This is a genomic window from Microtetraspora niveoalba (assembly GCF_001570405.1).
GTDB lineage: Bacteria > Actinomycetota > Actinomycetes > Streptosporangiales > Streptosporangiaceae > Microtetraspora > Microtetraspora niveoalba.
This window is the reverse complement of record NZ_BBYM01000004.1, coordinates 111,741-165,553: the sequence shown is the minus strand read 5'-3', so window position 1 is coordinate 165,553 and position 53,813 is coordinate 111,741. Positions and strand designations below refer to the sequence as shown.

Sequence of the window (53,813 nt, the reverse complement as noted above, 5' to 3'; positions counted from 1 at the left end):
TTTCCCGGCCAGGCGCGGCCCGGAACCGCGACGCCGAAGCACAGCACGAACAACAGGTAGGAAACGGGCATGCCCCGACAGGTGGATCATGATGAGCGGCGGCGCCAGTTGACCGACGCCCTGCTGCGCATCGCCAGCACCCGTGGCCTTCAGGCTGTGTCGATGCGTGAGATCGCCGCCGAGGCCGGGGTCTCGCTGCGCGTCGTCCAGTACTACTTCACGAACAAGCAGGCCCTGCTCGAGTCGGGCCTCACCGAGCTGGGTGCCCGCATGGACCGCCGGGTCAAGCAGCGGGCCGCCGCTACCGCCGGCGAGCTGACACCGCGAGGCGTTTTCGCCGCCGTCCTCGGCGTGATCCTGCCCTCCGACGAGCAGAGCCGCCTGGACTCCATGGCCTGGACCGCCTACTACACCGCCGCCCTCACCGACCCGGCGCTCGCCGCGGTCGGGCTCACCCTGCCCAACGCGCTGGAGAACTTCCTCACCGCACGGCTTGCCGCCGCGCAACAGGCAGGGGACATCGCCCCCGATCGTGACCCGCGCACCGAAGTCGCCGGCCTCCTGGCTCTCGCCAACGGCCTGACCTCCAGTGTTCTCAGCCGACAGCGCAGCCACGAGGCCGCCATCGAGATCATCGACTACCACCTGGACCGCCTGTTCGGGCCGGCGTCCACGCTACGGCCGCCCCCGGGCTGAGCCGGTGGCCCGCGACATCCATTGCCGGGAGGGCACTAGTTCCAGCTAGCTTCCGGTGCTCTGGTAGTGCCGGAGCTGGCGCCGCCAGACCCGGTAGGCGAGGGCGAACAACGCGACGCCGAGCAGCGGGCTCCCGCACGCCACCGGCGCGGGCACGATCAGCTCGCCGGTCCGGTCCAGCAGCACGCTCGCCGGCACGTACGCCACGAAGGCCACGGGCAGCACGAACGTCAGCGCCCAGCGGGCGGCGCCGCCGAAGACGCCCATCGGGTACGAGCCGAACTTGCTGAACAGGTCGTCGGCGAACGCCCGCAACGCCAGCGTGTTCAGCGCGCGCAGCGACAGTGACGCCAGCGCGAGGGAGACCGCCGCCTCCACGAGCGCGCCGCCGACCACGGCGGCGAGACAGAAGAGGATCATGCCGGGGTTCAGCGGCGGCACCGCTATGACCAGCAGGACGACCCCCGCGAGCAGGTCGCCGACCTGGCCGACCCCCAGGCGTTTGGCCATGATCTGGACGAGCGGGTTGAGCGGGCGCAGCAGCACCCGGTCCAGCTCGCCCTCGCGGACCAGCCACTCCAGGCCGATGAGGCTGCTGAACGGCAGCACGTACAGCGCGTGCGCGGTCAGCCGCAGGCCGTACAGGAAGGCGACCTCGCGCAGGCTCCAGCCGCCCATGGACGGGAACGTGTGCATGACGACCCACACGAACGCGAAGCCGCTGCCCTGGTAGACCACCCCGGTGACGACGCCGATCAGCAGGTTCAGCCGGTACTGCAGCGCCCCGCGCGCGGCCGCCCGCTGCAGCCGCCCGTACAGGCGCAGTGTGCGCAGGACCTCAGCCACCCTGGATCACCACCCTGCGGTGGGCCCGCCGCCACACCGCCCACAGCAGCACCGCGAGCGCCGCGATCCAGGCCACCTCGACGGCGACCGCCCGGCCGATCTCCCCGCCCGAGATGTGTCCCACGTAGACCGCCGCCGGGACGTACCCCATGTACTTGAACGGCAGGGCGTCGGCCAGGACGCCGAGCGCCCCGGGGAAGAACGACAGCGGCACCATCGTCCCGGCGAAGAAGTGGCTGACCAGCCGGTACAGCAACGAGATCGCCCCCGTCTCCAGGGTCCAGAACCCGATCACGCAGATGAGCAGCGACATCATCAGCGAGATGACGTAGCCGAGCGCGAGCGTCGCCGCGTAGCCGACCGGATGCGCGGTGGGGGTGATCGTGCCGACCAGCAGGACCACCGGTACGGCCGGGGCGAGCATCAGCAGCCCTCCGGCGGTGTGCCCGGCCTGGAAGGCGGCCATCTGGGGCAGGTAGCCGGTCGGCCGGGACAGGTCGAAGAACACCGTGCCGGTGCGGATCCGGAAATGCGTGATCCTCGGGATGATCGGGCTGGTCGCGAACGCCTGGAGGTTGGCAAGGCTCAGATAGGCGAGCAGCGCCTCCAGGCTGAGGCCCCGGGTCTGCCCCTGGCCGCCGTACAGGGAGGTCCACACCATGCGCAGCAGGAACACCTGCGCGACCAGCGCGAGGACACTCATGATCACGTCGCTGCGGTACGCGAGCTGGAAGCGCAGGCCGATCCGGGCCATCCCGGCCAGTGGGCGGATCATCGCTCGCTCTCGGCGTAGATGCGCTTGATCACGCTCTCCAGGTCGGGCTCATGGATGGACAGGTCGCGGATCGTGTGCTCGGCCGACACCCGCGCGATCAGCTCGGGGATCGAGCTGCCGGCGGCGATCTCGAAGGCGCGGGTCTCGTCGTCGGCCAGCTCCACCACCAGCCGCCGGGGCGGGGCGTAGGCGGTGACGAGGTCGTCGATGCCGCCGTCGAACAGCACCCTCCCCTTGTCGATCAGGATGATGCGCCGGCACAGCGCCTCGACGTCGGCCAGGTCGTGCGTGGTCAGCACGACCGTGGTGCGGCCGATCCTGTTGGTCTCGGCGATGAACTCCCGCACCGCCTGCTTGGCCATGACGTCCAGGCCGACCGTGGGCTCGTCGAGGTAGAGGATCGGCGGGTCGTACAGCATCGCCGCCGCCAGGTCGCCGCGCATCCGCTGGCCGAGGCTGAGCTGGCGGACGGGGGTGTGCAGGAAGTCGTCGAGCCCGAGCAGGTCGCACATGCGGCGCAACGACCCGGTGAAGCGGGCGGCGGGCACGTCGTACAGATCGCCGACCAGGCGCAGCGAGTCGATCAGCGGCAGATCCCACCAGAGCTGGCTGCGCTGGCCGAAGACGACGCCGACGGCTCTGGCGTTGGCCTCCCTGTCGCGCCAGGGCACCCGGCCGCCCACCTCGATCAGGCCGTCCGTGGGGGTGAGGATGCCGGTGAGCATCTTCACCGTGGTGGACTTGCCCGCGCCGTTGGGCCCGAGATAGCCGACGATCTCTCCCTCGGGGATCTCGAAGCTGACGCCGTCCACGGCGGTCCGCTCGTCGTACCGGCGGGTCACGAGGGTGCGCAGGGGGCCGAGAGGGCCGGAAAAGGCGCGCGGGCGGCGGAAGACCTTCGTCAGCGACTCGACCCTGATCATGACGACATCCTTCACGGGAAGCGCATCGCCTGACAACCGTTTTCTTCCGACCGCCGCGCGGCAAGCGCGAGTACGGCATGGCCCCCGGCAAATACCGCCGCCTGGGCTGCCCGCCTTCAGGCCGAACCGGCCTTCGAGGAGGCTGAGTGCAGGAATCAGCGGTAGCGAGCTGTGGCTCCTTCACCCCACTTGTGGTCTGTGATGAGGGCGTCCAGGGCGGCGGGTCCATCGGCCTCGATTGGCAGGGCGTCAGGTTCGTGCGAGGAGTGCCGGGAGTTCGCGCATGTCGTCGAAGACTGTGGTGTTCGGCCCTTCGAGCCATTTCGCTGGTGTGAGTCCGCCGGCGTAGCCGAGAGCGCGCATGCCGGCTGCGCGGGCTGCCTGGATCCCGTATTTGCTGTCCTCGACCACGACGCAGGCCGAGGGATGGACGCCCATCCGCTCGGCGGCGTGCAGGAACAGGTCGGGGGCCGGTTTGCCGTGCGCGACCTCGCCGGCGCTGAAGATGCGGCCTTCGAAGTATGGGTAGATCCCGGTGCGGCCGAGGGTGTGGCGCATCGTCTCGTGGCTGCCGCCAGAGGCGACGCAGCTGGGAAGTGTGAGGGTGTCGAGGACTTCGAGGATGCCGTCGACCGGGGTGAGTTCGGCATCGACGGCCGTGCGGTGCAGTTGCTTGAATCTCTCCTGCCAGAGCGCGGCCCGGCTCGGCCCTACTCGGGCGGTGATCTGTTCTCCGTTGGAGAGGGGCGACCGGCCGATGAACTTTTCGATCACCTCGGCTTCGGTCAGCGGCCAGCCCAGCTCGGCGCCCACGGCGACGTGGAGGCGCACGGCTATGCGTTCGCTGTCGACGAGCACGCCGTCGCAGTCGAAAATGACGAGTTCAATCGGGGTGATCACCCGGAGAGCCTAATCCGAGCCTCAGCCCATCCGGTCGTTCCGTCGGGGGCGCGGCTAGCGGAGGCCGGACTTCATCAGGAAGAACGCACCGATGATCTTCACCAGCGCGATCGTGACGACGACGCAGAACACGATCAGCGCCGGGCGGTGCTCGAAGTGCTTGCCCTCCTTGAGCGGCGGACGCTGGGCGACCCGCTCAGCGATGCGCTCTTCGAGTGGTTTGCGGCGGAACATACCGTCCAGGCTAGTGGGCGTTCCCGCCGGTCTTCCCTCCGGCGTCGCGTCACGGACACCGGCCCGCTCGGCGATCAGGCGTCCTCCGGAGAGATCCGCATCTCCAGGATCTGACCGGGCCACTCGCCGACCCTGAACTCGACGGTCCGGGAGAACCCAACGCTCTCGTAGTACCTGACGAGCCGGCCGTCGTCGCCGGCGTAGCAGTCGACCCGCAGCAGGCCCACACCGCGCCGGGCCGCCTCATCGCGGGCCCAGCCGAGCAGGGCGGAGCCCACGCCCCGGCCGGAGAACCGGCGGTCGATCACCAGGCTCTGCACGTACAGCTCGGGCTCCGGCACCGGAGGCACGTACGGCATGGCGGCGCCCACCACGATGCTGCCGGCCGGCTCGCCGTCGATCTCGGCGATGCGCATGCCGCCCTCCGACGCCCGGCGGGTGACGCTCTCGATCCGGGCCGCGTCGGTGGAGAAGGGCGTGCTGCCCCACTGGCCGGTGCGCCCCTGCTCGGTCAGCCAGGCCACCGCGCTGTCGAACATGCCGAGCACGGCCGCAACGTCGGCCGGGCCGCCCTGCCTGATCTTCATCGTGCGATCCTAACAACGTCCCGGCGAACTCCACGATGTGCCCGACGCCGGACGGAACGGTGACCATCGGTCGAGCCCCGACTCCCGGTTTGATCTTCCGACACGGCGATCCGGACAATGGCGCATGGAGTTCTTCTGCTACCACCGGGACCGGCCCGGCTCGATGACGTTGCGCGACGAGTTGCTGCAAGAGCACTGGGCCTACATGGACCGGTACGCCGCGGAGATGATCGCCCGCGGCCCGACCCTCACCGACGACGGCGACACGGCCACCGGCAGCGTACACATCGTCGACCTGCCCGACCCCGCCGCCGCCCGCGCGTTCGCCTTCGACGAGCCCAACTACCAGGCCGGCGCGTACCGGGACGTGCTGCTGCGCCGGTGGCGCAACATGTTGGGGCGCACCATGTGGGACTTCCCCGGCGGCCGGACCGGCGGCAAGCGGTATCTGGTGCTCGGCCTCGGTCCGGGGCCGGCCGCCGACCTCGCCGTGCCGGCCGACCGGGACGAACTCATCGCGTACGGGCCGCTGCTGTCCGACGACGGCGAGACCTGGCTGGGTACGGCGGTGCTGGTCCGGGCGCCGGACGCGGACGCGGCACGCGCCGTCCTGACCCCCGACCGGTACGCCGACATCGAGGTGCACAACTGGCGGTTCGGCGGACGGTCCTGACATCCTCCCCCTCGTGAACGAGCGGGATTCCACCCGTCACCGGCCGGTCTTCCTGCTTCACCGCCGGCCGCCCGCCCTTCACCGCCGACCGCCGAGGAGGACTCCCCATGACGCCCGGCGGGACCGTCACACGCGGCCGTTCCAGGTCGACCGGTCGAGCGGGGTCGAGCCGCCCGGACTCAGCGGCGTCGTCAGGAACATCGGGATCTGCGACATGAACCGCGGCCGGGTCCCGCGATGCCGCTGGGCCGCGTGCACGAGGAGCGGGTGGCAGATGAAGGCGTCGCCCGGAAGGCCGGTCGCGAGCGCCTCCGGCCGGTGCGCGGTCGCCTCGTCCAGGATCGGCCCCGACTCGAAGAACGGCACCCCCTCCTCGCCGTACGGCTCCAGCACCCGCGCCGTGTCGCGGTGCGAGCCGACGCGGATGCGCGTCGGCGCGTCGTCCGGGCCCACCTCGGAGAACAGGAGCAGGAGCAGGAACGTGTGCGACCACCCGGTCGCGACGCCCCAGGCCCCATCCGGGCCGGGGCGGTTCTGGTCGATGTGCCAGCCGGTGTCGCCGGAGTCCTCCGGGTGGGGGAAACGTACGGGGGTCATCCCGATGAACGGGCGCGGCGCCCAGCCGCCCGGTCCGATGAGCAGGTCGAGCGCGGTCGTCAGACGGTCGCCGCGCGTCACCTCGCCGAGCGCCCCCTCCCCGCTCGGCTCCAGCCACACCACGGGGCGGGTCCACTCCTCGGGACGGTCCGGCGCCAGGCCGAGCCGCTTCCAGAGCAGGGCCTGTGCGCGTTCCCCCGTCTCACGCGGGAACGCCTCCTCGACCTTCAGGAAGCCGTCGGCGGCGAACCGCTCGGCGGCCGCGGCATCGAAGTCACTCATGCTCGGACCCTAGGGGCGTCCGGGCTTCGCGGGCCAGCGGTTTTCCCTCGCCACGGCCCTCCGGCGTCGGGCCGGAGGCGAGACGAGGGGTCCCGTCAGGTGTCGCCGGCTGACGGGGGCTCGGCGAAGGCTCCGACGGACGCGGCGAGGGCGGCGGTTCCGGCCGCGTGGTCGGGCAGGCGCGGGTCGGGCGGCAGGCGGAGAAGCACCAGTTGGTGGTACACCGGCGCGGTCGAGGCGATGAGCAGCCGCCGAGCGTCGGTGCGCGGCGCGAGTTCGCCGCGCCGGATCGCCCGGCTGACGATGATCTCGCACCGGGCGTAGCGGTCCTCCCAGAGCCGCTGTTGGGCACGGTCGGCCTTCTCGGAGCGGAATGACGCGGCGATCAGGGCTGCGACGACCGGCGGCCGCGCGGTCAGGGCCGTCTGGATCTCATGGTTCAGTGCCGCCAGGTCGCCTCTCAGCGAACCGGTGTCCGGGGGTCGCCAGTCGTCCTCGCCCGCGGCGTCGAGGACATCGGCGAGCAGGCCGCCGACGTCCCCCCAACGCCGGTACACCGTCGCGCGATGCACGCCCGCGCGCGCGGCGACCGCGTCCATGGTGAGCCCGTCATAACCGCGCTCGCCGAGCTCGGCGCGGACCGCGTCGAGGACCTGCGTACGAATACGCGCAGTGCGGCCACCGGGGCGGCGCCGGGCCGGCGGCGTCGGCCGGGCGTCCTCAGGTCGTGGTGCTGGAGGGGTCGTCACCGGTCATCCGGTTTGCTCAGTGGACGGTGCCATGGCAGCATCTTAACGCAGCAGTTGTCGCATTAGTGGGTTCACCGATGGTCTTCCGAAGTGTTCGCCCGCCGCGCATGCGACTCCGGCTTCCCCCGCCGAGGCCTGACGTCCTTCCGGCGCGCGGACAGCTTCAGGAAGGAAACGATTCGATGCCACCTGTTCCCGCCGACCCGACCGTGGTGCATCCCATGCCCGAGCAGCCGCGTGTGGTGCTGCTGAAGCCCCTGGTCACCTCGCCCCTGATCGAGGTCGGCGAGTTCTCCTACTACGACGATCCGGATGATCCGACCGCCTTCGAGACCCGCAACGTGCTGTACCACTACGGGCCGGAGAAACTGGTCATCGGGAAGTTCTGCGCGCTGGGCGAGGGCGTGCGGTTCATCATGAACGGCGCCAACCACCGCATGGACGGCCCCTCGACGTTCCCGTTCCCGATCATGGGCGGTTCCTGGGCCGAGCACTTCGACCTCATCACCGGCCTGCCCGGACGGGGCGACACCGTCGTGGGCAACGACGTCTGGCTCGGTTACCGGGCCATGGTGATGCCCGGCGTCCGCATCGGCCACGGAGCGATCGTCGCCTCCGGCTCCGTCGTCGTCGACGACGTCCCCGACTACGGCATCGTGGGCGGCAACCCGGCCCGGCTCATCCGCCGCCGCTACAGCGACGCGGACGTCGACCGCCTCCTCGCTCTGGCCTGGTGGGACTGGCCGCTCCAGCACATCACCGAACACATCCGCACGATCATGTCCGGCAGCCTCGACGACCTGGAGAACGCGGCGGCGGCCGCGCGGTAGAGGCACGTCAGGACCCGCCGCCCGGCAGGGCGGCGGGCCACAGACCCCGCGTGGAGACGGCGCGGTCAGCGGGGGCGGACGACGAAGACGCCCCACCCCAGGTACCGCCTGCCGTACTCCAGATGGGAGCGGCGGGAGCGCTCCAGGAAGGCGCGCACCTCCTCGACCTCCGGGTCCTCGGGGTTGGCCCGCAGCCAGTCGCCGAGCGCCCACCACTGCGGCGCCATGTAGCGGTCCCAGCTGTCGTGGTCGGCGAGCACCATCTCGATCAGCTCCATGCCGGCGGCCTCGAACCGGTCCAGGGTCTCGATGAGCGTCCCGAACGCGTCGGCCTCTACCTGGAGCGCCTCGCACGCCTCCGGCGGCGGAGCCGAGACCCAGTACGGCTCGCCGACGAGCAGCAGGCCCCCGTCGCGCAGGCCGGGCCGCATCAGGGCGAGAGTGCCCGCCAGGCCGCCGCCGATCCACGTCGCCCCGATGCAGGAGACGATGTCGAAGCCGCCCGGCTCGACGGTGTGGGCCCCCGCGTCGCCGCGCTCGAAGCGGACCCGGCCGGTCACGCCCAGCTCGCGGGCCCGCTCCGCGGCGGCGGCGAGGAAGACCTCGCTGATGTCGACGCCGATGCCCTCGGCTCCGTGTTCGGCCGCCCACCGGCACAACATCTCGCCCTTTCCGCAGGCCAGGTCGAGCTGGCGGACGCCTGGGGAGACGCCGCAGATCTCCGCGAGCAGGGCCAGCCTGTCCTCGGTGAGCGGGTTGAGTATCCGGTTGCGAGCCTCGGCGATCTCATGGAAACGCAATGACATGGCGGCCATCCTGAGCCCTGCCGTACCGTCCCGGCCACGGGTTTTCCACGCACGCGAGGCGCGGCGGGTCCGGGCCCGGGTCGAAGACGGCGAGACCCGCGCGTACCGGGCCGCCGCCGCGCCCCGTTCAGGCGGAGGACCGCCGTCCCCGGGACGACGGCCCTCGATCGCATACGGCTACCACCTCCAGTGCCGGTGCTGGTGCCAGCCCCAGTCCCAGTTGCGGTGGTGGTGCCAGCCCCAGTTCCAGTTGCGGTGGTGGTGGCGGTGCCAGCCCCAGTTCCAGTGACGGTGCCAGTGGCAACGACGGTGCCAGCAGGGTCCCCAGTTCGTGGCCGACGTCGTCGTCACCGTGCTGGACGCGGGCGCCGCCGCCGTGCTGGTGGCGACCGTCGCCGCGCCCGCCGGATGCGCGGGCATCGTCAGCGGGGCGACGAGAGCGGAGCCCGCCATCACCCCTGCCGCGAGAGCGTGCTTCAGCATGAGCGATCACTCCGTGTCGTGATGGTCTCGATTGCCAGACGGCGCTGGCTACGGAGCGTCGAATCGGTCCCGTGCGGGACGCCGAAACGGCGTGCTCATCACTTTCACGCTAGGCACCTGGGTCCGGAAGCGGTACCCCAGGGCAGGCAAAGGCCCCGTCGAGGCCGATCGCCCTCCGCCGGGCCGCCCGCGCCTCCCGTTCAGGCGAGCGTGAGCTGGCGGGCGGGGGAGCGGCGCCGCCGCCACCGGCGGTCGTCCCGGCCGATGCCGTACGCGTCGGCCAGGCTCCGCACCTGGGCGGCGATCCTCGCCCGGTAGCCCGCCTCCGCGACGGAGCCCCTGCCGTACAGGGCCTGGTAGCGCGGCAGCAGGCCCGGGTGTTCGCGCTCCAGCCAGGCCAGGTACCACTCGCGGGTGCCCGGGGGCAGCCGCAGCACGATCGGCGTCACGCTCACGGCGCCGGCCTCCGCCGCCCTGCGCACGGTGGAGCGCAGATGATCGGGGGAGTCGGTGATCAGGGGGAGCACCGGGGCCATCAGCACCCCGCACGGGATGCCCGCGTCGTTGAGCGCGGAGCACACCTCGAGGCGGCGCTGCGGGGTCGCGGCCCCCGGCTCCACCGCACGGCGCACCCGGTCGTCGACGAAGCCGACCGGAACGGCCGCGCGCACCGGGGCGACCGCCGCCGCCTGTCGCAGCAGGTCGAGGTCGCGCAGGACGAGCGGGCTCCCGGTCATCAGCGTGAACGGGTTTCCCGCGTCGGCGAGCGCCCGCAGGATGGACGGCATCAGCCGGTAGATCTCCTCCACCGGCTGGTAGCAGTCCCCGGTCGCGCCGAGCACGACGGGCGCGCCCTCCCACCTCGGCGACGCCAGCTCGCGCCGCAGCCGGTCGGCCAGCCCGGTCCGTACGACGACGGTGGAGGCCGCCCCGGCTCCCGCTCCACGGGCGCGGTCGCGACGGGCCGCGCAGTGCGCGCAGGCGCCCTCGCACCCCCGGTATGGGCTCACGCTCCATCGGAAGGGCAGCTCCGCCGCCTCCGGCACCCGTTCGACGGCCGTGCGCGCGCCCACCTCGTGACAGGTGACGCCGTCGAAGGTCCGGGTGACCGCCTGCCCCTCGGTCCGGGCCCGCCCGGCCGCCGGGGGCGCGGTCCCGGCGTCGAGGAGCGACTCCTGCACCGCTCGCATAAGGTTCAGTAGAACACGCATTCGACGGCTTCGCCAGGCGAATCGGCGGCTCCGGCCCCTACCGGCCCGACGCCGTCGCGTGCCGGCGGCGTCGGCCTCGGCCTCGGCCGATGAGGCGGGGCGCGTGACAAGGGATCGTCGAACATTCCGGCTCATTCCCCCGCTACGGGGGCCATGGAGATGTCCCAGAAGTCGGCGTAGCGGCCACCGCGGCGCAGCAGTTCGTCGTGGGTGCCCTCCTCCACGATCCGGCCGCCGTCCAGGAAGACGACACGATCGGCGCGCCGGACGGTCCGCATACGGTGCGCCACCATCACCACCGTCCGCCCCGCCATCAGGCGCTCGATGCCCTCGTGGACGGCCGCCTCGTTCACCGGGTCGAGTGCGGAGGTCACCTCGTCCAGCAGCACGATGGGCGCGTTCTTCAGCAGCGCCCGCGCGATCGAGACGCGCTGGCGTTCACCACCCGACAGCAGGGCGCCGCCCTCGCCGACGTTCGTCGCCCATCCGCCGGGCAGCCGCTCGATCACCTCGTCCAGCCGCGCCGCGGCCGCCGCCGCCCGCACGTCGGCCTGGTCGGCGTCGGGACGGCCGAGACGCACGTTCTCCTCGATCGTGCCGTCGAAGAGATAGACGTCCTGGAAGACGACGGCGATCCGCGCCGTCAACACCCGGGTGTCGATCGAGCGCACGTCCACGCCTCCCACGCGCACCGCTCCCGCGTCCACGTCGTAGAACCGCGCGAGCAACTGCAACAGGGTGCTCTTGCCCGCACCCGAGGGCCCGACGACGGCGAGCCGCCGTCCCTCGGGCACGGACAACGACACGTCGTCGAAGACCGTACGCTCGCCATGCCGGAAGGTGACGGACGCCAACTCCAGGTCATGGCGCACCGGCAGGATCGGGTCGGGAGCCTCCGGCAGCGGCTCGGTGCGCAAGACCGTGTCGAGCCTGTCCAGCTCCGCCCGCGCGCCGCGCAGTTTGCCGCCGATGTCCGTCAGCGACAGCAGCGGATCGGCGCAGCGGGCGGCGAGCACCAGGATCGTCAGAATCTCCGCCGCGCCGATGTTCCCGCCGAGCGCGAGGTGGGCGCCCGACACCAGCACCACGGTGAACATCGCCTGCACCGCGAGCGTCAGGCCCACCGCGCCGGGCAGCGTCGCCAGCACGGTGCGGCGGGAGGCGCGCTGGACCTCCCGCAGCGCGTCGTCGAGCGCCTGGAAACGTTCGACGGTCCGGCCGCCGGCGCGCAGCACCGGCTGGGCCTGGAGATATTCGATGACGCGCCCGGTGGCCTCCTTGTCGCGTTCGTGGCGCTCGGCGTCGGCGGCGGCCGTCGAGCGTGCCGTCCAGGCATGGATCGCGGCCACGACGGGTGCGGCGATCAGCGCGGCCAGCCCCAGCCGCCAATCGAAGGCGATCATCACGGCCACGATCGTCAGGGGAGTCACCAGGACGGAGATGAACGGCGCCAGCAGGTGCGCCGCCACCCCCATCGCCCGCAGGACGCCGCGGCTCGCCATGACGGACACCTCGCCGACCCGGTCGGCGTTGTACCAGCCGATGGGCAGCCGGGCCAGATGCTCACCGAGCCGGTGATACATGCCACGCAACATCGTGGTCCCGACCCGCATGCCGGACAAATCGCTGATGTAGCGCAGCACGGCGTAGACCGCGACCGCGGCCCCGAACGCGACCAGCCACGGCACGGCGTCTGCGGGCGTGCTCCCCAGCAGTGCCCGCAACACCGGAACCAGCAGCGCGTAGGACGCCCCCTCGGCCACCGCGGTGATCGTCATCAGCGCCACGGTGCGGCGCATCACCCGGGCGTACTCGTCTCCCAGCACGCGCAGCAGCAGTCGGATCATCGAGGTTCGTCTCCTTGCGGTACGCCACCACGGGTTTCGGTCCCGCCGGCGGTCGCCGACCGGTGCGACCGCCAGAACTCCGCGAACTTCCCGCCTCGCGCCAGCAGCTCGGCGGGACTGCCGCGCTCCACGATCGACCCGTCGTCCAGCACCACGACGATGTCGGCGTCGGCGACCGTCTCCAGCCGGTGGGCGATGACCAGAATCGTGCGGTCGCCCTCCAGCGTCGTCAGGGCCCGGCGCACCGCCTGCTCGGTCTGCGGGTCGGCGAAGGAGGTCGCCTCGTCGAGCACCAGAACGGGCGCGTCGGCCAGCAGCGCGCGTGCGATCGAGATCCGCTGAGCCTCGCCACCGGACAGCCGGGCGTCTTCACCGATCACCGTCTCGTACCCGAGCGGCAACTCGAGGATTCGATCGTGGATTCCGGCCAGCCGGGCGGCGCGGATCACCTCGTCGCGGCCGGCCCGCGGCACCGCCAGCGCGATATTGTCCGCGACCGACGCGCGCAGCAGGCGAACGTCCTGGAAGACGAAGGACACCAGCCGGTAGAGCTCCCGGCTGTCGATCTCGCGCAGATCGACGCCGCCCAGCACGACCGAACCGTGGGTCGGGTCGAAGAACCGCGGCAAGAGCTGGACCAGCGTGGACTTCCCGCTTCCCGACGGCCCGACGACCGCGGTGACCGTCCCCGGCTCGAGCACCAGGTCGATCCCTCGCAGCACCTCGCGATCGGTGTCGTAGCCGAATCGGACATCACGCAGTTCCACCCGGTGCCCCTGCGGCGCGACCGGGTGCGCGGGCTCCGGCAGCGGACGCACCGCGAGCACGTCCCTGATCCGGCCGACCGCGCGACCGGCCGCCTGCAGATCGTCGAAGCCATGGCCGAGGGCCGCCACCGGAGCGGTCAGGCCCAGTCCGAGCAGCAGGAAGGGCAGCAGGTCGGCCGGGGCCATGGAACCGGCCGTGATCAGAGCCGTGCCGCCGATCAGCACGACCAGCAGCACGAACGGCGGCGAGAGCGCCAGCTGCATCCCGGCGGCGACCACGGACATGCCGCGCACCCACCGGAGGAAGACGCCGACGAAGTCGTCCGCGGCCGACAGGAACGTGCGGTGGGCGCGCTGGGACCCGCCGAACGCCTTGACCACCGCGATCCCCTGCACGAACTCGACGACGGAGCTCGCGATCCGTCCCATGGCCGCGTCGAACTCCTCCTGCTCACGCAGCCGGGTCGGGGTCATCATCAGGGGGACCAGCGCTATCGCCAGCACCACCGGGCTCAGCGTGATCAGCGTGAGCCGCCAGTCGACGGTGAACAAGTAGACCAGCGACACCAGCGGCACCACGAACGCGGAGACGAGCTCGCCGGGGGTGTGGGCGATGACCGGGTGCAGGGCGCTCACGTCCTCGCCCACCACCTTCGCCAGCTCGCCGGTCCTGCGCCGGGAGAACCAGCCGATCGGAACGAGCCCCAGCCGCGCGGCCAGCAGCCGGCGAAACGACAGTTGCACCCGGCCGTCGAGAACATGCCCGATGCCGGACGACGCGGCCGTGAGGAGCAGCCGGACGAACAAGCCGGCCGCACCCGCGATCATGACGGTCCAGACACGACCGTGATCGACCGGGCCGGGCGACAACAACGTACGACCCAGTTCGACGACCGCCAGCAGCGGCGCCAGCCCCGCGAGAGCGCCGACGACCTGCAGGATCACGACGGCCGCGAAACTCCAGGCATGGGGGCGCAGCAGCCGTGCCGCGCTCCGTCCCATACGGGGGTCGGCATCCGGAGGCGGTGCGGGCCGCTCACTCGCGCGGGCGAGGTCGGTGGTGGTCGTCATCCGCCGACCACCGGTCGTCCCGTCGGAACGGTGGCGTGGATCGCGGCGAAGGCCAGGAGGGGGGCGGCGGTCCGCGCCGGGTCCTCCAGCATGGGCGAGTGCCCGACGCCGGGCAGCAACTCGACTCTCGCGCCTAGAACGGCGCGGTAGCCGGCGGTGGAGACCGAGCCGCCGGTGGAATGGCGCACGACGGCGCGCTCGACGCCGAGCCGGTCCAGCGCCTCGGCGACCCGGCGTCCCTGGTCCGGGATCCCGTAGCCGGGGCCGGCCGGTTTGGCCGACCGGCCGTGCCCGAGCAGGTCGATCCGGATGACACGGTGGGATCCGGTCAGCAGCGGAACCAGCGGGTCCCACGAGCGGGCCGAGGAGGCGGACCCGTGGATGAGGAGGAGTGCGGGGGCGTCGCGGGGGCCGTCCTGGCACACGTGGATGTCGCCGTCGTCCAGGGGCAGGGTCGAATCCTGAGTGGCTTCGGCGTCGCGTTCCACGCCGTCGGGAATGGTCATGAGCCCACTGTCGCCGCCGGTGGCCGCCGATGGATTGCACGAATGTTCCCCTCGGCCCGCTCGCCCGGTGAGTGCCGGCGACGCCCGGGCGAGGCCCCCGGATGGGCGCCTCGCACGGGCGGCGCGGCACCGTCCGGGCGCGCGCAGCGGGAAATACGCGATCTAGCATGGGAACCGTGCACGAACGTGACGGTCTGGCTCTTTGGGACGTCGCACGCCTGTCGCGGCCCAGCCGGGTGGCCGGTGTCACCATGGCCGGGTTTCGTGCCCATGAGACGTCCCCGGTCGCCCTCCGGCTGATCCCGCACCCGGCCGTGACGCTGGCTCTGGTGTTCGGCGCCGGCTCGGTGACCGTGGACGACGCCACCGGGCGGCGGCAGCGGGAAAGTCTCGTCGCCGGGCTCGGGTTCGGAGCGGTCCGGGTGCGGCGCGCGGAGAACTTCGAGTGCGTGCAGGTGCGCCTGTCCCCGGTGGTCGCGCGCGCGGTTCTGGGCGTGTGCCCGGCCGACCTGGACGGCGCCGTGGTGGCCCTGGACGACCTGTGGGGCCGGGAGGCGTCACGGATCGCCGAGCGACTCGCCGACGTCTCCTCCTGGGAGGAGCGCCTCGCGTTGACCGACACGCTGCTCACCCGCCGACGCGAGGCGGGGGCGCCGGTGGACCCGGAGGTGGCCTGGGCCTGGCGCCGGATCGTCGTCAGCCGCGGCCTGGTCCGCGTCGACCGGCTGGCGGCCGAACTCGGATGGAGCCGTAAACGCCTGTGGTCCCGGTTCCAGTCGCAGATCGGCCTGCCGCCCAAGCGCGCCGCGAAGCTGGTCCGCTTCGACCATGCCGCCCACCGCCTGGTCGCGGGGCAGGACGCGGCCGGAGTCGCGGCCGACGTCGGCTACACCGACCAGTCCCACCTCCATCGGGACGTCGTGGCGTTCACCGGATCGACCCCCGCCACCGTGGCCAACGAGCCGTTCCTGGCGATCGACGACGTCGCATGGCCCGCCCACGGCCACCGCGTCCGGCGCGGCACGGCGGAGCCGGAAGGACCACTCCGGCTCCGCCGCTGACGGTTCCTCGGGACAGCGGCCATACCGGGAGACCTGCCCGTCAAAGACTCTCCACCGCCGCCGGGACGCCGTCGGGCCCGGCCGCGGTCCCCGGGCGCGGGTGCCGTCGCGCCCACCGGACCGCCGGGCCCATCGCCGCGCCCGCCACCAGGAAGAGGCCGCCGAGCAGCAGCCAGCCCGGCGTGCCCCAGCCGACGACCAGCGTCGTCAGCAGCAGCGGGCCGAGCATCCGCGCGACCGACGTTCCGGTGCCGAAGAAGCCCTGGTACTGCCCCTGCCTGTCGGATGGGGCCAGGCCGAAGCCGATCTCCCACGCGCCCGCCGACAACGCCATCTCCCCGAGGACCTGCAGGGCCGCCCCGGCGAGCAGGACGGCCCCGGCCGCCCACGCCGACGTCCCGGCGGACGACAGCGCGAAGACCGCGCACGCGGCGAACATGGCGACGCCGGCGTGCCGTACGAACCGGGCGGCGGTTCGCAGGCCGTTCACCCCGCGGGCGATCCGCACCTGGAACAGCACCACACTCGCCGTGTTGACCACCATCAGCGCCGACACCGTCCAGTGCGGGGCCGCCGTCCGCCCCACGATCCAGAGCGGCAGCACCAGGCTGAGCAGCGGCATGTACAGCAGCATGACCATGTTGAGGAAGGTGACCAGCGCGTACGGCCGGTCCCGGAGCACGGCGAGCATCTCGCCCCGCCGAGGGCCGCCGTCCCGGGCGGCCGGGGCCGAGACGGGAACGGCGGGCAGGCGGCGCAGCACCAGGGCGGCCACGAGGAAGGCCGCCGCGTCCATGGCGAAGACCGCGGTGTACGCCCCGGGGTCGTCGAGGCGCAGGGCCACGCCGCCGAGGGCAGCGCCGACCGCCAGCCCTCCGTTGACGGCGGACTGCAGGTACGCCCGGACCTCGGTGCGCCGTTCCGGCTCCACCAGGCCGGCGAGCAGCGCCTGCCGGGCGGCGGCGAGGCCGCACTGGCAGCTCGCGTACAGGCAGGCCGCCACGGCGAAGGCCCAGGACGAGCCGACGAAAAGGAACGAGCCGACCGCGGCGGCGGTCGCCACCGCCAGCAGGATCGCGACGCCCCGGGCGCCCTTGCGGTCGGCGAGGTGCCCGAGCGGGACGCCCGCGAGGGAGCCCGCGGCCCAGCCGAGGGTCAGCCCGAAGCCGACCTGCGCCGGGGACAACCCCACGATCCGCGTGAAGAACACCGCGGAGCACACATAGAACGCGCCGTCGCCGACCGAGTTGGCGAGCTGCGCGAAGGCGAGGACGCGCGGCGCCCCGGGGGGCGGGAGGAATCGGCGGACCATCGGACGCGGCACCCCGGTCAGCCGACGACCGGCCGGGGACGGGCGCGCTTCAGCTCGGAGAACCCCTCCGTGCCCGCCGTCAGGAGCACGCCGTCCCAGAGCCGCCCGGCCGCCTCGCCTCGCGGGGTCGGCGTCACGACCGGCCCGAAGAACGCGATGACGCGGCCGTCCGGCCCCGGCACGTGGATCGCCGGTGTGCCGAGGTCCTCGCCGACCGGGTCCAGGCCCGCGCGGTGGCTGACCCGCAGCGCCTCGTCGTACTCGGTGGTGTCGGCGGCGTCGGCGAGCTCGGCGGGCAGGCCGACCTCGGCCAGCGCGGCGGTGTACAGGTCGCGGCCGATGGGCGCCTTCTCCAGGTGGATGCGGGTGCCGAGCGCGGTGTAGAGGTCGCGCAGCACCTCTTCGCCGAACTTCCGCTCGGCCGCGACCGCGACCCGCACCGGGCCCCAGGCGTCGCGCAGCCATTCGCGGTACCACTCCTCCAGGTCCTCGCGGCCGTCGTTCAGCAGCGCCAGGCTCATCACGTGGAAGCGCACCCGCACGTCGCGGACCCGCTCGACCTCCAGCAGCCAGCGCGACGCGATCCAGGCCCAGGGGCACTTGGGGTCGAACCACATGTCAGCGATCGTCACGTCGCCTTCTCCTCGTCGCGTATCCGTCATGTTCCGGACCCGGTGTTCCCGATGCGCCCCCGACCGGCCCACAACTACGGTAAAGGCGCGGCTTGGCCCGGTGCGAGAGCCAATTTCCAGCGAACTGGTTGGGCTAAATACGCTGTGGACCATGGACTTCCATGTCAGCCTGGCCGGTCGGGGCGATCTGACCGCCCGCATCTACCGGCAGTTCGTCGACGCGATCCTCGACGGGCGCCTGCGCCCCGGGGAGCGGCTGCCGCCGACCCGCGAGCTGGCCCGGCGGCTGGAGGTGTCCCGCAACACGGTCGCCCTGGCGTACGAGCGGCTGGCCTCCGAGGGCTTCCTGGAAGGCAGGGCGGGAGCGGGCACCTTCGTCACCGGCAAGGCGCTCCCCGGCGGGGCGGCCGGGGGCGGGACGGGGCGGAACGCGAAAGCGGCGACCGGCCGCCCGCGCCGGCGCACGGGGGCGGGCGGCGGCGTGGTGACGCCGCGCCGGCTGTGGCGGGAGCTCCCGGACCCCATCGCCAGGGAGGCCGGGCCCGCCCCCGCGTACGACTTCCGGGTCGGGACGCCCGACCCGCGGCTGTTCCCGCTCGCGACCTGGCGGCGGCTGGTGGCCGGAGAGCTGCGCCTCTCGGTCATCGAGGCCGGCTACGGCGATCCGTCCGGGAACGCCAGGCTGCGCACCGCCATCAGCCGATATTTCGGGATATCGCGGTCAATCCGGGCTGAGCCGGACGACGTGCTCGTCACCCAGGGGGCACAGCAGGCCCTCGACCTCCTCGCCCGGGTGCTGATCGAGCCGGGGGACCACGTGGCCGTCGAGGAGCCGGGCTACCCTCCCGCCCGGCTGCTGTTCCGTTCGCTGGGCGCGCGGGTGACCGGGGTTCCCGTCGACTCCGAGGGGCTGGACGTCGCGGCCATCCCCGCCACCGCCCGCCTGGTCTACGTGACGCCGTCCCACCAGTTCCCGCTGGGCACGCCGATGTCGCTCGAACGCCGCGCCGCGCTGCTCGCCTGGGCGGAACGGCGCGGCGCGACCGTGATCGAGGACGACTACGACAGCGAGTTCCGTTTCGGGGGACGGCCGCTCGAACCGCTGCAGAGCCTGGACCGCGCCGGGCGCGTCGTCTACGTCGGGTCGTTCTCCAAGACCCTGCTGCCGATGCTGCGCGTCGGTTTCCTGGTCGCCCCGCCGTCGCTGCTGCCCGCGCTCCGCAAGGCCAAGCGGCTCGCCGACTGGCACGGCGACCCCGTCACCCAGGCGGCGCTGGCCCGATTCATCGACGAGGGCCTGCTGGGACGGCAGGTCCGCAAGGCCACCCGGGAGTACGCGATCCGCCGCGACCTGATCCTCACCGCACTCAGGCGCGACTTCGCCGGACTGCTCCGGCCGGTGCCGTCGGCGGCGGGCCTGCACCTGTGCGCCAGGCTCGGGGACGCGCGTACGGAAGCGGATCTCGACGAGACGATCGCGCGGGCCAGGGAGGCGGGCGTCGCGGTGGAGAGCCTCGCCGCCTACTGCGGGGAGCCTCCCGCCCAACCGGGGATCGTCCTCGGGTACGGCCGGATCCCGGCCGAGCGCGTGGAGGAGGGCCTGCGCCGCCTGGCCGCCTGCGTCCCGCCAGGGGACGGGCCGGGCTGAGCCGTCGGCGCACACCCGCGCAACGGTAAATCACGATATTTCCATTAAAGTGGGACAAGCGTACCGCTTTTTGGAGGTTCCCCCATGGCATGGCTCCTGCTCGCCGCCGCGATCGCCTCGGAGGTCGTCGCGACCACCGCCCTCAAGTTCAGCGACGGGCTGAGCAACAAGGGCTGGAGCGCCGTGATGATCATCGGGTACATCGCCTCCTTCGTGTTCCTGGCCCGAGCCCTGAAGCTGCAGATGCCGCTCGGCGTCGCGTACGCGGTGTGGTCGGGCGTCGGCACCGCCGTGATCGCCGTGATCGGCATGGCGTTCATGGGCGAGAACATGAACCTCGCCAAGATCGGCGGAATCCTGCTGATCATCGGTGGTGTCGTGCTGCTGAACCTGGCGGGCGCCCATTGACCGGCCCGGCCCGGCGCGAGGAGGGCGGGAAGTCGCGGCGCGGAACCCAGGAACGGGCGCTGCGCCGCCGCGAGGCGCTGCTGGACGCGGCCGTCGACCTGCTCGGCGAGGGCGGCTTCACCGCGGTGACCCACCGCGCGGTCGCCGAGCGCGCCGGCATCCCGCTCGCCGCGACCAGCTACTACTTCTCGTCCCGCGACGAGCTGGTCGCGGACGCCTTCGCCCTGCTCGTCGAACGCGACCTGCTGCGGATGCGGGCCTCGGCGGCCGAGGCGGGCGCCGGCTCGCTCGTCGAGTCGGCGCGGACGATCCTGCGCACCTACGCGCCGGACCGGGGCCGCCAGCTCGGGCTCTGGGAGCTGTACCTGCAGGCGGGCCGCGAACCCGCGCTGCAGCACATCGCCCGGACCTGGACCGACGGGTGGCACGACATCGTGCGGACGCTGCTCGACCGGGCCGGACACCCCTGCGGTGACGACGAGGTCCGCTTCGTCGCGACGCTGGTCTCGGGCCTGTGGCTGGAGCTCCTCGTGGAGGACCGGCCCGGCTCGCCGGAGCGGGCGGGGGAGACGGTCGCCCGCGCCCTGCGCGCCATCACGGAATGCCGGTGACGACGGAAAACCCGCGTCTCGTCCTCGGCGACGTCGATGACCCGGTCGACGACGGCCGGGAATGCGCGCCATGGTTTCCCGCCCGTGGTTTCCGGCGAAAGACCACGATCGGCTGAGCGACGGCCGGTGGGATATCGGCCGTGCCGGAACAGCCGCGCCATGTTGACCTTCCCCTTGGGGGAAGCCGCAGCATCGTCGGCACCGGCCGCGGTGGCCGGGATGAGGAGGAGCGGTGCGGCAGCTGCTGACGATCGGGGCGTTCGCGCGGTCCGCACGACTGTCGCCGAAGGCCTTGCGTTTGTACGACGAACTCGGGTTGCTGCGGCCGGCCGCCGTCGACGGCGAGTCGGGGTACCGGTTCTACGATCCGGCGCAGTTGGAGCGGGCCCGTTTGATCGCCTGGCTGCGCCGGCTCGGGATGCCGTTGGCGCGCATCCGGCGGGTGTGCGACCTGCCGGCTCCGGCGGCGGCCGAAGAGATCGCCGGCTACTGGGAGCAGGTGCTCGCCGAGACCGCGGCCCGGGGGCAGCTGGCCACCTTCCTCGTCGACTATCTGTCGGGAAGGGGCAGCGCCATGGAAGAGGCGGCGACCATGCTCGGGATCCGTTACGCCGCACGGTCGGAGTCGGGGCCGGTGCGCACGAGCAACGAGGACACCGCGTACGCGGGGCCGCGGCTGCTGGCGGTGGCCGACGGAGCGCGCGGCCCGGGCGGGGACCTCGCGAGCGCGGCGGCCATCGACGCGCTCAAGCCGTTGGAGACCATGGCCGTGCCGGCCGAGGATCTCCTCGGCGCGCTCGCCGAGGCGGTCGACGACGCCGACAGGGCGATCGGGGACATCGCCGCGTCGACCCCGTCGGGTGAGGTGGTCACCACGTTGACCGCGCTGCTGTGGTCCGGATCCAGGCTGGCGCTGGTGCACATCGGTGACACCCGGGCGTACTTCGTGCGTGGCGGGGAGCTGTTCCAGATCACCCATGACCACACCTACGTGCGGTCGCTGGTCGACGAGGGGCGGCTGACCGAGGAGGAGGCGGCGTCGCATCCGCAACGCTCGCTGCTGGCTCGGGCGCTCACCGGTACGGGCGGGGCCCGGCCGGACCTGTCGGTACATGAGGCCGTGGCCGGCGACCGGTACCTGTTGTGCTCCGACGGGTTGTCCGCCGTCGTGCCGGCCGAGTCGCTGCGCGAGGCACTGACCGGGCAGGGCGGCCCCCAGCAGGTGCTCGACGAACTGGTCGCGCGGGCGTACGCCGCCGGCGCCCCCGACAACATCGCCTGCGTGGTCGCCGATGTGGTGAGGCTGGAGACACCGGCTGCCGACGACGCCCGCCGCGGCGGCGGCACCGGACGGTGAGCGCGTCGGCGGTCCGGGCTCCTCGTGCCTACACGGTCGACCGCCGCCCGCTGGCCGTCGCGGCGTACCGGCGGTTGTGGACGGCCTCGGCCGTCTGCGCGGTGGGCGGTTCGTTCAGCGTGGTCGCGGTGCCGACGCAGCTCTTCATGGTGACCGGCTCGTCGGCGGCCGTGGGGGCATCGGCCGGGGTGTCGTTCGTCGCATTGGTCGTCGCGGCGCTGTGGACCGGCGCCCTCGCCGACGTCAAGGACCGGCGGAAGGTTCTGCTGGCCGCGCACTGCGGCCTCGCGTCGACGTACGCGGCGTTGTGGGCCCAGGCGGCGCTGGGCGGCCGCTCGGTCCCCGTCTTGTTGGTGCTGGTGGCCTGCCAGGCGATGACCTTCGGGGCGATCATGACCACGATGGGCGCCGTGGTGCCCCGCCTCGTCCCGGCCGAGCTGCTGCCGGCGGCGAACAGCCTCAGCCACCTGGTGCGCTACGCCGGGACGATCCTGGGGCCGGTGCTGGCCGGTGCGATGATCCCGATCGTCGGGCTCGGCACGCTGTACCTCTTCGACGCCGTCGCGCTGCTGGCCGTCGTGTGGGCCGTCGTCAAGCTGCCGCCGCTGCCGCCCGGCCCTGACCCCACCGGATCTTCGAGCGATCAGGTGGCGCGGCACCGCCGGGGTCGCTCCCTGATCGGCCAGGTATCGGATGGTTTCCGGTACCTGGCGGCCAGCCGGCTGCTGGTGGCGGTCCTGGCGGTGGACCTCGCGGCGATGGTCTTCGGCATGCCCGTGGCGCTGTTCCCGGAGCTGGCCCAGCACACCTTCGGCGGCCCATCCGGCGGCGGCCTGGAGCTGGGACTGCTCTACGCCGCCTACCCCGCCGGGGTTTTCGCGGCCGGCCTGTTGTCGGGCACGTTCACCCGCGCCCGCCGCCACGGCGCCCTCATGGCGGCGGCGGCCGCGGCGTGGGGAGCCGCCGTCGTGCTCCTGGGACTGGCCGCACATCTGTGGATCGCGCTGGCGGCGCTCCTCCTCGGCGGCGCGGTGAACTTCGTCCTGAGCACTTTCCGCAACGCCATCTCACAGGCGCACACCGACGACGCCATGCGCGGCCGGATCCAGGGATCGCTCATCGTCGTTCTCACCGGCGGCCCGCAGATCGCGAACCTCCTGCACGGGGCCGCCGCAGAGATCTACGGCACCCGGACGGTGATCTGCGCCGGCGGGCTGCTGACCGCCGTGACCGTGGCGGCCATCACCTGGGCAGCCCCCCAGTTGCGGCGCTACACCGCTCGGCCCCACGGCCACTGACTCGCCGAAAGGTCCGTGCCCGCTGTGAGCCGGCGAACCCGGGAACCTCCCGCGATGGCCGGTCGGGCACTCCAGGCCGGAGGCGGCCGATCTTCCGGCCCCGCGACCGCCGGCCCTGGTCGGCGCCCTGAACCCGGGCCGGGAGCCCGTCGACGGGGGCCGAGGCCGGCGGCGCGGATCTCAGGCGAGTAGTGCGGGCGCGAGCTCCCGCCACACCTCCATGGGCAGAGCCCCCGGATGCGACGACAACACCTGTACGCACACGTGGTCGGCGCCCGCGTCGAGATGGTCGCGCACCCGATCGCGGAGCGTCCCGACGTCCCCGTACGCGACGATGGCGTCCACCAGCCGCCGACTCGGCCCGCCCTCGATGTCCTCGTCCCCGAAACCGAGCCGCCGCACGTTCGCCTGCTGATGGGGCGCCATCGAGACGTAGCCGGCGACGTGCGCAGTGGCGATCTCGCGCGCCCGGCCGAGGTCGGTGTCCAGCACGACCGCCTGCTCGACCCCGAGGAACGCGTCCGGCCCCATGATCTCGCGCGCCCGCGCCGTGTGCTCGACCGGCACGAAGTACGGGTGCGCCCCCCAGGTCCGCTCGGCGGCCAGGCCGAGTATCTTCGGGCCGAGCGCGGCCAGCACCCGGCGCGGCGCCGGGTCCGGCACGGGGGAGTGGCGGGGGACGGCGTCCATCGCGTCCAGGTAGGCCCGCATCGTGCTCACCGCCCTGCCGCGCGCCGGCACCGGATAGCCGTCCATCTCGCGGACGGTGTCGTCCACCCGGTGGCCGCCGAGTCCCAGCACGTACCGGCCGGGGAACGCCTCGCCGATCGTGCGTTCGGCGGTGGCCATCGCGATCGGGTCACGGAACAGGATGTTGGCGATGCCCGCCGCGGCGACGATCCGCCGGGTCGCCGACAGCAGCAGCCACGCCTGCCCCACCGTGTCCCGGCCGAACGCCTCCCCGAACCAGATCGCCCCGTATCCGAGCTCCTCGATCTCCGCGGCCGCCTCGCGCACCTTCCCGGCGGGTTGCCCGTCGAAGTCGAAGGTCCAGATCCCCACCCGGCCCAGCGCGCCGCGCGCGTCCTCACTCATCGCCACTCCCAATCTTTCCGGAGATGCTCTCCGTTTAGCAGGCACGAGCGTACGCAGAACCTCTCCGATTGGCTAGTCGAGGCACGTGCCCGGCACGACCGGCCGGCGACGCGCCCGATCCGGTTCGCCGATGAGGCGGCCGGACCGCGACCGCCGGTCGCGTTTGTCAGAGGCATACCCCGGGGGGTACATTGGCGCTCATGGAGTTGACCGAGGCCCTGGTCGGCGACGCGGTGACGCGTCTGCGGCGCGCGCACGGCCAGTTGGCCGGAGTGATCACCATGATCGAGGCGGGGGAGGACTGCGCGAAGGTGCTGACCCAGCTCGCGGCGGTGTCCAAGGCGCTCGACCGGGCCGGTTTCAAGCTGGTCGCGACCGGCCTGCGACACTGTCACGCCGCCCAGGAGCGCGGCGAGCAGGCCCCGATGAGCATGGCCGAACTCGAGAAGCTGTTCCTGGCGCTGGCGTAAGGGGCGCCACACGCAGGTACCCCTGGGCGTCTTTCGCCGTTCAACTTTCGCCGTTCAACGCGGCCATCCGGGCCGCCTTATGTGCTCAATATACCCCCCGGGGTATGAGCCGGAGAGTGAGACAAGCGATGACCATGAATGCCGCGTCCTCCCCCGTGGACGTGACCACGGCACGCGCGCTGATCGCGTCCGATCCCGACGTGGTCGTCGTCGACGTGCGGACTCCCGCGGAGTTCGAGACCGCGCACATCGACGGCGCCGTCAACCTGCCGCTCGAGCAGGTCGACGCCCACCTGCGCCGGATCGTCGCCGACGCGGGCGGGACGATGTTGCTGATCTGCCAGTCGGGCAACCGCGCCGACCAGGCACAGAAGAGGCTCTGTGACGCCGGGCTGCCCGGCACGGTCGTGCTGTCGGGCGGGATGAACTCCTGGATCGCCGCCGGCGCACCCGTTGTGCGCGGCAGGCAGAAGTGGAGCCTGGAGCGTCAGGTGCGCCTCGCCGCGGGCGGCATCGTCCTGGCGTCCATCGTGGCCGACCTCTGGCTGCCGGGCGTGCGGTTCGTCGGCGCCTTCGTCGGCGCGGGCCTCGTCTTCGCGGCCGTGAGCGACACCTGCGCCATGGGCACGCTGCTGTCCAAGCTGCCCTACAACCGCGGCAGGGCCGACGCCGCCGAGGCGCTCGCCTGCATCGTCAAGCCCGCCCGCTCCCGGGCCTGACCTCCGCTCCGCCGTGCGGTACGGCGGAGCCGTCTGTCTCCCCTATACCCCCCGGGGTATGAAGGAAAGGCGATGAAATGATCATCGTGACCCTTGTCGCCGCCGTGGTGGTCGGCCTGACTCTCGGGCTGTTCGGCGGCGGCGGGTCGATCCTCACCGTGCCGCTGCTCGTCTACGTCGCGGGTGTCCCGGCCAAGGAGGCGATCGCCATGTCCCTGTTCACGGTGGGAGTGACCAGCGCGGTCAGCGCCGTCGGGCATGCCCGCGCCGGGCGGATCAGATGGAAGACCGGGCTGGTCTTCGGCGCCGCGGGCATGGCCGGCGCCTACGGCGGCGGCCTGCTCGGGCCGCATCTGCCCGAGGCGCTGCTGATGGTCGCGTTCGCGGTGATGATGGCGGCCACCGCGATCGCGATGATCCGCGGCCGCAAGACGCCGTCGCATGATTCCGCCCGCACGGACCTGCCGGTCGCGCACGTCGTGGTCGAGGGCGTGGTGGTCGGCGTGGTCACCGGGCTGGTCGGGGCCGGCGGCGGGTTCCTGGTGGTCCCCGCGCTGGTGCTGCTCGGCGGCCTGCCGATGAGCGTCGCCGTCGGCACCTCGCTGATCGTCATCGCGATGAAGTCGTTCGCCGGTTTCGCCGGTTACCTGCAGAGCGTCCCCATCGACTGGTCGGCCGCGCTTTCCATCACCGCCGCCGCGGTCGTCGGAGGCCTCATCGGCGGGCGGCTCGCCGGACGGATCCAGGCGGACCGCCTGCGCGAGGCCTTCGGCTGGTTCGTGCTCGCGATGGGCGTCTTCGTGCTGAGCCGGCAGGTGCCGCCGTCGCTGCTCGACTCGGCGTGGGGCCTGGCCGTGCTGGTCGCCGCCGCCCTGTCGGCCGTGGCCGTCGCCGCGTACCTGCTCCTCGTACGCGGAGGACGGGACCGGGCGGGCCGGGCGACGCGGGCGACGCGACTGCCTCAGACCGACCGCCGCTGACCGGCGGCCTGCCGGCTGGAGGAAGCGGTCCTGGTCGTGGACCCGACCGAGGACGGCTGGAACGCGCCGGCGGAGGCCCTCCGCCGGCGCGGGGACGCGAGCGGGCCGGTGAACGGAATACGAACACAGCACAGGAGGAAATGAAATGATCTTCACGCAGTACTACCTGGACTGCCTGTCCCAGGCGTCGTACCTGATCGGCGACGAGACCAGCGGCCGCGCCGTGATCGTGGACCCCAGGCGCGACGTGTCGGAGTACGTCGCCGACGCCCAGGCGCAGGGCCTGCGGATCGAAGGGGTGATCAACACCCACTTCCACGCCGACTTCGTCGCCGGTCACCTGGAGCTGGCCGCCCGCACCGGCGCCTGGATCGGCTACGGCCGCCGCGCCGAGGCCGAGTACCCCATCCGCAGGCTCTCCGAAGGCGAGCGCATCAAGCTGGGCGAGGTCGTCCTGGAGATCCTCGAAACGCCGGGCCACACGCCCGAATCGATCAGCGTCCTGGTGTACGAGCACGCCGGCGACGCCGTGCCGTACGGGGTGCTGACCGGCGACGCGCTGTTCATCGGCGACGTGGGCCGCCCCGACCTGCTCGCCTCGGTCGGCGTCACCGCCGACGAGCTGGGCCGGATGCTCTACGACAGCGTCCAGCGCAAGCTGATGGCGCTCGACGACGAGGTGCGGGTCTTCCCGGCACACGGCGCGGGCTCGGCCTGCGGCAAGAACCTGTCCACCGACCTGTGGTCGACGATCGGACGGCAGCGCGTGGACAACTACGCCTGCGCGCCGATGAGCCTGGAGGACTTCCTGGCCATCGTCACCGAGGGCCAGCCGCCCGCGCCCGGCTACTTCGCCTTCGACGCCGAGCTCAACCGCAAGAACCGCGAGCTGCTCGACGCCGACGCGCACGCCCGTCCGCTGGCGGCGGCGGAGTTCCTGGCCGCGCGGGCCGCCGGCGCGGTCGTCGTCGACGCCAGAGACGCCCAGGAATTCGCGCTCGCGCACCTGCGGGGCTCGCTCAACGTCGCCGCCGACGGCCGCTTCGCCGAGCGGGTCGGCATGCTCGTCGAGCCCGGCAGCGAGATCGTCGTGGTCGCGCCGCAGGGCCGGGAGGACGAGGTCGTCACCCGGCTGGCCAGGATCGGCTTCGACACGGTCACCGGCTATCTGCGCGATCCGGAGGCCGCCTTCCTCGCCATGCCCGGCGAGGTCGCCCACTCCTCGAGGATCACCGTCGCGGAGCTGCGTGAGGCCCTGGGAGGGGACGAGCCCCCCGTGCTCCTCGACGTGCGCAACGCGGGGGAGGTCGACGAGGGCGCCGTCGAACCCTCGATCAACATCCCGCTGGCCGAGCTCGCCACGCGGCTGGCGGAGGTCCCGGACGACCGCCCGGTCGTGGTCTACTGCGCGGGCGGCGCGCGCTCGGCCATCGCGGCCAGCCTGCTCACGCACCACGGGCGCGCGCGGGTGTCCGACCTGCTCGGCGGGTACGGCGCCTGGCAGCGCGCGCTCACATCCGCCGAGGCGTAGGTCACCCGCTGCCAGGAATGCCCGAAGGGGATCGCCGGACGTCCCTCGCGGTGATCCATCTGGCTCCACCCCGGCCCTGGGGTGGAGCCAGTCCCGTTCCCGGCCTCCGGCGGCCTGCCGTGCCGCCCGGTCAGGATCGGCGGGCGGGCGCGAGGTCCGCACCACCTGGGCGGCGGACCTCCTCGACGGCGTCTTCATGACCGAGGCGCGGATTCGTTCGTCGGGGCGCGCGGCGGTCCGGTGGAAAACCCTTTTGCGGCCGGGGCGTCACCTGACAGGGTCGTGAGCCATGAGCAGCAGTTCCGCCATCAGCGAGGTTCCGACCGCGCCGGTGCCCGTCCCCGGCATCGTCGCGGCGCTCGCCGGCGACGCCGCCGTCACCCCCGTATGGCGCAACGAGCTCGGCGGTCTGACCTTCCGCCTCGACGGGGGGAGTGACGGCGCCAGATACGTCAAGTGGGTCGCCGCAGGCACTCCCGAGATCGATCTTCCCGGCGAAGCCGGGCGCCTGGCCTGGGCGCGGCGCTGGGCACACGTCCCGCTCGTCCTCGACCACGGCACCGACGCCGAGGGTGCGTGGCTGGTCACCGCGGCCGTCCCGGGCCGGTCGGCGGTGGAGCCCCGATGGAAGGCCGATCCCGCGACGGCGGCGGCCGCGATCGGCCATGGCCTGCGCCTGCTCCACGACGCCCTTCCGGCCGACCGGTGCCCGTTCGACTGGAGCGTCGAGCGGCGGCTCGTCCGCGCCGACGAGCGCATCGCCGACGGCGAAGGCCCGGCCGACTGGTCCCCCGAGCACCGGCATCTCGACCCGGCCGAGGCCCGGGCGCGGCTGGCCGAACCACCCGCGATCGACCGTCTCGTGGTCTGCCACGGTGACGCCTGCGCTCCCAACATCCTGCTGCACGACGACGGCTCCTTCGCCGCGCACGTCGACCTGGGGTCACTCGGCGTAGCCGACCGGTGGGCCGATCTGGCGGTCGCGACGTGGAGTCTCGAATGGAACTACGGCCCCGGCTTCGACGGCATCCTGTACGACGCGTACGGGATCGACCCCGACCCGGAGCGCCTCGCCTACTACCGGCTGCTCTACGACCTGGCGTGACCCGGCATGCCCGAGAATGGGACGATGACGACAGCGGACGGCACGATCACCGCGCGGCGGCGGCGCGCTGACGCGCGGAGGAACCACGACCTTCTCGTCGCCGTGGCGAGGGAGACGTTCGCCGAGTCGGGGCCCGACGCCTCGCTCAACGAGATCGCCCGCCGTGCCGGTGTGGGTCCGGGCACGCTCTACCGCCACTTCCCCAACCGGGCCGCCCTGCTGACGGCGGTGCTCAGAGACCGGGTCGACACCCTGTGCGGCCACGCCGAGCGACTGCTGTCCGCCGACTCCCCGGACGGGGCGCTCACCGAGTGGCTCCACGCGTTCCTCATCCACGCGCGGGTGAACCAGGGCCTCGGCAGCGCCCTGATGATCGAGGGGCAGGAGGCGCAGGGCTTCGACTGCCACCGCGCGATCCAGGAGGCGGCGGCGGCCCTGCTCGCGCGGGCCCAGCGGGCGGGTACGGCGCGCGCCGACCTGACGGCGGGCGACCTCCTCCAGCTCGTCGTCGGCATCGCCCTGTCCACCGTCAGGAGCGACGACGACCCCGGCCAGCCCGACCGGCTCCTCGCGCTCGTCCTCGACGCCGTCCACGCGCCCCCGCGCGCGTCCGCCACCAGGCGGAGGTGAGCCATCCCGCCGAAGGACGCCGATCCGCCGGCGTTCCGGCGCTGATCGCCCGCGTTCTGTCGCTGATCGTCGGCATTCCGGCGGTGATCCAACGGCGTTCCGAGGGGCATGCGCCGGTGGTGCGCCGGTGGTGCGCTGGTGGTGCGCTGGTGGTGCGCAGGTGGTGCGCGGGTGGTGCGCCCGGGGTGCGCCCCGGGTGCGCCGGTGGTGCGCCGCCCCCGCCCGCCCGGTGTCAGCGGCCCAGCTCGGCGACCAGCTTCCGGTACGTCGCGAATGCCGGCTTCGGGGTGTAGTCGTCGGCCAGCAGCCCGAACCGGTGGAACAGGCTCGGCCCGGAGCTGTCGGCGTCACGCAACGCGAAGTGGACGTAGCCGCCGACGTTGACCGTGGTGCGGCAGGCCTCGACCGACCGGACGATCGTCTCCACCACCCACGCCTGCCGCTCCGCCGTACGCTCCGGACCGGTGGGCCAGCCGTTCTCGGTGATGTACAGCGGCACGGCGGGATCGATGCCCGCCGACGTGAGGCGCTCGGCGCGGTGCAGCGCGAGCAGGCCGGTGACGGCGTCGTGCAACCCGTCGGGGGAGACGGGCATGAAGACGTCCGGGAAGAAGTCCAGGCCCACATAGTCGAGAGCGTCCAGGAACGGCCGCCCGCCCGCCTCGACGAGCGCGGCGACGAAGCCGGCGGACGGGCCGAAAAGCGGGGTCGTGTTGAACCCGACCTTCAGGTGGCCGAAGCCCTGCCGCCGGGCCTCGTCCTTGGCCGCGAGCACGCCCTCCACCACGGCGCGGCGGACGTTCGGATAGTAGCCGTCGAGCGTGGGATTGCCCTCGACGTTGGGCTCCTCGGTCACCTGCAGGGTCGCGGCGCGATGCCCGTGGCGGCGAACGAGGTCCCGGACGAAGGCGGTGAATCCGGCGACGTCGCCGCTCCGTGACTGGAACTGCGCGACCAGGTCCAGGGCGCGCCCCTCACCGGCGTACCGCTCGACCCGCTCCGGAGCCTGCACGTGGGCGCGATCGTCGCCGGGATCGGTGAAGCCGAGATAGCCGCGGACGAGAAAGGGCCGGTCACCGGACTGCAGCGACCTGAGCGCCTCGAGGATCCGTTCCGGATCGTCCGCCGGCCCAGTGGCCAGCCCTCCCGCGTCGTCACCGGTGATCCCGCCGGGGTAGACGCCGAAGAGCAGTCGGTCGGACGTGTCAGCGGTGGAGGTCATGGTCGGTTCCCTTCGTCGTTTCGGATTGGGACGGCGCTCCAGGCCGGCCCCTGCGTGCCGGCCCGCCCGTCGCCCTGCTCGTGGCCTCGCGTCCCGGCCCGTCTGTCGCCTTGCTCGCGGCCTCGCGTCCCGGCCCGTCTGTCGCCTTGCTCGCGGCCTCGTGTGTCGGCCCGCCCGTCGCCCTGCTTGTCGCCTCGCGCCTCGCCGCTCCGTCCGCCGCTCCGTCCGCCGCTCCGTCCGCCGCTCCGTCCGCCGCTCCGTCCGCCGCTCCGTCCGCCGCTCCGTCCGCCGCTCCGTCCGCCGCTCCGTCCGCCGGGTCGGTCGCCGGCGGGCCAGGGCAGGCTTCCGGAGGAGATCTCCTCGGCGACGGCGTCCACCCAGGCCAGCTCGGCGCGCGCCATGTGCAGGGCGTACTCGGCCTCGATGACGTACAGGCGGGGCACGCCGCCGGACGCCAGCGCCTCTCGCAGGGCCCGCTCGTCATCCGCGATGGCGGAGCGGAGCCGGTCGCCTCGCTCACGCAGCGCCTCCGAGGCCCCGGCCGGGCCCAGCGCACCGAGATAGGCGACGGCGGTGAGGAAGAGCGGGAACTCCCGCCGCGGGGTGCGGATCTGCTCCTCGACCCGCGCGGTGAACGCCTCCCGGCCCGCGCCGGTCAGCTCGTACACCGTCCGGGCCGGCCGGTTCCCCTCCCGGACGCGGGCGGCCGGCGTGATCCACCCCTCTCCCTCCAGCGCGGCCACCACGTCGTACAGGGAGCCCCGGTTGATCCGGACACTGGCGTCCTTTCCGCGCTCCCGCAGCACGGCGGCCATCTCGTACGGGTGCATGGGCCGTTCCATGAGCAGGCCCATCAGGGCCAGTGCCAGGGGATTGTCCACGCTACGTGCCATAGTCGCCTCCTGATATCAGGAACCGACTATACATGCCGCCGGACCGCCCGCCGCCGCTCTCGCAAATGCGCCGGCCCCGGTACCGCCGCCCCTGCGGCTGCCGCGGCGCTGCTCGTCGTCGCGCGCGCCAGCCTCCGCCAGCGCGCCCCCGCCTCCGCTATGCCGACCCACCCTTCGCGGCCGTCGCCTTGAGAGTCGCGGACCGCCAACGCCGGACACCCGGGTACCGGCGCCCCTGTCGCTGTGGCGGCGCGGGGCTCGGCATGGTCGCGCCAGCCTCCGCTATGAAGGCCCACGTTTCGCGGCCGTCGCCTCGAGGTCGCGGGGCGCTGAGGCCGGATCCGGCACGGACACCTGGTCGGCGATCTCCTCGGCCGGCAACACGAGCGCGAACCCCTTGCGCAGCATGGCGAGCTCGGGTTCCTGGCGGGACTCGTCGTCGGTCGCCGTGACATCCGCGCCGAACACGACGCGGTACCCGCGCTCGTACGCCTGCCGGGCCGTGGTGCCGCAGCAGTAGTTGGTCAGCGTTCCCGTGACGATGACCGTGTCGCGGCCGAGGTTGCGCAGGATCGTGTCGAGCGGGGTGTCGTAGAACGCGCCGTAGGAGGGCTTGCGAATCAGGACCTCGTCCTCGCGGTAGCCCATCTGCTCCCAGACCTCCGCCGGGGCCGGCCTGCGCCACCCGGTGTCGCCGTGCGGCAGGTAACGCAGGGCATGGGGGCGGTCCAAGCCGAGGTGGGTGTCGTCGAAGATGGTCCAGATCACCGGGATGTCGGCGTTCCTGCAGCGCTCGATGAGGCGGCGCAGCCGGGGCGCCATCCTGGTGGCAGCCGGCACCCAATACGGACTCCAGCCGGGCCGGACGAACTCGTCCTGCATGTCGATGACGAGCAGCGCCGAGCGTTCCGGCCGGATGGTGAACGACGCCCGCCCCTGGTCGTAGGCGGCCCGTGCGCGCACCGTCACCCACTCCTCGGTGTAGATCATCCCGGCTCTCCTATCTCGATTCGAGGTATGTCGATTCGATGTGGGAGGAGAGCAGCGTGCTCGAGCTGGCGATCATGGGATTCCTGGCCGAAGGGCCGTTGCACGGATACGAGCTGCGGCGGCGGGTCGCGCGGCTGTCCGGCCATGCCCGCCCGGTCAGCGACGGCAGCCTCTATCCGGCGATCAACCGCCTGGTCAAGGCGGGCCTTCTGGAACGGCGCACCGAGCCGGGCGTCTCGGCCGCTCAGCGCCAGGCGCTCGACCTGACCGGCGACGGCCGCACCGAGCTGCTGCGCCGCCTGCGGGAACCGGCAGACCACGACATCACCGACAGCACCCGGTACTTCACCATCCTGGCGTTCCTGTCCCTGCTCCCGGATGTCGCCGACCAGCACGCCGTCCTGCGCCGGCGGCTGGAGTTCCTGGAACGGCCCGCGAGCTTCTTCTACGACGGTGACCAGCCGCTGCGCGCGCGGGATGTGAACGACCCGTACCGCCGGGGCATGCTCGTCGTCGCGCGCGCCACCAGCCAGGCCGAGCGTGCCTGGCTCCAGGAGATCCTCTCCTGACACGCGCGAGGCAGGCCGGGGGCGACCACTCCGGCGGCACGCAGGCCCGGCCCGCTCTGGTAGTGTTGCCGTCCCCAGCGACGATCCCCACGCGAGGAGGTGAGCCCCATTCCGCCGTACCAGGCCGGGTGCTCCCGCCTCACGACCGCCCGCTCCGTCTGACGCGGGCGATTCGCGGAGCCCCTCTCCATTCCGAAAGGCTCCCATGTCGGCTTCGCCGTCGCTTTCCTCCCTGCCGCACATCGTCACCACTCTCCGCGCTGCCGGATGCGTCTTCGCCGAGGACGAGGCCCGGCTGCTCCTGTCCACCGCACGCACCCCGGACGATCTCGCCACCATGGTCGACCGGCGGGTCCGCGGCCTGCCGTTGGAACACGTGCTCGGCTGGGCCGACTTCTGCGGCCTGCGCGTCGCCGTGGACCCGGGCGTCTTCGTCCCCCGGCCCCGGACCCAGTTCCTGATCGCCCAGGCCGCCGCCCTCGCCCGGCCGGGAGCGGTCGTCGTCGACCTGTGCTGCGGCTCGGGCGCCATGGGACTCGCTCTGGCCGCCGCCGTGGACGGCGTCGAGCTGCACGCGGTCGACATCGATCCCGCAGCGGTGCGATGCGCCCGGCGCAACCTCACCGCCGCCGGCGGCCACGTCCACGAGGGCGACCTGTACGAGCCGCTGCCCGCCACACTGCGCGGACGCGTCGACCTCCTGATCGCCAGCGCCCCCTACGTGCCGACCGGCGCGATCGGGCTGCTGCCGCCGGAGGCCCGCGTCCACGAGCCGAGGGTGGCGCTCGACGGCGGCGCCGACGGGCTCGACATCGTACGACGGGTGATCGCCGAGGCGCCGCCGTGGCTCGCACCGGGCGGCCACCTGCTGGTCGAGACGAGCGAGCGCCAGGCCGCGCCGACCGCCGAGGCCCTCGCCCGCGCCGGGCTCGTCTCGCGCGTGACCGGCTCAGCTGAGCTGGACGCCACCGCCGTCATCGGCGCCCGACGTGCGGGCGCCGGAGCCTGACGGGCGCGAACGACACGGCCGAGCCGGGCCCGGCGTGCCGGAGCCTGACGCGGGACATCACCATCCCAGCCGGGATCGCCCGGCGCTCGGGCACCGGAGACTGAGGGCGGGACATCACCACCCAGCCGGGACCGCCCGGCGCTCGAGCGCCGGAGCCTGACGGGAACCGCCCGGCCCGTGTGAACGTCAGCGGCCGAGCGCGGCCGGTCGGACTGCGCCGAGCCGGGACCCGCCGAGATCCGCACGATCACCGGCGGCCCGGCCTCCGGCCCAGCCCGACCAGTCGCTCAGCGCCCGCCGCCCGGCGCGCCGCACGTCCGGGAACATCTGCTCATAGACCCGGCGGACCTCGGCGACACGGTCGCGCAACACCAGCTCGGTCGAGCGGCCGCCGACCGGCGTGCCCGCCCCTTCGGCGCCCCCGGCGGCGGCGCGCTGCGCCGCGCGCAGCCGCTCGCAGACCCGGTTGACGTACCCGGCCATCCAGCTCTTGCGAAAACTGATCACCGTGTGGCCGGGCGGCACCGGCACCCGCGTGACACCCGACGCCATCTGCAGGCAGAGCGAGGTGAAGAGCATCTCCACCAGCCCCAGATCGGAGCGGTAGCCGATCACCTGAACCCGCGACACCGAGCCGACCTTGCGATAGATCGTCCGGCAGCGCAGCGCGGCGGCCACACCCGCCAGCAACGAGCGCCGGTCCGGCTGGTACGGATTGCCGACCTCGATCGTGAGCTGGTCGATCTCGTCACGCACCCGCCCGGCGTCGGCGAGCACGGCCTGCTCGACACCGTACGCCGACATGAGGGCGCACGCCCGCTCCAGGTAGACGGCGGCCTCGGCCTCACCGGTGTTGGGATGCTCGGCCACCGCCAGAAGCTTGCGGATCAGTTCGAGCTTGCGCTCGGGAATCTCGTTCACGGTGGCCCGTCCCTTCAACGCCGACGACAACAGGCGCAACGTTACGGGACGCTACCGACAGTTACGGGCCGAGCCCCTGCGTGCTGGAGGAGCCCCCGGCCCTCCGGCACACCGGCCCCTGTGGCAGTCCTGGCACGACCGGGCGAGGCCGTGCGGGAGAGGTCACATGGCGAAGGGACCTGCGGCGAAGGGGCGGGCCACGAAGGGACGCACGCCGAAAGGGTGAACGGTGAAGGGGCGCACGGCGAGGAGGCGCACGGCGAAGGGACGCGCGGCCCCGGCGTCGCGGGCGCGCGAGTCAGCGGCAGAGCAGGCGCTCCATGCGCCGCGCGGCGAGCCACAACCCGCCTGCCACCATCGCCAGCAGGTAGGCGGCGTGGCCCACCATGCCGACGCCGTACGCGCTCAGGCACAACCCGCGCACGAGCTCGACCGCGTGATAGAGCGGGGTGACCTGGATCAGGACCTCCATCCACGCCGGATAGTCCTGCACCGGGGAGAACGTTCCGGAGAACAGGAACAGCGCGAACTGGCCGGTGCTGAGCAGGTCGAAGTCCTGCCAGCCGCGCATCAGCGTGCTGATCGCCAGGCCGACCGCGCCGAAGGCCAGACCCACCAGGATCGTCGCGGGGAAGGCGGCCAGCGCGCCGCCCACCGGCGCCAGGCCGAGCGCGACCATCACGCCGAGGAAGATCGCCGTGTAGAGGGAGCCGCGGACGGTCGCCCACGTCAGCTCGCCGAAGGCGATCTCCACCGGACGCACCGGCGTGGCCAGCACCGCCTCGTACGTCTTCGCGTATTTGATCTTGAAAAAAACGTTGAACGTCGTCTCGGCCAGCGCGCCCGACATCGCCGACACCGCGAGCATCGCCGGCGCGACGAACGCGGCGTACGACATGGTGCGCCCGGCGACGGTCAGGTCGCCGACCAGCGCGCCCACCCCGACCCCGATGGACAGCAGGTAGAGCAGCGGCTCGAAGAAACCGGAGACGAGCACGATCCAGTAGGACGGGCCGGACCGCAGCGCCCCGACGTTGCGGCCGACGACCGCGCCGACGCGGGCGGGGGAGAAGCCCACGCGGGACGCGCGCGCCGACCGCCCGGCCGTCAGAGTGGTCAGCATCAGTCCTCCAGCCTTCGACGGAACCGGTGCGCGGCGAGCAGCGTGCCCGCGACCGCCCACAGCAGCAGGCAGCCCACGTGCGCCGCGACCGGCCAGGGCGGCGCGGCGCCGAGCGTCGCCGCACGGCACAACTCGACGGCGTGCCACAGCGGCGAGGCGTACGCCACCGGCCGGACCAGGGCCGGGAGCTGCTCGATCGGGAAGAAGACGCCGGAGAACAGCGTCGCCGGGATCATCACGAAGCGGAACAGCAGCGAGAAGTGGCTGTCGCTCTCGATGCTGGCCGCGAACGCGGTGACCGGCGCGGCGGAGGCCACCGTCAGCAGCGCGCAGACGAGCGGGACCGTCACCGCCCACGGCGAGTGAAGGGCGCCGAAGAACAGCACCACCAGCAGGAACACCAGGACGGCGGTCGTCACCCGGAACAGCAGGTAGAGCAGGTGACCGGTCACGATGTGGTCCGGCCGGACCGGGGTGGCCCGCATCGCGTGGTAGGCGCGGACCCACTTGAAGTCGCCGAGCACCGAGTACGTCGACTCGCCGACGGCCATCTGGAACGCGGTCGAGGCGACCACGCCGGGGACGATCCACGACAGGTAGTCGACGCCGCCGACGGAGCCGACGTACCCGCCGACGCCGATGCCGATGCTGACCACGAAGAGCACCGGCAGGACGAACGAGGAGAACACCGACGCCCGCCACAGCCGGCGGTAGAGCGTGAGGTGCCGTTCCAGGACGGCGATGCTGGGATGAACGGTGCCCGCGGTCATGTCAGTCCACCAACGTCCGGCCGGTGAGGTGCAGGAACACGTCCTCCAGCGTGGAGCGGCGGACCAGCACGCTGGAGGGCGACAGGCCGCGCCGCTGCACCTCGGCCACCGCCGCGTCGCCGTCGTCCGCGTAGAGCAGCACCCGGTCGGGCAGTGGGTCCACCCGCTCGCCGATCCCGTCCAGCTTGGCCGCGTAGTCGGCGTTCAGGTCCAGGCCGTCGGGGAAGCGCAGCTCGACCACCTCGGCCGTGGAGTACCGCTCGATCAGGGAGCGGGGCGAGCCCTCGGCGACGATCTTCCCGCCGTCCATGACCACGAGCCGGTCGCAGAGCTGCTCGGCCTCGTCCATGTAGTGCGTGGTCAGCACGAGCGTCGTGCCGCGCTGCTTGAGCCGGAACAGCCGCTCCCACAACAGGTGCCGCGCCTGCGGATCGAGGCCGGTGGTCGGCTCGTCCAGCAGCACGATGTCCGGCTCGTTGATCATAGCCCTGGCGATCGTCAGCCGGCGCTTCATGCCTCCCGACAGCGGCTCGACCATGCTGCCCGCCCGTTCGGTGAGCTGCACGAACTCCAGCAGCTCGTCGGCCCGCCGCCGCCCCTCCGCCCGTGACAGCCCGAAATAGCGGGCGTACGTCGTGAGGTTCTCCCGGACCGTCAGGTCGGGGTCGAGGTTGTCGAGCTGGGGGCAGACGCCCAGCCGGGCCCGGATCCTCGTGCCGTCGCGCACCGGGTCCATCCCCAGGATGCGCAGCTCGCCCGAGGTGGGCGCGGACACACAGCTGATCATCCGCATCGTCGAGGACTTGCCCGCGCCGTTGGGCCCGAGGAAGCCGAACGCCTCGCCCGGCGCCACCTCCACGTCGATGCCCCTGACCGCGGTGAAGTCGCCGAAGCGTTTGACCAGTCCGCGCGCGAAGATCATCGCTTGCTCTCCCACGTGGCAAGACACTAATGAAGCGCACCGACATTTCCGCAACAGATTTTCCGCTCCGTCGCGGTCTCGTCCCGAACCGTGACCGGCGACGGCCGGCTCGTCTCATGCCGCGACCGTCGCCGGACGGACGGGGTGTACGCGCGGACGAGGAGACGGCACGATCACTGCCGATGTCCGTCAAGAAGTGAACCGCGCGAGGGGCGGCGCGCTACGTACGTCTCGTGAGCCAAGGAGCAGAGGGCATGGCGCTGCGCCGGGTCGCCGCCGGATCGCGCCCCCGCCCGACCGTCTCGGCCGAGGACCCGGCCGTCCTGGCCAGGGTGGCTGACGGCGACGCCGCCGCGCTCGCCGACTTGTACGAGCGCTACTCCGGGCCGCTGTTCGCGTTCCTCTTCCGCCTTGCCGGGGACCGCGGCACCGCGGAGGAGATCCTGCAGGACACCCTGCTCGCGGTCTGGCGGTCGGCGGCCACCTTCCGGAAACGCTCCAGCGTCAGCACCTGGCTGTTCGGAGTGGCCCGCAGGCAGGCGCACAACCGGCTGCGCGGCGCCCCGCCGCCTCAGCCCGCGGATCCGGCGGACGGCGCGAACGAGGGCGCGGCCCCCGGACCGGGGCCCGAGGAACTGGCGGTCGGCGGCGACCGGGTGCAGCAGGCGCTGGCGCGGCTGCCGCTGGGCCAGCGGGAGGTGGTCGTCCTCGCCTACCTGAACGACCTCGGCCACCAGGAGATCGCCGAGATCCTCGGAATTCCCGCCGGCACGGTGAAGAGCCGCCTGCACCACGCCCGCGCGACCTTGAGGGGGTACGTCGATGCACGAGTGGACTGAATCTCCCGGCCCTTCGGACGGCCGGGCCCCGCGACCGCCGTCCCCGCCGTTCCGGGACCTGCCACCCGGGTCGCCGGGGTCCGGACGGCCGGCGCCGCCGGATCGCGAGGCGGTCCCGGCGATGCCGCCCGAACTGCACGGCATCGCGGACGGCATCCCGCGACCCCCCGGGCCGGAGATCGTGCGCAGCGTGCTGCTCGCGTCCGCGCTCGGCACACCGGCGCCATCCCTCGCGACGCCGCCGGTCCCGTCCGCCGGCAGCCGGACGCGGCGCTCCCCGTGGCGGCCGATCGTGCGCGCCCGGACGCTGCTGACGATGGAGGCACGCGTCATGCACCGCTCGATCTGGCTCGCCTCGGCGTTCGTCATGGCGGCCGGCCTGGCCTTCGTCCTGGTCAGGGGCGAAAGCGCGCGGATCGTGCTGTCCCTGACCGCCCCGCTGATCGCCGGCGTCGGCGTGGCCGGCTCCTACGACCTGAGCCGCGAGGCCCGGGACACCGCCGCCGAGCTGATGCTCACCACCCCGACCCCGCCCCGCGTCATCATGCTGGCGCGGGTGACACTGGCCTTCGGCTACGACCTGGCGCTCGCGCTGCTCTGCTCGGCCGTCGCGCTCCGCGCCGACCCCGAACGGGCGGCGCCGACGTTCACCTCCCTTGTGACGGCCTGGATCGGGCCGATGGCCATGCTGGCGGCGCTCGGCCTGCTGCTCGCCGTCTCCTGGCACGTCGACGGCGCGATCGGCGTGACGCTGGCCGTCTGGACCGTCTACGCGCTGAGCTTCACCCGGCTGCCGGTCCTGGACGGGACGCGGCTCTTCTGGTCCAACGGCACGGCGACGGCCGGCCTGGCGCTCGCGCTCGCCCTCGCCGCCGTGATCGCGGCGGGCAGGCGTGAACCGATCCGCTTCGGCGGCGCTACTCACCGATCATGAAACCTCTCGATCTCTGGGCGCATGAGCTGCGCAGGGCCGGACCCGCCGCTCTGGCGGGGGCCCCGGCCCTGGTGCTGCTCATGACGCTCCTCGCCATACTCGGCGCACGGCTCGGCTCCCGCGAGTCGACCACCGCGTTCATGCTGGCCGGCGCCCTGGAGATGGTGATCCCGCTCATCACCGGGATGGCCGCCGCCTCGTCACTCGGCCGGGACCAGGCCGTGGAGCTCCAGCTCACCCTGCCGGTGGGCTACCGCTCGACCGTGCTGCGCCGGCTGGCCGCCACGACGGGCTGGACCGGCCTGTGCGCCGCGGCCGGTTCGACCGTGCTGACCCTGGGCGGCTGGTGGGAGCTCCTCCCTGTGACGCCGCACGGCCCGGCGGTCCAGCTCACCTGGCTCGCCCCCGCGCTGTGGCTGGCCGCCCTGGGCCTGCTCGCCTCGGCCGCGTTCAGCAGCGCCGTCGCCGCCACCACCACGGTGGCGCTGGTCTGGGTCGTCGAGCAGGTGGTCGCCGGCCCCCTGCAGGGGAGCCTCCCGTCCCGGCTGCTCTATCTGTTCGCCACCACGCGCGGCACGGTGCCGGATGACTGGACGGCCAACCGGGTCGTCCTGCTGTGCACCGCCGCCGTGCTCGTCGCGGCCGCCTGGCCCCTGCTCGGCCGCGCCGAGCGCGTCCTCGGAGGTGACAAGGAATGATCGCCACCCTGCGCTACGAATTCCTCATGCAGATCCGCAGGCCCATCATGTGGATCGTGTACGGCCTGGCCTTCGCGGTGCTCGTCGCCGCGATGTGGCCCGGGTACCGGACGCTGGATCTCGGGAGCGGAGGCGGGCACGATCCGAAGCCGGCCATGCTCGCGTCGGCCAAGTTGACGATGTCGCTGCTGGCGATCGTCTACGGATGCCTGCTCGCCGACCGGCTCATCCGCGACCGAAGGCTCGGCGTCGCCGCGATCCTCGACGCCTCTCCCTCCAACCCGGGCGGCCGGCTGGTCGGCAAGTACCTGGGGGTGTGCGGGGCGACGGCCGTACCGATCGCACTGGTCTTCTTCGGGCGGGCCGTGGTCTACACGTTCACCGAGGGCAAGGCCGAGACGCTGGCCTGGGCATTGGCCGTCTTCGCGACTGTCATCCTCCCTGCACTGATCTTTCTGGGCGCGCTCGCCCTGGCAGGGCCTCTCCTGATACCGCCGCTGGTGTTCCGGGTGCTGTTCGTCGCCTACTGGTTCTGGGGCAACCTCATCCCAGCCGACATGATGCCGACCCTGTCCCACACGATCTTCGCGGCGACCGGCGACTACGTGGAGTACGGCCTCTTCGACCGGGCGAGACCGGATGGCGTCGTCTACGGGTGGCCTGATGCGGCGCTGAACTTCCTGCGGCCCGCGGCCACCCCCGCCGTCGCCGTCCTCTGGATGGGCGTCATGGTCGCGCTCGCCGCGGCGATCCTCCTGCTCACCCGCCTCCACGCCGCCCGATCGGAGTCCTGACATGCGGATACAGATCAACCAGCTGACCAAGACGTACAAGGGCGACGTACACGCCCTCAAAGGAATCGACCTCGACGTGCCCACCGGCATGTACGGCCTGCTCGGCTCCAACGGGGCCGGCAAGACCACGCTCATGCGGATCCTCGCCGGGCTGCTGCGGCCCACTTCCGGAACGGTCCGCCTCGGCGGCGACGACGTCACCACCAAGGAAGGCAGGCTCGCCGTCCAGCGCACGCTCGGCTACCTGCCCCAGGACCTCGGCGTCTACCCCGACCTGACCGCGCGGCAGTTCCTCGACTACATCGCGCTGCTCAAGGGCCTCGACGAGCGGTCCGTACGGCGCCGCCGCATCGGCGAGCTGCTGGAGGTGGTCGCGCTCGGCGAGCACGCCGACCGCAGGCTCAAGGGCTATTCCGGCGGGATGCTGCGCCGCGTCGGCATCGCCCAGGCGCTGCTCAACGACCCCCGCCTGCTCATCGTGGACGAGCCGACCACCGGACTGGACCCCGAGGAGCGCATCCGGTTCCGCACGCTGCTGTCCCACCTCGCCGGGGAGCGCACCGTCCTGCTCAGCACGCACATCGTCGAGGATGTGGCGCAGACCTGCCGCCACCTCGCCGTACTGGCCAAGGGCCGCCTGGTCTTCCAGGGCGACGTCGGCTCCCTGGTCGCCCGCGCGAACCGGCGGGTCTGGACGGTCGTCACCTCCGGCGCGGCGCCGTCCACCGGCCGGATCGTGGCGGCGCTCCCGCACGGTTCGGGGATGCGCTACCGGGTCGTCGCGCCGGTGCCGCCCGACCCGATGGCGCAGCCCGCCGAGCCGACGCTGGAAGACGGCTATCTCGCACTCATGGAGGCCGCCGTGCCCGCGTGAACGGGGGCCGTGGCGGGGGCGGGGGAGGAGGCGTAGGAGGTGACGCGCGCGGTGCCCAGCACCCGGACGTAGCGGCCGCTGCCCGACAGGCCGGTCCGGTCGTCGGTGCCGCCGTCACCCTCGCTCACCTGTCGTGAGTTCGCGGTCCGGCGGCGTTGGTCGCGAGTCCGTCGCCGAGCGCGCTCCTCCGGTACAGCACCTGCCGTCCGTCACGTGTCCGGGTGACCAGCCCGGTGGCGTGCAGGACGCGCAGGTGCTGGGAGACGGCGCTCGGGGTGACCCTGAGACGGCGGGCGAGCTCCACCGTGGGCAGCGGCTCTTCCAGGAGGACGAGCAGTCTCGCCCGTGAAGCGCCGAGCAGGGACGTCAGGGCGGCCGTGTCGGCGGTCGACACCGCGCCCCACAGCGTGGCCACTCCCCGGCTGGGATAGACGAGGCTCGGCGGCTCGTCCGGGCTGACGGGGGGCGAGGGCTTGTGCGCGAACACGGACGGCAGGAGCAGCAGCCCCCGGCCGGACGCCGCTACCCGGTACCCCCCGATCATCTTGTGGACGTGCAGCACGCCGTCTCGCCAGCGCAGGTTCGGGTGCATGTCGGCGAACAGCAGCCGGGCGCCTCCCAGGGCGAGCTGACGGGCGCGGTAGGTCATGTCGGCTTCCAGCACCAGTCGCATCTGCGGCCACATCGGCTCGATGGCCACCTCCCAGTACCGCCGCAGGAGATCGCAGATGGCGTCGCGGAGTCCGGCGACGGACGCGTCGTCGGCGGCGGCGTCGCGCAGGGCGTCGGGAAGCGGGTCCGGCGCGTGCGCGAGCAGCAGGTCGTGGCGGACCAGATCGGGGGACGTCCGGCGGACGACGGAGAGCTCCTCTTCGAAGACCGGTGCGAAGCTCGTCGGCCGCGGGGTCAGGAAGTCGGGGATGGTGCGCCGCTGGGCGACCAGGGACATCAGCAGACCGGTGTCGAGCGCGCCGAGCCCGCCGAGTACGGACCTGCGCCAGGGCAGGTGCAGCGCGGACAGGCCCGGATCCTGCAGCACCCGCAGGCTGAAAAGGGTTTCGTGCAGGGGAGAGAGGGCGAAGCGGGTGTCCGCGAGGTCCTCGACCCCGAGCACAAAGCTGATCATTAAGCCATACGCTACATCGATTGGCGCCGCGACGTCGATGCCGTGGACTTCCGCCCATGACACACACCACTCATGCGCAGCGCACGGCGGTCGTCACCGGCGCCGCGATCGTCCATGCCGCGTACGGGCCGGTGGACTGAAGGATGAGCCGCCACATGGTCCTGATCCTGGCCGTCACCTGCGCCGTGGCGGTGGGCAACATCTACTTCCCGCAGGCCATCGGGCCGCTGGTCGCCGCCGGACTGCATGTGTCGCCCGATGCGGCCGCCGTGGTGGTGACCGCCACACAGGTCGGCTACACGGCCGGCATGGTCCTGCTGGTGCCGCTCGGCGACCGGATTCCGCACCGCTCGCTCCTCGTCCCCCTCCTCGCGCTCAGCGGCATGGCACTGCTCGCGGCGGGCTGTGCACCGGCTCTGCCGCCCCTGATCGCCGCCAGCGCCCTCGTCGGCCTGACCACCGTGGGCGCGCAGATCGTCGGCCCCCTGGCGGCCGGTCTCGTGGCCCCGGACCGCCGAGGAGCGGTGATCGGCACCCTGCTGAGCGGATCGACCGGCGGCATGCTGCTGGCCCGCACCTTCAGCGGCACACTCGGCGAATGGCTGGGCTGGCGCGCCCCCTACCTGATCGCCGCGGCCCTGGCCCTGATCCTCGCCACCGTCCTGGCGTTCACGGTGCCCGCCACGACGCCGTCCGCCCGCCGGCCGTACGCGGCGCTGCTGGCCGAGTCGCTGCGCCTGCTGCGCACCGAGCCGGAACTGCGCCGCTCGTGCCTCTACCAGGCGACCGTCTTCGCCGGGTTCTCCGCGGTCTGGACCTGCCTGGCGCTCCTGCTCGCCGGCCCGGCCTACGGGCTGGGCGCCCAGGCGGTGGGAATGCTCGCCCTGGTCGGCGCGGCGACGATGCTCTGCACCCCGTTCGCCGGCCGTCTGGTGGACCGGCACGGGCCCGATCCGGTGAACCTCGTCTGCATGCTCGGCGTCCTCGTCTCGGCCGCGATCCTCACCGCCGGCTCCCGGGGCGGCCCGCTGGGCCTGGCCGCCCTGACCCTCGGCACCCTGCTCCTCGACGTCGCGATGCAGTCCGGCATGGTGGCCAACCAGGCCCGCGTCTACGCCCTGCGTCCCGATGCCCGCAGCAGGCTCAACACCGCCTACATGACCTGCGCGTACCTGGGCGGCAGCGCGGGTTCCTGGCTCGGGGTACGCCTCTGGAGCCTCGCCGGCTGGTGGGGCGTGTGCGCGCTCGTCGCGCTGCTCGCCGCACTCGCCCTGGCCGCCACCTGCCGGCGACCTCCCGGGCGCTCCCGCCTCGTCAGTCCGGCGGGCACGGAAGTGAGCTCCGGCACTGAACCGCGACCCCGCCGAAGGGGTTCTGACGGCGAGGGTCGACGGCCGGCTCCGGCGTGTCAACGCGCCGCGTCCCGCTGGAACACCAAGGTCGGCATCGAAAGCAGCCGTTCGACTGCGGATCGTGTTCATATCCTCGTGGTCGGCAGCGCGACGCCACACAGGGGAGAGGCATGCGGACCGTCACCACCACCCAAGCCAACCGTCCCGCTGACGACCCCGTCCGCCGTACCGGAAGAGGCGTCGCGGGTGTCAGGGCGGCGGCCGGGATCCTGCTGGCCGTGCCCGCGCTCATCGCCCTAGCGGGGCCGGCCGAATCGGCGGAGGTGCGCGCTCCCTCGCGGCTCCTCGCGGATGACGCCTTCCAGCAGGACTGCCTCAAGACGCACAACGCCTATCGGGCGCGGCACGGCGTACCCGCGATGCAGACCTCACCGGCGCTCGTCGATCGGGCCCGGCAGTGGGCTACACGGATGGCCGCCACGGGGCACTTCGGCCACCACCCGGACAGTCACTACGGCGAGAACCTGCACCTCACCACCGGCAAGGCGGCCCCCTGCGCCGACGCCGTGAAGGCCTGGTACGACACGATCAAGGACTACGACTTCGACAACCCCGGGTTCTCCAGCGTCACGGGCTTCTTCACCCAGGTGGTGTGGAAGTCCTCAACCCAGTTGGGCTGCGGGCGGGCGACGCGCACGGATTCCGGCAGAACGAAGACGTACATCGTCTGCGACTACAACCCGGCCGGCAACATGGTGGGGGCCGACGGGGCTTACTTCAGGAACAACGTCTTCCCGCCCAGGTAACCCGTCCGGGCGGGAAGCGGCGGCGCGGAATGCCGCTCGGCATCCCGCGCCGGTGCGCTTCCGTTGGATGTCGCGGAGGATGTCGAGAACGGCCCGGCAGCTCCGTCTCAGGGGCGGATACGGCCACGGTCGCGCGACCACACCAAGGAGACCCAGCATGACGATCCAGCGGATGGACAACGTCCTCATCGTTGTCGACGACCTTGACGCTGTCATTTCGTTCTTCGTCGAACTCGGCATGGAACTGGAGGGTAAGGCGCCGATCGAGGGACATTGGGTGGAGCGCGTCATCGGGATCGACGACGTCCGACAGGACGTCGCGATGCTGCGGACCCCGGACGGCCACGGCCGAATCGAGCTGGCGAAGTTCCACACGCCGAAGGCGATCGGCGCCGAGCCGAAGGACGCACCGGCGAACACGCTGGGCATCCGTCGCATCATGTTCGCCGTCGACGACATCGAGGACGTCGTTGCCCGCCTGCGCACCCACGGCGCAGAACTCGTCGGCGAGCTGGCGCAGTACGAGGACATCTATCGGCTCTGCTACGTCCGCGGCCCCGAGGGCATCATCGTCGGGCTGGCGGAACAGCTCAGCTGAGGGCCGCCGAAGGGACCGTGCGCCCGAAGAACCATCCGGGCACGGTCGAACGGCCGGCCGATGCGCGGTCACTCGCCGGCCCTGCCGAGGGGCATCGCCGCCGTCCGCTCGGGATGCCGCGCGATGGTCGGCTGTGCGGGCAGCAGCAGAGCCGGGAGTATTCCCAGCGCGGCGACCGCGGCCAGGACCAGCAGCGCGGGTTCGGCCGCCTCGGCGGACGGGGAGATCGTCATCATGCCGGCGGCGACCGCGATGCCGAGGGTGGGGCCGATGTTCACGGCGGTCTGCTTGAGTCCGCCGACGATTCCCGCGTAACCGGCCGGCGCGTCACCGACGACGGTGCCGGTGGCCGTGACCATCACGGCGGCGAAGCCGAGGCCGAGCGAGGCGAAGGCCGCGACGGTCGCCACCCATGGATCGGCCGAGGTGAGGCAGGTCATGCCCAGGATGCCGAGCGCCACCAGTACCGAGCCGGCGATGGAGGTGCGGCGCGGCCCGCACCGGCGCAGCGCCGCGCTCGCCATCGGCGCGCCGAGGACCATGAGCACGGTCAGGGGGAGGACCCGCAGGCCCGCGGCGAGCGAGTCCAGTTTCAGCATGTCCTGGAGCAGGAAGGTGGCGACGAACAGGGCGCCGAACATGCCGCCGGTGGTCAGCAGGAGAACCGCCATGGCGGCCGTCACCGGAGCCGATCGCGCCACTGCGGGCGGCACGATCGGATGGGCGGCTCGGCGTTCCCAGGCGATCAGGATCGCCGCCCCGCCCGCGGTGCAGGCGAATCCTGCCAGCGTCGGCGCGCCGGTCCAGCCGTGCGCCGGGACGCCGACCAGGGTGTACACGCACACCGCGAGGACGCCCGCGAGCAGCACCGTCCCCGTGACGTCGAACCGCTGCGATTCACGGTGCGCGGGCACGGGTGTCCGCATCACGACAGCGACCGCGGCGATCGCCAGCGCGACGGGCACGTTGATCGCGAACACGCTGCGCCACCCCAGATGCGTCACCAGGACGCCACCGAGAACCGGCCCGGCCGCACCGGCCACTCCGATGGCACTGGTGCGGATCGCGACCGCCGTGCCGAGCCGGTCCGCCGGGTAGGTCAGCCGCAGCAACGCCAGCGTCGCCGGTTGCAGGAGAGCGCCGGACACGCCCTGGACCGCGCGCAGGGCGATCACACCGCCGATGCCGGGCGCGAGCGCGATCCCGGCCGAGGCGCCCGCGAAGCCGAGCAGACCGCACAGCAGCAGCCGCCGATGGCCGTACCGGTCGCCGAGGCGCCCGGCGACGACCAGCAGCGCGGCCACCGCGAGCAGATAGCCGGTATTCGCCCACTGCGTCTGCGAGACGCTCGCGCCGAGCTCACGCCGCAGGCTCGGCTGGGCCAGGATCAGCACCGTGCCGTCCAGAGCGACCAGCATCGCGCCCCCGGCGCTGACGACGAGGGCCCAGCCTCTCCGTGCCGTACCGCTCACGCGTCCGCCTCGCCCAGGTGGGCATCCAGGAGGGCGGTGACGAGCCGGTCGAGCCGGTCGCCGTCCTGCGGCGAGTCGTCCTCGCCCAGCGCCAGCCCGATGCTTCCCCAGCCCCACAGCTGGGCCAGGCCGTGCACGTTCGCCCACAGCGCGACGGCCGTCTCCTCCGCCGGGACATCGCGCCGGCCGCCGCCCTCCTGCTCCCGCCGACGACGGATGAGCTCGACGATCCGGCCGAACAGGGGCAGGGTCGCGTCCCGCAGCCGCGGTTCGCCCGCCGCGCGCGCCTGTCCGCGCAGCAGGTCGTGCCGGAACATCAACTCGAACATGCCGGGACGCTCCTGAGCGAACCGCACGTACGCGCAGGCCAGCGCCCGCAACTGCGCTCGTGGCGACGTCGCCTCGTCGACCGCGTCCGCGAACCGCTGAGCGAGATCGGCGAACCCACGACCGGCGATCGCCGACAACAACGCCTGATGCGTGGGGAAGTACCGGCGCGGGGCCCCGTGCGACACTCCCGCCCGGCGCGCGATCTCCCTTAGACCCAGCGACGAGACGCCCTCGGACAACACGAGCTCCACGCCGGCATCGACCAGCCGCTCTCGAAGCGAACCCTCTGACTGCATAGACATTGTCTACCAGCCTTCGTAGACAGTGTCTACAGGACTTCGATGGGCCGGGCGGCCGTCGGCCCCGGAACCGCGCCGGATTCGACGGCCGTGAGGACCTGGGCGCGTTCCGGACCGAGCGCCGCGGAGCGTGACCGACCGGGCCTCCGCGGCGTGCCATCGGCCATGGCGGCGAATGACGAACCGCGGCGTCGGGCCGTGGGCTCGTCCTGTTCGGGTCCTATTCGGGGATGATCGCCACCGCGTCGATCTCCACGAGCACGCCCGGGCGAGCGTGCCCAGCGGTGGAAACGACCGTGATGGCGGTGCGGTGATCGCCCCAAACCGATCGCGCCGCCGCGTATCCCACCTGAGCGTCGACCCCGCTGACGAGATAGATGGTGAGTTTGGCGACGTGCTCGGGACCGGTGCCCCCGGCGGCGAGCACAGTCAGCACGTTTCGCATCGCCTGAGCGGTCTGCGCCTCGATGCCGTCGAGCAGCTTTCCGCTGCCGTCGGTGCCGAGCTGGCCACCGACATAGAGCGTCGGGCCGGCCGGTGCGATCACCCCCTGCGTGAAGGCAGGGTTGCGGTGAAGTTCTTCAGGGTCGAGGTGGATCGTCTTCGCGGTCATGAGTTCTCCTTCAGAGGTGCCGGGCTTCATGTCGCGCAGCGCCCGGTTCCAGTCGAGTTCGGCTGCGCCCACGGCGGCCATACTGATACCCCTAGCGGACAGGATCGGTCCGCTATCTGGCAGGCTGGCGGCATGGACCTGGCACGCGGGGACGACCTGGGGACGACGGAGCGGGTACTCACCCTGCTCGGGCTGCTGCAGCAGCGCCACCTCTGGACCGGCCCCGAGCTCGCCGACCGGCTCGGGGTCACGCCGCGCACGGTACGGCGCGACGTCGAGCGGCTGCGCGCGCTCGGCTATCCGGTGCGTGCCGTCCAGGGGGTCGGCGGCGGCTACGAGCTCGGCCCGGGGAAGGACCTGCCGCCGCTGCTTCTCGACGACGAGGAGGCGATCGCCACCGCGGTCTCGCTGCTCGCCGGCGCGGGCGGCGCGGTCGCCAGCGCCGGCGACGCCGCGCTCCGGGCGCTGACCAAGCTCGACCGGGTGCTGCCCGCCCGGCTGCGGCACGAGGTGCGCGCGCTCTCCGGCTCGGTGGAGTCCTTCGGCGGAGGCCGTACGCCGGTCGATCCCGAGGTGCTCATGACACTGGCCAGAGCGTGCCGCGACGAGGTCGAGGCCGGCTTCGACTACCCGTCCGGGAGCGAGGTGCGACGGCGGCGGGTCGAGCCCTACCGCCTGGTCGCCTCCGACCGGCGCTGGTACCTCCTCGCCTACGACCTCGACCGCGACGACTGGCGCAACTTCCGCCTCGACCGCATGACCGACGTGTCCGCACGGACCTGGCGCTTCCGCCCGCGCCCGGCGCCCGACGCGGCGACGTACGTGCAGGAGTCCGTGGCGAGCCGGGTCTACCCGCACCGGGCGCGCTTCCTCGTGCACGCGCCGGCCGACACGGTCCGCGCGCAGATTCCGGCGTCGGCGGCCGTCGTACGACCGCGGGGGAGCGAGCTCTGCGAGGTGCTCAGCGGCGCCGGCAGCCTCGACTCCATGATCATGCACGTGCTCCTGCTGGGGCACGACTTCGAGGTCCTCGACCCTCCGGAGCTCAGCAGTCGCTGTCGCGCCCTGGCGGAGAAGCTGCTGGCGGCCGGTACGACGACCTCACCCGCGCCGGACACGAAGGAGCCCTGAGCCGCGCCCGCCGGAAACGCCATCGAATTACGGACCCCAGCCACCGGCCGGAACGGGTCAGCGCAGCAGCAGGTCGGGCGTGATCGGAAGATCCCGCACCCGCACCCCGGTCGCGTTGTGCACCGCGTTCGCGATCGCCGCCGGAGCACCCACGATGCCGATCTCGCCGATGCCCCTGGCCCCCAGCGGACCGGCGTGCGCGTCCTCCTCCTCCAGCCAGACGGCGTCGACGTCCACGACGTCGGCGTGGGTGGCGATGTGATACTCGGCGAAATCGTGGTTGACCACGTGCCCGGTGCGGTGGTCGAGCACGCCCCGCTCGTGCAGCGCCATCGACAACCCCATCGTCATGCCCCCGATGAACTGCGAACGCGCCGTACGTGGGTTGACGATCCGGCCCGCCGAGAACACCCCCAGCATCCGCGGCACCCGGATCTCGCCGGTGTCCGCGTCCACCCGCACCTCCGCGAACTGCGCACCGAACGAGTGCATCGCGAACCGCTCGGCGTCGGGGTCGCGCGGCATGTCCGCCCCCGCCTCCGCCCCCGGCGGCGGCTCCGTCCCGTACGCCCCCCGGAAGGCATGGCACGCCGCGACGATCGCCGACCCCCAGCTCGCCGTACCCGAGGAACCGCCCGCGACCGTCGCCGGCGGCAGCTCGCTGTCCCCGATCTCCACCCGCACCGCCCCCAGGGGGCACTCCAGCGCGTCGGCCGCGATCTGGGTGAGCACCGTCCACGCGCCGGTGCCGATGTCGGCCGCGCCGATCCGCACCGTGTAACGCCCCGACCCGTCATAGCCGACCACCGCCCGCGAACCGGGGAACCGGTAGTACGGGTAGGTCGAGGCGGCCACTCCCAGCCCCACCAGCTCACGCCCGGCCCTGCGCGTCCCGGGCACCGCCGCACGCTCCTCCCACCCGAAACGCGCCGCCCCCTCGCGCAGGCACCGCACCAGATGGCGGCCCGACCACGGCCTGCCCGACTCCGGATCGACCTCCGGCTCGTTGCGCGCCCGCAGCTCGACAGGATCCAGCCCGCACGCCTGCGCGAGCTCGTCCATCGCCACCTCCAGGCCGAAGAACCCCGGCGCCTCGCCCGGCGCCCGCATCCACGACGGCACCGGCACGTCCAGCGCGGCCAGCCGGTGCGCCGTCCGCCGGTTCGGCGCCGCGTACATCATCCGCGCCCCGACCGCCGTCTGCTCCGCGAACTCCTTGAGCGCCGAGGTGTGCTCCACCACCTCGTGCGCGACCGCCGTCAGCCGCCCGTCCGCCCCGGCGCCCAGCCGTACCCGCTGGATCGTCGGGGTGCGGTGGCCGGCCAGGGAGAACATCTGCTGCCGGGTCAGGGCCAGCTTCACCGGACGCCCCGGCACCGCCATCGCCGCCAGCCCCGCCAGCACGTTGTGCGCGTGCGGCATCCCCTTGGACCCGAACCCGCCGCCCACGTACGGGGAGATCACCCGCACCCGCTCCGGCGGCAGGCCGAAGACCCGCGCCAGCGTCGACCGCACCACGTGCGCGCCCTGCGTCGAGTCGTACAGCGTCAGCCGCGCCTCGCCCGGCCCGCCCCCGCCCTCGTCCCCGCCGTCGCCCCACACGGCGACGCTGGTGTGCGGCTCCATCGGGTTGTTGAACAACATCGGCGTGGTGTAGATCCGGTCCACGGTCACCGCCGCCGCCTCCATCGCCGCGTCGACGTCCCCCTCGTCGGTGTCGGGGGCGAACCCCCCGTTCACCTGCTCCGGCGTGTACAGGCCGGCCCGGTCGGCCCGCAACTCGGTGTCGTGCGGCTCCTCGTCGTACTCCACCCGCACCAGGCCCGCGGCCTGCCGGGCGGCCTCCGGAGTCTCGGCCAGCACCACCCCGACGAACTGCCCGCGGAAGGCGACCGCGTCGGACTGCAGGACCGCCAGCTCGGCGTCCGCGGTGTCGGCCAGGCGGGCCGCCTCGCGATGGGTCACCACCGCCAGGACACCCTCGACGCCGGCCGCCGCCCCGCCGTCGATCGCGACGACCCGGCCGCGCGCGATCGTCGCCTGCACCGGGCAGGCGTACACCGGGTCGGCCACCGGCCGGTCGTAGGCGTAGGCCGCGCTCCCCGTCACCTTGGCCAGGCCCTCGACCCGGGGCGCGGGCGCGCCCACCGCTCCTCGCCGGACCGTCATCGCCCCTCCTCGGCCAGGTCGCGCAGCGCCGCCACGACGACGCCCCGTGTCATCGCCACCTTGAACTCGTTGCCCGGCAGCGGCCGCGCCCCGGCCAGCTCCGCGTCCGCCGCCCGGCGGAAGGCGTCCTCCGTCGCCGGGCCGCCCCGCAGCGCCTCCTCCGCCCGCGCCGCCCGCCACGGCTTGTGCGCCACGCCGCCCAGGGCCAGCCGTACGTCGCGGACCGCGTCGCCGTCGAGATCGAGGACGGCCGCGACCGACACCAGCGCGAAGCTGAAGGAGGCCCGGTCGCGCACCTTCCGGTACGCCGACCGCCGCGCGGCCGGCAGGTGCGGCAGCTCGACGGCGGTGATGAGGTCGCCGTGCTCCAGCACCGTGTCCCGCTGCGGCGCGTCGCCGGGCAGCCGGTACAGCTCGCCGATCGGCAGCCTGCGCTCGCCGCCCGGCCCGAGCACGACCACGACGGCGTCCAGCGCCGCCATCGCCACCGCCATGTCCGACGGGTGCGTCGCGACACAGTGCTCGGACGCCCCGAGGATGGCGTGGTAGCGGGTGTACCCGCCGATCGCCGAGCATCCCGACCCCGGCACCCGCTTGTTGCACGGCGTCGTGACGTCCTGGAAGTAGGGGCAGCGGGTGCGCTGCAGCAGGTTCCCCGCCGTGGTCGCGACGTTGCGGAGCTGGCCGGAGGCGCCCGACAGCAGCGCCCGCGCCAGCACCGGATAGCGCTCGCGGACCAGCGGGTGGGCGGCCAGGTCGCTGTTGCGTACGGCGGCGCCGACCCGCAGGCCGCCCGCCGTCTCCTCGACCCGGTCCAACGGCAGCCGCGACACGTCCACCAGCAGGTCCGGCCCGGCCACGCCGAGCTTCATGTGGTCCACCAGGTTGGTGCCGCCGCCGAGAAAGGCCGCGCCGGGACGCCCCGCCACGGCGGCCACCGCCTCGCCCGGATCGCCGGCCCGCAGGTACTCGAAGGGGGTCACGACTCCGCCTCCTCGCTCGGGCTCGTCTCCGCCCTCGGGCTCGTCTCCTCACTGGGGGCGGTCTCCTCCCGCAGGGCGGCGACGATGTTGACGTAGGCGCCGCACCGGCACAGGTTGCCGCTCAGCCGCTCCCGGATCTCCTCGTCGTCGAGCGTGACGGGACCGGTGAGGTCGTCGGTGACCTGGCTGGGGTGCCCGGCCTTGACCTCCTGCAGCATGCCGACCGCCGAGCAGATCTGCCCGGGCGTGCAGAACCCGCACTGGAAACCGTCCTCCTCCAGGAAGGCCCGCTGCACCGGGTGCGGCTCGCCCTCCTCCACCAGCCCCTGCGCGGTGACGACCTCGGACCCGTCACAGGCCACCGCGAGGATGAGGCAGCTCACCACCCTCCGCCCGTCCAGCAGCACGGTGCACGCGCCGCACTGCCCGTGGTCGCAGCCCTTCTTGGGCGAGGTGACCGACAGGCGGTCGCGCAGCGCGTCGAGCAGGGTGGTGCGGGTGTCGAGCGCCACCGGCCTGTCCCGGCCGTCCACCCGCAACGTGATCCGAGCGTTCATGGTCGCCTCCCGGCGGTGTCCCGGCGGACCTCACCACCGCGTGCCCAGCGAGCGGGCGGCAAACACCCGCGCCGCGGATCGTGGCCGAGTCCTGCACGCCCTTGGTGGGCGCCTTGCCTTCGTGGGCCCGGACCGCCCGGCCGGGATCGCCGATCGGGGCTCGGCCGGGGACCCGCCGA

General features: G+C 72.8%; 59 protein-coding genes (1 of these 59 only partly in view). 27 read left to right on the top strand and 32 right to left on the bottom strand.

Annotated elements, in window-relative coordinates; translation table 11 throughout:
* On the top strand, window positions 1-60 hold the end of the coding sequence (locus AWQ70_RS03685) for an alpha/beta fold hydrolase (protein WP_067170183.1). 861 nt of this gene lie to the left of the window's left edge; 60 of the gene's 921 nt are visible here — the last part of the coding sequence; its start codon lies beyond the left edge, outside the window; the stop codon is at window positions 58-60.
* A gap of 9 nt (window positions 61-69) precedes the next feature.
* Window positions 70-696 (top strand): TetR/AcrR family transcriptional regulator, encoded by a 627-nt coding sequence (locus AWQ70_RS03680; RefSeq protein ID WP_067170179.1) that lies wholly within the window; start codon window positions 70-72, stop codon window positions 694-696.
* 45 nt (window positions 697-741) lie between these two features.
* On the opposite strand, the gene AWQ70_RS03675 is transcribed toward AWQ70_RS03680, so the two are convergent.
* The 6 genes from AWQ70_RS03675 to AWQ70_RS03650 all read right to left on the bottom strand — a co-directional run bounded on the left by AWQ70_RS03675 (window position 742) and on the right by AWQ70_RS03650 (window position 4,961).
* A complete protein-coding gene (locus tag AWQ70_RS03675; protein ID WP_218004400.1) occupies window positions 742-1,542 on the bottom strand; it encodes an ABC transporter permease in 801 nt (266 codons plus the stop codon).
* On the bottom strand, window positions 1,535-2,317 hold the full coding sequence (locus AWQ70_RS03670; protein WP_067170176.1) for an ABC transporter permease: 783 nt from the start codon (window positions 2,315-2,317) through the stop codon (window positions 1,535-1,537). Before AWQ70_RS03670 ends, AWQ70_RS03675 begins: the two co-directional genes overlap by 8 nt.
* Complete coding sequence (locus tag AWQ70_RS03665; RefSeq protein WP_067170173.1) at window positions 2,314-3,240, bottom strand: ABC transporter ATP-binding protein; 927 nt, start codon at window positions 3,238-3,240, stop codon at window positions 2,314-2,316. Before AWQ70_RS03665 ends, AWQ70_RS03670 begins: the two co-directional genes overlap by 4 nt.
* Before the next feature lie 249 nt (window positions 3,241-3,489).
* The gene (locus AWQ70_RS03660) at window positions 3,490-4,140 is read right to left on the bottom strand and encodes an HAD family hydrolase (RefSeq protein ID WP_067170169.1); all 651 of its coding nucleotides are present in this window, start codon (window positions 4,138-4,140) and stop codon (window positions 3,490-3,492) included.
* A 54-nt stretch (window positions 4,141-4,194) separates the two neighbouring features.
* Window positions 4,195-4,374 carry a hypothetical protein gene (locus tag AWQ70_RS03655; RefSeq protein WP_067170165.1) on the bottom strand — a complete coding sequence of 60 codons (180 nt, stop codon included), beginning with the start codon at window positions 4,372-4,374 and terminating at the stop codon, window positions 4,195-4,197.
* A 74-nt stretch (window positions 4,375-4,448) separates the two neighbouring features.
* Window positions 4,449-4,961 carry a GNAT family N-acetyltransferase gene (locus AWQ70_RS03650; RefSeq protein ID WP_067170161.1) on the bottom strand — a complete coding sequence of 171 codons (513 nt, stop codon included), beginning with the start codon at window positions 4,959-4,961 and terminating at the stop codon, window positions 4,449-4,451.
* 124 nt (window positions 4,962-5,085) lie between these two features.
* Between AWQ70_RS03650 and AWQ70_RS03645 the strand changes: the two genes are divergently transcribed.
* A complete protein-coding gene (locus AWQ70_RS03645; RefSeq protein WP_067170158.1) occupies window positions 5,086-5,634 on the top strand; it encodes a YciI family protein in 549 nt (182 codons plus the stop codon).
* Between the two features lie 126 nt (window positions 5,635-5,760).
* Here the strand turns inward: AWQ70_RS03645 and AWQ70_RS03640 are convergent, their stop codons facing one another.
* Both AWQ70_RS03640 and AWQ70_RS03635 read right to left on the bottom strand, forming a co-directional pair.
* The gene (locus tag AWQ70_RS03640; protein ID WP_067170155.1) at window positions 5,761-6,513 is read right to left on the bottom strand and encodes a phytanoyl-CoA dioxygenase family protein; all 753 of its coding nucleotides are present in this window, start codon (window positions 6,511-6,513) and stop codon (window positions 5,761-5,763) included.
* Window positions 6,514-6,608: 95 nt separating this feature from the next.
* Window positions 6,609-7,262 (bottom strand): TetR/AcrR family transcriptional regulator, encoded by a 654-nt coding sequence (locus AWQ70_RS03635; RefSeq protein ID WP_067170152.1) that lies wholly within the window; start codon window positions 7,260-7,262, stop codon window positions 6,609-6,611.
* A gap of 182 nt (window positions 7,263-7,444) precedes the next feature.
* Between AWQ70_RS03635 and AWQ70_RS03630 the strand changes: the two genes are divergently transcribed.
* A complete protein-coding gene (locus tag AWQ70_RS03630) occupies window positions 7,445-8,092 on the top strand; it encodes a CatB-related O-acetyltransferase (protein ID WP_084516490.1) in 648 nt (215 codons plus the stop codon).
* 65 nt (window positions 8,093-8,157) lie between these two features.
* On the opposite strand, the gene AWQ70_RS03625 is transcribed toward AWQ70_RS03630, so the two are convergent.
* From AWQ70_RS03625 to AWQ70_RS03605, 6 genes are all read right to left on the bottom strand, one after another.
* Complete coding sequence (locus AWQ70_RS03625; RefSeq protein WP_245646703.1) at window positions 8,158-8,898, bottom strand: SAM-dependent methyltransferase; 741 nt, start codon at window positions 8,896-8,898, stop codon at window positions 8,158-8,160.
* Window positions 8,899-9,075: 177 nt separating this feature from the next.
* Complete coding sequence (locus tag AWQ70_RS38535) at window positions 9,076-9,381, bottom strand: hypothetical protein (RefSeq protein WP_157529866.1); 306 nt, start codon at window positions 9,379-9,381, stop codon at window positions 9,076-9,078.
* A gap of 200 nt (window positions 9,382-9,581) precedes the next feature.
* Window positions 9,582-10,571 carry a radical SAM protein gene (locus AWQ70_RS03620; RefSeq protein ID WP_245646702.1) on the bottom strand — a complete coding sequence of 330 codons (990 nt, stop codon included), beginning with the start codon at window positions 10,569-10,571 and terminating at the stop codon, window positions 9,582-9,584.
* 152 nt (window positions 10,572-10,723) lie between these two features.
* Window positions 10,724-12,439, bottom strand: coding sequence for an ABC transporter ATP-binding protein (locus AWQ70_RS03615; RefSeq protein ID WP_067170147.1), 1,716 nt, complete (start codon window positions 12,437-12,439; stop codon window positions 10,724-10,726).
* The gene (locus tag AWQ70_RS03610) at window positions 12,436-14,277 is read right to left on the bottom strand and encodes an ABC transporter ATP-binding protein (RefSeq protein WP_067170144.1); all 1,842 of its coding nucleotides are present in this window, start codon (window positions 14,275-14,277) and stop codon (window positions 12,436-12,438) included. Before AWQ70_RS03610 ends, AWQ70_RS03615 begins: the two co-directional genes overlap by 4 nt.
* Window positions 14,274-14,783 carry an alpha/beta fold hydrolase gene (locus tag AWQ70_RS03605; RefSeq protein WP_067170141.1) on the bottom strand — a complete coding sequence of 170 codons (510 nt, stop codon included), beginning with the start codon at window positions 14,781-14,783 and terminating at the stop codon, window positions 14,274-14,276. Before AWQ70_RS03605 ends, AWQ70_RS03610 begins: the two co-directional genes overlap by 4 nt.
* A gap of 167 nt (window positions 14,784-14,950) precedes the next feature.
* On the opposite strand from AWQ70_RS03605, the gene AWQ70_RS03600 reads away from it, so the two are divergent.
* Window positions 14,951-15,844, top strand: coding sequence for an AraC family transcriptional regulator (locus AWQ70_RS03600; protein ID WP_067170138.1), 894 nt, complete (start codon window positions 14,951-14,953; stop codon window positions 15,842-15,844).
* Between the two features lie 40 nt (window positions 15,845-15,884).
* On the opposite strand, the gene AWQ70_RS03595 is transcribed toward AWQ70_RS03600, so the two are convergent.
* Entirely contained in the window at window positions 15,885-17,156 is a 1,272-nt protein-coding gene (locus AWQ70_RS03595) for an MFS transporter (RefSeq protein ID WP_067170135.1), read from the bottom strand.
* Between the two features lie 17 nt (window positions 17,157-17,173).
* Window positions 17,174-17,818 carry a mycothiol-dependent nitroreductase Rv2466c family protein gene (locus AWQ70_RS03590; RefSeq protein WP_067170132.1) on the bottom strand — a complete coding sequence of 215 codons (645 nt, stop codon included), beginning with the start codon at window positions 17,816-17,818 and terminating at the stop codon, window positions 17,174-17,176.
* Window positions 17,819-17,939: 121 nt separating this feature from the next.
* Between AWQ70_RS03590 and pdxR the strand changes: the two genes are divergently transcribed.
* The 5 genes from pdxR to AWQ70_RS03565 all read left to right on the top strand — a co-directional run bounded on the left by pdxR (window position 17,940) and on the right by AWQ70_RS03565 (window position 23,110).
* Complete coding sequence (pdxR, locus tag AWQ70_RS03585; RefSeq protein WP_067170129.1) at window positions 17,940-19,436, top strand: MocR-like pyridoxine biosynthesis transcription factor PdxR; 1,497 nt, start codon at window positions 17,940-17,942, stop codon at window positions 19,434-19,436.
* A gap of 84 nt (window positions 19,437-19,520) precedes the next feature.
* Window positions 19,521-19,844 carry a DMT family transporter gene (locus tag AWQ70_RS03580; protein ID WP_067170126.1) on the top strand — a complete coding sequence of 108 codons (324 nt, stop codon included), beginning with the start codon at window positions 19,521-19,523 and terminating at the stop codon, window positions 19,842-19,844.
* Window positions 19,841-20,455: a TetR/AcrR family transcriptional regulator gene (locus tag AWQ70_RS03575; RefSeq protein WP_067170123.1), complete on the top strand. Its 615-nt coding sequence runs from the start codon at window positions 19,841-19,843 to the stop codon at window positions 20,453-20,455. Before AWQ70_RS03580 ends, AWQ70_RS03575 begins: the two co-directional genes overlap by 4 nt.
* Window positions 20,456-20,687: 232 nt before the next feature.
* On the top strand, window positions 20,688-21,812 hold the full coding sequence (locus AWQ70_RS03570; RefSeq protein ID WP_067170121.1) for a MerR family transcriptional regulator: 1,125 nt from the start codon (window positions 20,688-20,690) through the stop codon (window positions 21,810-21,812).
* Window positions 21,809-23,110, top strand: coding sequence for an MFS transporter (locus tag AWQ70_RS03565; protein ID WP_067170117.1), 1,302 nt, complete (start codon window positions 21,809-21,811; stop codon window positions 23,108-23,110). Before AWQ70_RS03570 ends, AWQ70_RS03565 begins: the two co-directional genes overlap by 4 nt.
* A 180-nt stretch (window positions 23,111-23,290) precedes the next feature.
* On the opposite strand, the gene AWQ70_RS03560 is transcribed toward AWQ70_RS03565, so the two are convergent.
* Complete coding sequence (locus tag AWQ70_RS03560) at window positions 23,291-24,205, bottom strand: TIGR03620 family F420-dependent LLM class oxidoreductase (protein ID WP_067170662.1); 915 nt, start codon at window positions 24,203-24,205, stop codon at window positions 23,291-23,293.
* Between the two features lie 200 nt (window positions 24,206-24,405).
* Between AWQ70_RS03560 and AWQ70_RS03555 the strand changes: the two genes are divergently transcribed.
* From AWQ70_RS03555 to AWQ70_RS03530, 6 genes are all read left to right on the top strand, one after another.
* Entirely contained in the window at window positions 24,406-24,675 is a 270-nt protein-coding gene (locus tag AWQ70_RS03555; protein ID WP_067170115.1) for a metal-sensitive transcriptional regulator, read from the top strand.
* Between the two features lie 128 nt (window positions 24,676-24,803).
* The gene (locus AWQ70_RS03550; RefSeq protein ID WP_067170112.1) at window positions 24,804-25,394 is read left to right on the top strand and encodes a rhodanese-like domain-containing protein; all 591 of its coding nucleotides are present in this window, start codon (window positions 24,804-24,806) and stop codon (window positions 25,392-25,394) included.
* Between the two features lie 77 nt (window positions 25,395-25,471).
* Window positions 25,472-26,374 (top strand): sulfite exporter TauE/SafE family protein, encoded by a 903-nt coding sequence (locus AWQ70_RS03545; RefSeq protein WP_067170109.1) that lies wholly within the window; start codon window positions 25,472-25,474, stop codon window positions 26,372-26,374.
* Between the two features lie 145 nt (window positions 26,375-26,519).
* Window positions 26,520-27,905: an MBL fold metallo-hydrolase gene (locus AWQ70_RS03540; RefSeq protein ID WP_067170105.1), complete on the top strand. Its 1,386-nt coding sequence runs from the start codon at window positions 26,520-26,522 to the stop codon at window positions 27,903-27,905.
* A gap of 289 nt (window positions 27,906-28,194) precedes the next feature.
* Window positions 28,195-29,010 (top strand): aminoglycoside 3'-phosphotransferase, encoded by an 816-nt coding sequence (locus AWQ70_RS03535; protein ID WP_067170103.1) that lies wholly within the window; start codon window positions 28,195-28,197, stop codon window positions 29,008-29,010.
* A 24-nt stretch (window positions 29,011-29,034) separates the two neighbouring features.
* On the top strand, window positions 29,035-29,640 hold the full coding sequence (locus AWQ70_RS03530; RefSeq protein WP_067170100.1) for a TetR/AcrR family transcriptional regulator: 606 nt from the start codon (window positions 29,035-29,037) through the stop codon (window positions 29,638-29,640).
* A gap of 232 nt (window positions 29,641-29,872) precedes the next feature.
* On the opposite strand, the gene AWQ70_RS03525 is transcribed toward AWQ70_RS03530, so the two are convergent.
* The 3 genes from AWQ70_RS03525 to AWQ70_RS03515 all read right to left on the bottom strand — a co-directional run bounded on the left by AWQ70_RS03525 (window position 29,873) and on the right by AWQ70_RS03515 (window position 32,745).
* Window positions 29,873-30,862, bottom strand: coding sequence for a glycoside hydrolase family 1 protein (locus AWQ70_RS03525; RefSeq protein WP_067170098.1), 990 nt, complete (start codon window positions 30,860-30,862; stop codon window positions 29,873-29,875).
* Window positions 30,859-31,755 carry a PadR family transcriptional regulator gene (locus AWQ70_RS40395; protein ID WP_084516487.1) on the bottom strand — a complete coding sequence of 299 codons (897 nt, stop codon included), beginning with the start codon at window positions 31,753-31,755 and terminating at the stop codon, window positions 30,859-30,861. Before AWQ70_RS40395 ends, AWQ70_RS03525 begins: the two co-directional genes overlap by 4 nt.
* A 282-nt stretch (window positions 31,756-32,037) precedes the next feature.
* Window positions 32,038-32,745 (bottom strand): cysteine hydrolase family protein, encoded by a 708-nt coding sequence (locus AWQ70_RS03515; protein WP_084516486.1) that lies wholly within the window; start codon window positions 32,743-32,745, stop codon window positions 32,038-32,040.
* 56 nt (window positions 32,746-32,801) lie between these two features.
* Between AWQ70_RS03515 and AWQ70_RS03510 the strand changes: the two genes are divergently transcribed.
* Complete coding sequence (locus tag AWQ70_RS03510; protein ID WP_067170656.1) at window positions 32,802-33,314, top strand: PadR family transcriptional regulator; 513 nt, start codon at window positions 32,802-32,804, stop codon at window positions 33,312-33,314.
* A 205-nt stretch (window positions 33,315-33,519) separates the two neighbouring features.
* Window positions 33,520-34,323: a putative protein N(5)-glutamine methyltransferase gene (locus tag AWQ70_RS03505; RefSeq protein ID WP_067170092.1), complete on the top strand. Its 804-nt coding sequence runs from the start codon at window positions 33,520-33,522 to the stop codon at window positions 34,321-34,323.
* Window positions 34,324-34,509: 186 nt separating this feature from the next.
* Here AWQ70_RS03505 and AWQ70_RS03500 read toward each other — a convergent pair whose 3' ends face one another.
* The 4 genes from AWQ70_RS03500 to AWQ70_RS03485 all read right to left on the bottom strand — a co-directional run bounded on the left by AWQ70_RS03500 (window position 34,510) and on the right by AWQ70_RS03485 (window position 38,074).
* Window positions 34,510-35,244 carry a DUF2786 domain-containing protein gene (locus AWQ70_RS03500; RefSeq protein ID WP_067170089.1) on the bottom strand — a complete coding sequence of 245 codons (735 nt, stop codon included), beginning with the start codon at window positions 35,242-35,244 and terminating at the stop codon, window positions 34,510-34,512.
* A 298-nt stretch (window positions 35,245-35,542) separates the two neighbouring features.
* Window positions 35,543-36,367, bottom strand: coding sequence for an ABC transporter permease (locus AWQ70_RS03495; RefSeq protein WP_084516483.1), 825 nt, complete (start codon window positions 36,365-36,367; stop codon window positions 35,543-35,545).
* Window positions 36,367-37,137, bottom strand: coding sequence for an ABC transporter permease (locus AWQ70_RS03490; protein ID WP_067170087.1), 771 nt, complete (start codon window positions 37,135-37,137; stop codon window positions 36,367-36,369). Before AWQ70_RS03490 ends, AWQ70_RS03495 begins: the two co-directional genes overlap by 1 nt.
* 1 nt (window position 37,138) lies before the next feature.
* Complete coding sequence (locus tag AWQ70_RS03485; RefSeq protein ID WP_218004399.1) at window positions 37,139-38,074, bottom strand: ABC transporter ATP-binding protein; 936 nt, start codon at window positions 38,072-38,074, stop codon at window positions 37,139-37,141.
* Between the two features lie 218 nt (window positions 38,075-38,292).
* Between AWQ70_RS03485 and AWQ70_RS03480 the strand changes: the two genes are divergently transcribed.
* The 5 genes from AWQ70_RS03480 (at window position 38,293) to AWQ70_RS03460 (ending at window position 42,198) form a co-directional block, all read left to right on the top strand.
* Window positions 38,293-38,898: an RNA polymerase sigma factor gene (locus AWQ70_RS03480; protein WP_245646699.1), complete on the top strand. Its 606-nt coding sequence runs from the start codon at window positions 38,293-38,295 to the stop codon at window positions 38,896-38,898.
* A 121-nt stretch (window positions 38,899-39,019) separates the two neighbouring features.
* The gene (locus tag AWQ70_RS03475; RefSeq protein ID WP_067170081.1) at window positions 39,020-39,832 is read left to right on the top strand and encodes a hypothetical protein; all 813 of its coding nucleotides are present in this window, start codon (window positions 39,020-39,022) and stop codon (window positions 39,830-39,832) included.
* The gene (locus AWQ70_RS03470; RefSeq protein ID WP_067170079.1) at window positions 39,829-40,530 is read left to right on the top strand and encodes a hypothetical protein; all 702 of its coding nucleotides are present in this window, start codon (window positions 39,829-39,831) and stop codon (window positions 40,528-40,530) included. The genes AWQ70_RS03475 and AWQ70_RS03470 overlap by 4 nt, the downstream gene beginning before the upstream one ends.
* Window positions 40,527-41,324, top strand: coding sequence for an ABC transporter permease (locus AWQ70_RS03465; protein ID WP_067170076.1), 798 nt, complete (start codon window positions 40,527-40,529; stop codon window positions 41,322-41,324). The genes AWQ70_RS03470 and AWQ70_RS03465 overlap by 4 nt, the downstream gene beginning before the upstream one ends.
* A 1-nt stretch (window position 41,325) precedes the next feature.
* Window positions 41,326-42,198: an ABC transporter ATP-binding protein gene (locus tag AWQ70_RS03460; RefSeq protein WP_067170073.1), complete on the top strand. Its 873-nt coding sequence runs from the start codon at window positions 41,326-41,328 to the stop codon at window positions 42,196-42,198.
* Here the strand turns inward: AWQ70_RS03460 and AWQ70_RS38530 are convergent.
* Window positions 42,162-42,326, bottom strand: a complete 165-nt coding sequence (locus AWQ70_RS38530; RefSeq protein ID WP_157529864.1) for a hypothetical protein — start codon at window positions 42,324-42,326, stop codon at window positions 42,162-42,164. The genes AWQ70_RS03460 and AWQ70_RS38530 overlap by 37 nt on opposite strands.
* Complete coding sequence (locus AWQ70_RS03455; RefSeq protein WP_067170070.1) at window positions 42,323-43,324, bottom strand: ArsR/SmtB family transcription factor; 1,002 nt, start codon at window positions 43,322-43,324, stop codon at window positions 42,323-42,325. The genes AWQ70_RS38530 and AWQ70_RS03455 overlap by 4 nt, the downstream gene beginning before the upstream one ends.
* A 155-nt stretch (window positions 43,325-43,479) precedes the next feature.
* Between AWQ70_RS03455 and AWQ70_RS03450 the strand changes: the two genes are divergently transcribed.
* The 3 genes from AWQ70_RS03450 (at window position 43,480) to AWQ70_RS03440 (ending at window position 46,080) form a co-directional block, all read left to right on the top strand.
* Entirely contained in the window at window positions 43,480-44,976 is a 1,497-nt protein-coding gene (locus AWQ70_RS03450; RefSeq protein ID WP_245646697.1) for an MFS transporter, read from the top strand.
* Window positions 44,955-45,482: a CAP family protein gene (locus AWQ70_RS03445; protein WP_067170068.1), complete on the top strand. Its 528-nt coding sequence runs from the start codon at window positions 44,955-44,957 to the stop codon at window positions 45,480-45,482. Before AWQ70_RS03450 ends, AWQ70_RS03445 begins: the two co-directional genes overlap by 22 nt.
* A 172-nt stretch (window positions 45,483-45,654) precedes the next feature.
* Complete coding sequence (locus tag AWQ70_RS03440; RefSeq protein WP_218004416.1) at window positions 45,655-46,080, top strand: VOC family protein; 426 nt, start codon at window positions 45,655-45,657, stop codon at window positions 46,078-46,080.
* A 68-nt stretch (window positions 46,081-46,148) separates the two neighbouring features.
* Here the strand turns inward: AWQ70_RS03440 and AWQ70_RS03435 are convergent, their stop codons facing one another.
* The 3 genes from AWQ70_RS03435 to AWQ70_RS03425 form a co-directional block, all read right to left on the bottom strand.
* A complete protein-coding gene (locus tag AWQ70_RS03435; RefSeq protein WP_067170063.1) occupies window positions 46,149-47,552 on the bottom strand; it encodes an MFS transporter in 1,404 nt (467 codons plus the stop codon).
* Entirely contained in the window at window positions 47,549-48,178 is a 630-nt protein-coding gene (locus AWQ70_RS03430) for a TetR/AcrR family transcriptional regulator (RefSeq protein ID WP_067170647.1), read from the bottom strand. The genes AWQ70_RS03435 and AWQ70_RS03430 overlap by 4 nt, the downstream gene beginning before the upstream one ends.
* 223 nt (window positions 48,179-48,401) lie before the next feature.
* Entirely contained in the window at window positions 48,402-48,866 is a 465-nt protein-coding gene (locus AWQ70_RS03425; RefSeq protein WP_218004397.1) for a RidA family protein, read from the bottom strand.
* Window positions 48,867-48,926: 60 nt separating this feature from the next.
* Here AWQ70_RS03425 and AWQ70_RS03420 point away from each other — a divergent pair, with 60 nt between their 5' ends.
* Window positions 48,927-49,925: a helix-turn-helix transcriptional regulator gene (locus AWQ70_RS03420; RefSeq protein WP_067170061.1), complete on the top strand. Its 999-nt coding sequence runs from the start codon at window positions 48,927-48,929 to the stop codon at window positions 49,923-49,925.
* Window positions 49,926-49,982: 57 nt separating this feature from the next.
* Here AWQ70_RS03420 and AWQ70_RS03415 read toward each other — a convergent pair whose 3' ends face one another.
* Genes AWQ70_RS03415 through AWQ70_RS03405 form a run of 3 tightly spaced genes read right to left on the bottom strand, consistent with a single transcriptional unit; the run spans window position 49,983 to window position 53,634 of the window.
* Window positions 49,983-52,094 carry a xanthine dehydrogenase family protein molybdopterin-binding subunit gene (locus AWQ70_RS03415; RefSeq protein WP_067170058.1) on the bottom strand — a complete coding sequence of 704 codons (2,112 nt, stop codon included), beginning with the start codon at window positions 52,092-52,094 and terminating at the stop codon, window positions 49,983-49,985.
* Window positions 52,091-53,077, bottom strand: coding sequence for an FAD binding domain-containing protein (locus AWQ70_RS03410; protein ID WP_067170057.1), 987 nt, complete (start codon window positions 53,075-53,077; stop codon window positions 52,091-52,093). Before AWQ70_RS03410 ends, AWQ70_RS03415 begins: the two co-directional genes overlap by 4 nt.
* Complete coding sequence (locus AWQ70_RS03405) at window positions 53,074-53,634, bottom strand: (2Fe-2S)-binding protein (RefSeq protein ID WP_084516479.1); 561 nt, start codon at window positions 53,632-53,634, stop codon at window positions 53,074-53,076. The genes AWQ70_RS03410 and AWQ70_RS03405 overlap by 4 nt, the downstream gene beginning before the upstream one ends.
* Window positions 53,635-53,813 lie beyond the last annotated feature (179 nt).

Excerpts from the sequence above, each read along its gene's own strand:
- AWQ70_RS03650 (WP_067170161.1), bottom strand. The coding sequence starts at position 4,961 with ATGAAGATCAGGCAGGGCGGCCCGGCCGACGTTGCGGCCGTGCTCGGC.
- AWQ70_RS03530 (WP_067170100.1), top strand. The coding sequence starts at position 29,035 with ATGACGACAGCGGACGGCACGATCACCGCGCGGCGGCGGCGCGCTGAC.
- AWQ70_RS03415 (WP_067170058.1), bottom strand. The coding sequence starts at position 52,094 with ATGACGGTCCGGCGAGGAGCGGTGGGCGCGCCCGCGCCCCGGGTCGAG.
- AWQ70_RS03535 (WP_067170103.1), top strand. The coding sequence starts at position 28,195 with ATGAGCAGCAGTTCCGCCATCAGCGAGGTTCCGACCGCGCCGGTGCCC.
- AWQ70_RS03460 (WP_067170073.1), top strand. The coding sequence starts at position 41,326 with ATGCGGATACAGATCAACCAGCTGACCAAGACGTACAAGGGCGACGTA.
- AWQ70_RS03470 (WP_067170079.1), top strand. The coding sequence starts at position 39,829 with ATGAAACCTCTCGATCTCTGGGCGCATGAGCTGCGCAGGGCCGGACCC.
- AWQ70_RS03605 (WP_067170141.1), bottom strand. The coding sequence starts at position 14,783 with ATGACCATTCCCGACGGCGTGGAACGCGACGCCGAAGCCACTCAGGAT.
- AWQ70_RS03580 (WP_067170126.1), top strand. The coding sequence starts at position 19,521 with ATGGCATGGCTCCTGCTCGCCGCCGCGATCGCCTCGGAGGTCGTCGCG.
- AWQ70_RS03615 (WP_067170147.1), bottom strand. The coding sequence starts at position 12,439 with ATGATCCGACTGCTGCTGCGCGTGCTGGGAGACGAGTACGCCCGGGTG.
- AWQ70_RS03555 (WP_067170115.1), top strand. The coding sequence starts at position 24,406 with ATGGAGTTGACCGAGGCCCTGGTCGGCGACGCGGTGACGCGTCTGCGG.
- AWQ70_RS03405 (WP_084516479.1), bottom strand. The coding sequence starts at position 53,634 with ATGAACGCTCGGATCACGTTGCGGGTGGACGGCCGGGACAGGCCGGTG.
- AWQ70_RS03540 (WP_067170105.1), top strand. The coding sequence starts at position 26,520 with ATGATCTTCACGCAGTACTACCTGGACTGCCTGTCCCAGGCGTCGTAC.
- AWQ70_RS03430 (WP_067170647.1), bottom strand. The coding sequence starts at position 48,178 with ATGCAGTCAGAGGGTTCGCTTCGAGAGCGGCTGGTCGATGCCGGCGTG.
- AWQ70_RS03680 (WP_067170179.1), top strand. The coding sequence starts at position 70 with ATGCCCCGACAGGTGGATCATGATGAGCGGCGGCGCCAGTTGACCGAC.
- AWQ70_RS03590 (WP_067170132.1), bottom strand. The coding sequence starts at position 17,818 with ATGACGGATACGCGACGAGGAGAAGGCGACGTGACGATCGCTGACATG.
- AWQ70_RS03465 (WP_067170076.1), top strand. The coding sequence starts at position 40,527 with ATGATCGCCACCCTGCGCTACGAATTCCTCATGCAGATCCGCAGGCCC.
- AWQ70_RS03550 (WP_067170112.1), top strand. The coding sequence starts at position 24,804 with ATGACCATGAATGCCGCGTCCTCCCCCGTGGACGTGACCACGGCACGC.
- AWQ70_RS03450 (WP_245646697.1), top strand. The coding sequence starts at position 43,480 with ATGGTCCTGATCCTGGCCGTCACCTGCGCCGTGGCGGTGGGCAACATC.
- AWQ70_RS03505 (WP_067170092.1), top strand. The coding sequence starts at position 33,520 with ATGTCGGCTTCGCCGTCGCTTTCCTCCCTGCCGCACATCGTCACCACT.
- AWQ70_RS03515 (WP_084516486.1), bottom strand. The coding sequence starts at position 32,745 with ATGATCTACACCGAGGAGTGGGTGACGGTGCGCGCACGGGCCGCCTAC.
- AWQ70_RS03545 (WP_067170109.1), top strand. The coding sequence starts at position 25,472 with ATGATCATCGTGACCCTTGTCGCCGCCGTGGTGGTCGGCCTGACTCTC.
- AWQ70_RS03625 (WP_245646703.1), bottom strand. The coding sequence starts at position 8,898 with ATGTCATTGCGTTTCCATGAGATCGCCGAGGCTCGCAACCGGATACTC.
- AWQ70_RS38535 (WP_157529866.1), bottom strand. The coding sequence starts at position 9,381 with ATGCTGAAGCACGCTCTCGCGGCAGGGGTGATGGCGGGCTCCGCTCTC.
- AWQ70_RS03645 (WP_067170158.1), top strand. The coding sequence starts at position 5,086 with ATGGAGTTCTTCTGCTACCACCGGGACCGGCCCGGCTCGATGACGTTG.
- AWQ70_RS03640 (WP_067170155.1), bottom strand. The coding sequence starts at position 6,513 with ATGAGTGACTTCGATGCCGCGGCCGCCGAGCGGTTCGCCGCCGACGGC.
- AWQ70_RS03620 (WP_245646702.1), bottom strand. The coding sequence starts at position 10,571 with ATGCGAGCGGTGCAGGAGTCGCTCCTCGACGCCGGGACCGCGCCCCCG.
- AWQ70_RS03475 (WP_067170081.1), top strand. The coding sequence starts at position 39,020 with ATGCCGCCCGAACTGCACGGCATCGCGGACGGCATCCCGCGACCCCCC.
- AWQ70_RS03560 (WP_067170662.1), bottom strand. The coding sequence starts at position 24,205 with ATGAGTGAGGACGCGCGCGGCGCGCTGGGCCGGGTGGGGATCTGGACC.
- AWQ70_RS03670 (WP_067170176.1), bottom strand. The coding sequence starts at position 2,317 with ATGATCCGCCCACTGGCCGGGATGGCCCGGATCGGCCTGCGCTTCCAG.
- AWQ70_RS03665 (WP_067170173.1), bottom strand. The coding sequence starts at position 3,240 with ATGATCAGGGTCGAGTCGCTGACGAAGGTCTTCCGCCGCCCGCGCGCC.
- AWQ70_RS03610 (WP_067170144.1), bottom strand. The coding sequence starts at position 14,277 with ATGACGACCACCACCGACCTCGCCCGCGCGAGTGAGCGGCCCGCACCG.
- AWQ70_RS03495 (WP_084516483.1), bottom strand. The coding sequence starts at position 36,367 with ATGCTGACCACTCTGACGGCCGGGCGGTCGGCGCGCGCGTCCCGCGTG.
- pdxR (WP_067170129.1), top strand. The coding sequence starts at position 17,940 with ATGGACTTCCATGTCAGCCTGGCCGGTCGGGGCGATCTGACCGCCCGC.
- AWQ70_RS03490 (WP_067170087.1), bottom strand. The coding sequence starts at position 37,137 with ATGACCGCGGGCACCGTTCATCCCAGCATCGCCGTCCTGGAACGGCAC.
- AWQ70_RS03595 (WP_067170135.1), bottom strand. The coding sequence starts at position 17,156 with ATGGTCCGCCGATTCCTCCCGCCCCCCGGGGCGCCGCGCGTCCTCGCC.
- AWQ70_RS03420 (WP_067170061.1), top strand. The coding sequence starts at position 48,927 with ATGGACCTGGCACGCGGGGACGACCTGGGGACGACGGAGCGGGTACTC.
- AWQ70_RS03630 (WP_084516490.1), top strand. The coding sequence starts at position 7,445 with ATGCCACCTGTTCCCGCCGACCCGACCGTGGTGCATCCCATGCCCGAG.
- AWQ70_RS40395 (WP_084516487.1), bottom strand. The coding sequence starts at position 31,755 with ATGGCACGTAGCGTGGACAATCCCCTGGCACTGGCCCTGATGGGCCTG.
- AWQ70_RS03455 (WP_067170070.1), bottom strand. The coding sequence starts at position 43,324 with ATGATCAGCTTTGTGCTCGGGGTCGAGGACCTCGCGGACACCCGCTTC.
- AWQ70_RS03655 (WP_067170165.1), bottom strand. The coding sequence starts at position 4,374 with ATGTTCCGCCGCAAACCACTCGAAGAGCGCATCGCTGAGCGGGTCGCC.
- AWQ70_RS03525 (WP_067170098.1), bottom strand. The coding sequence starts at position 30,862 with ATGACCTCCACCGCTGACACGTCCGACCGACTGCTCTTCGGCGTCTAC.
- AWQ70_RS03440 (WP_218004416.1), top strand. The coding sequence starts at position 45,655 with ATGGACAACGTCCTCATCGTTGTCGACGACCTTGACGCTGTCATTTCG.
- AWQ70_RS03600 (WP_067170138.1), top strand. The coding sequence starts at position 14,951 with ATGGGAACCGTGCACGAACGTGACGGTCTGGCTCTTTGGGACGTCGCA.